46 protein-coding genes (1 of these 46 cut by a window edge) are annotated in these 55529 nt (G+C 61.0%); 23 read left to right on the top strand and 23 right to left on the bottom strand.

All coding sequences use genetic code 11. The features are described from left to right. The 5 genes from AC07NV_RS04115 to AC07NV_RS04095 all read left to right on the top strand — a co-directional run. Nucleotides 1–1753: calcium-binding protein (locus AC07NV_RS04115; protein ID WP_495165068.1), on the top strand; the 1753-nt coding region annotated here is incomplete at its 5' end. A 498-nt stretch (nucleotides 1754–2251) separates the two neighbouring features. Then, on the top strand, nucleotides 2252–4435 hold the full coding sequence (locus AC07NV_RS04110) for a type I secretion system permease/ATPase (protein WP_495165067.1): 2184 nt from the start codon (nucleotides 2252–2254) through the stop codon (nucleotides 4433–4435). Beyond that, nucleotides 4432–5901 (top strand): HlyD family type I secretion periplasmic adaptor subunit, encoded by a 1470-nt coding sequence (locus AC07NV_RS04105; protein ID WP_495165066.1) that lies wholly within the window; start codon nucleotides 4432–4434, stop codon nucleotides 5899–5901. Before AC07NV_RS04110 ends, AC07NV_RS04105 begins: the two co-directional genes overlap by 4 nt. A 367-nt stretch (nucleotides 5902–6268) precedes the next feature. After that, nucleotides 6269–6544, top strand: coding sequence for a hypothetical protein (locus AC07NV_RS04100; RefSeq protein WP_495165065.1), 276 nt, complete (start codon nucleotides 6269–6271; stop codon nucleotides 6542–6544). A 132-nt stretch (nucleotides 6545–6676) separates the two neighbouring features. Further along, on the top strand, nucleotides 6677–14026 hold the full coding sequence (locus AC07NV_RS04095; RefSeq protein ID WP_495165064.1) for a beta strand repeat-containing protein: 7350 nt from the start codon (nucleotides 6677–6679) through the stop codon (nucleotides 14024–14026). 67 nt (nucleotides 14027–14093) lie between these two features. Here the strand turns inward: AC07NV_RS04095 and AC07NV_RS04090 are convergent, their stop codons facing one another. Then, the gene (locus AC07NV_RS04090) at nucleotides 14094–14813 is read right to left on the bottom strand and encodes a DUF6118 family protein (protein WP_495165063.1); all 720 of its coding nucleotides are present in this window, start codon (nucleotides 14811–14813) and stop codon (nucleotides 14094–14096) included. 10 nt (nucleotides 14814–14823) lie between these two features. Next, entirely contained in the window at nucleotides 14824–17739 is a 2916-nt protein-coding gene (traA, locus tag AC07NV_RS04085) for a Ti-type conjugative transfer relaxase TraA (protein ID WP_495165062.1), read from the bottom strand. Between the two features lie 172 nt (nucleotides 17740–17911). On the opposite strand from traA, the gene AC07NV_RS04080 reads away from it, so the two are divergent. Both AC07NV_RS04080 and AC07NV_RS04075 read left to right on the top strand, forming a co-directional pair. Next, nucleotides 17912–18217 carry a conjugal transfer protein TraD gene (locus AC07NV_RS04080; protein ID WP_495165061.1) on the top strand — a complete coding sequence of 102 codons (306 nt, stop codon included), beginning with the start codon at nucleotides 17912–17914 and terminating at the stop codon, nucleotides 18215–18217. Next, a complete protein-coding gene (locus AC07NV_RS04075) occupies nucleotides 18201–18473 on the top strand; it encodes a conjugal transfer protein TraD (RefSeq protein WP_495165060.1) in 273 nt (90 codons plus the stop codon). Before AC07NV_RS04080 ends, AC07NV_RS04075 begins: the two co-directional genes overlap by 17 nt. 42 nt (nucleotides 18474–18515) lie before the next feature. Here the strand turns inward: AC07NV_RS04075 and AC07NV_RS04070 are convergent, their stop codons facing one another. Then, complete coding sequence (locus AC07NV_RS04070; RefSeq protein ID WP_495165059.1) at nucleotides 18516–19055, bottom strand: hypothetical protein; 540 nt, start codon at nucleotides 19053–19055, stop codon at nucleotides 18516–18518. A gap of 144 nt (nucleotides 19056–19199) precedes the next feature. On the opposite strand from AC07NV_RS04070, the gene AC07NV_RS04065 reads away from it, so the two are divergent. After that, on the top strand, nucleotides 19200–19853 hold the full coding sequence (locus AC07NV_RS04065; RefSeq protein WP_495165058.1) for a hypothetical protein: 654 nt from the start codon (nucleotides 19200–19202) through the stop codon (nucleotides 19851–19853). A gap of 118 nt (nucleotides 19854–19971) precedes the next feature. On the opposite strand, the gene AC07NV_RS04060 is transcribed toward AC07NV_RS04065, so the two are convergent. The 9 genes from AC07NV_RS04060 to AC07NV_RS04020 all read right to left on the bottom strand — a co-directional run bounded on the left by AC07NV_RS04060 (nucleotide 19972) and on the right by AC07NV_RS04020 (nucleotide 26333). Further along, on the bottom strand, nucleotides 19972–20406 hold the full coding sequence (locus tag AC07NV_RS04060; RefSeq protein ID WP_495165057.1) for a Ros/MucR family transcriptional regulator: 435 nt from the start codon (nucleotides 20404–20406) through the stop codon (nucleotides 19972–19974). A gap of 77 nt (nucleotides 20407–20483) precedes the next feature. Beyond that, nucleotides 20484–20987 carry a sigma-70 family RNA polymerase sigma factor gene (locus tag AC07NV_RS04055; RefSeq protein WP_495165056.1) on the bottom strand — a complete coding sequence of 168 codons (504 nt, stop codon included), beginning with the start codon at nucleotides 20985–20987 and terminating at the stop codon, nucleotides 20484–20486. Then, a complete protein-coding gene (locus tag AC07NV_RS04050; protein WP_495165055.1) occupies nucleotides 20984–21475 on the bottom strand; it encodes a hypothetical protein in 492 nt (163 codons plus the stop codon). Before AC07NV_RS04050 ends, AC07NV_RS04055 begins: the two co-directional genes overlap by 4 nt. A gap of 246 nt (nucleotides 21476–21721) precedes the next feature. After that, nucleotides 21722–22009, bottom strand: coding sequence for a hypothetical protein (locus AC07NV_RS04045; RefSeq protein WP_495165054.1), 288 nt, complete (start codon nucleotides 22007–22009; stop codon nucleotides 21722–21724). Nucleotides 22010–22026: 17 nt separating this feature from the next. Then, nucleotides 22027–22380 (bottom strand): hypothetical protein, encoded by a 354-nt coding sequence (locus AC07NV_RS04040; RefSeq protein ID WP_495165053.1) that lies wholly within the window; start codon nucleotides 22378–22380, stop codon nucleotides 22027–22029. 39 nt (nucleotides 22381–22419) lie between these two features. Continuing rightward, on the bottom strand, nucleotides 22420–22974 hold the full coding sequence (locus AC07NV_RS04035) for a hypothetical protein (RefSeq protein ID WP_495165052.1): 555 nt from the start codon (nucleotides 22972–22974) through the stop codon (nucleotides 22420–22422). A gap of 42 nt (nucleotides 22975–23016) precedes the next feature. Continuing rightward, a complete protein-coding gene (locus AC07NV_RS04030; protein ID WP_495165051.1) occupies nucleotides 23017–23934 on the bottom strand; it encodes a nucleotidyltransferase and HEPN domain-containing protein in 918 nt (305 codons plus the stop codon). Nucleotides 23935–23994: 60 nt separating this feature from the next. Next, the gene (locus tag AC07NV_RS04025) at nucleotides 23995–24414 is read right to left on the bottom strand and encodes a GFA family protein (RefSeq protein WP_495165050.1); all 420 of its coding nucleotides are present in this window, start codon (nucleotides 24412–24414) and stop codon (nucleotides 23995–23997) included. 161 nt (nucleotides 24415–24575) lie between these two features. Further along, nucleotides 24576–26333, bottom strand: a complete 1758-nt coding sequence (locus AC07NV_RS04020; protein ID WP_495165049.1) for a ParB/RepB/Spo0J family partition protein — start codon at nucleotides 26331–26333, stop codon at nucleotides 24576–24578. Nucleotides 26334–26935: 602 nt separating this feature from the next. On the opposite strand from AC07NV_RS04020, the gene AC07NV_RS04015 reads away from it, so the two are divergent. The 3 genes from AC07NV_RS04015 (at nucleotide 26936) to AC07NV_RS04005 (ending at nucleotide 29116) form a co-directional block, all read left to right on the top strand. Continuing rightward, nucleotides 26936–27163, top strand: a complete 228-nt coding sequence (locus AC07NV_RS04015) for a helix-turn-helix transcriptional regulator (RefSeq protein ID WP_495165048.1) — start codon at nucleotides 26936–26938, stop codon at nucleotides 27161–27163. Beyond that, nucleotides 27160–27363 (top strand): hypothetical protein, encoded by a 204-nt coding sequence (locus tag AC07NV_RS04010; protein WP_495165047.1) that lies wholly within the window; start codon nucleotides 27160–27162, stop codon nucleotides 27361–27363. Before AC07NV_RS04015 ends, AC07NV_RS04010 begins: the two co-directional genes overlap by 4 nt. 73 nt (nucleotides 27364–27436) lie before the next feature. Beyond that, complete coding sequence (locus AC07NV_RS04005) at nucleotides 27437–29116, top strand: recombinase family protein (RefSeq protein ID WP_495165046.1); 1680 nt, start codon at nucleotides 27437–27439, stop codon at nucleotides 29114–29116. On the opposite strand, the gene AC07NV_RS04000 is transcribed toward AC07NV_RS04005, so the two are convergent. After that, complete coding sequence (locus AC07NV_RS04000) at nucleotides 29084–30220, bottom strand: beta-ketoacyl-ACP synthase III (RefSeq protein WP_495165045.1); 1137 nt, start codon at nucleotides 30218–30220, stop codon at nucleotides 29084–29086. The genes AC07NV_RS04005 and AC07NV_RS04000 overlap by 33 nt on opposite strands. Before the next feature lie 191 nt (nucleotides 30221–30411). Between AC07NV_RS04000 and AC07NV_RS03995 the strand changes: the two genes are divergently transcribed. Then, on the top strand, nucleotides 30412–30972 hold the full coding sequence (locus AC07NV_RS03995) for a hypothetical protein (RefSeq protein ID WP_495165044.1): 561 nt from the start codon (nucleotides 30412–30414) through the stop codon (nucleotides 30970–30972). A gap of 37 nt (nucleotides 30973–31009) precedes the next feature. Here AC07NV_RS03995 and AC07NV_RS03990 read toward each other — a convergent pair whose 3' ends face one another. Next, nucleotides 31010–31777, bottom strand: a complete 768-nt coding sequence (locus AC07NV_RS03990; protein WP_495165043.1) for a sulfite exporter TauE/SafE family protein — start codon at nucleotides 31775–31777, stop codon at nucleotides 31010–31012. Nucleotides 31778–31901: 124 nt separating this feature from the next. Beyond that, nucleotides 31902–32798 (bottom strand): LysR family transcriptional regulator, encoded by an 897-nt coding sequence (locus AC07NV_RS03985; protein ID WP_495165042.1) that lies wholly within the window; start codon nucleotides 32796–32798, stop codon nucleotides 31902–31904. Between the two features lie 113 nt (nucleotides 32799–32911). Here AC07NV_RS03985 and AC07NV_RS03980 point away from each other — a divergent pair, with 113 nt between their 5' ends. Both AC07NV_RS03980 and AC07NV_RS03975 read left to right on the top strand, forming a co-directional pair. Beyond that, nucleotides 32912–33247 (top strand): hypothetical protein, encoded by a 336-nt coding sequence (locus AC07NV_RS03980; RefSeq protein WP_495165041.1) that lies wholly within the window; start codon nucleotides 32912–32914, stop codon nucleotides 33245–33247. Nucleotides 33248–33397: 150 nt separating this feature from the next. After that, nucleotides 33398–33544: a hypothetical protein gene (locus AC07NV_RS03975; RefSeq protein ID WP_495165040.1), complete on the top strand. Its 147-nt coding sequence runs from the start codon at nucleotides 33398–33400 to the stop codon at nucleotides 33542–33544. A 9-nt stretch (nucleotides 33545–33553) separates the two neighbouring features. Here the strand turns inward: AC07NV_RS03975 and AC07NV_RS03970 are convergent, their stop codons facing one another. The 4 genes from AC07NV_RS03970 to AC07NV_RS03955 form a co-directional block, all read right to left on the bottom strand. Continuing rightward, entirely contained in the window at nucleotides 33554–34966 is a 1413-nt protein-coding gene (locus tag AC07NV_RS03970; RefSeq protein ID WP_495165039.1) for an amino acid permease, read from the bottom strand. 61 nt (nucleotides 34967–35027) lie between these two features. Beyond that, nucleotides 35028–36020 (bottom strand): tetratricopeptide repeat protein, encoded by a 993-nt coding sequence (locus AC07NV_RS03965; protein ID WP_495165038.1) that lies wholly within the window; start codon nucleotides 36018–36020, stop codon nucleotides 35028–35030. 27 nt (nucleotides 36021–36047) lie between these two features. After that, nucleotides 36048–37622: an L-piperidine-6-carboxylate dehydrogenase gene (gene amaB / locus AC07NV_RS03960; protein ID WP_495165037.1), complete on the bottom strand. Its 1575-nt coding sequence runs from the start codon at nucleotides 37620–37622 to the stop codon at nucleotides 36048–36050. Nucleotides 37623–37674: 52 nt separating this feature from the next. Then, entirely contained in the window at nucleotides 37675–39018 is a 1344-nt protein-coding gene (locus tag AC07NV_RS03955; protein ID WP_495165036.1) for a metal-dependent hydrolase family protein, read from the bottom strand. A 177-nt stretch (nucleotides 39019–39195) separates the two neighbouring features. On the opposite strand from AC07NV_RS03955, the gene AC07NV_RS03950 reads away from it, so the two are divergent. The 5 genes from AC07NV_RS03950 to AC07NV_RS03930 all read left to right on the top strand — a co-directional run bounded on the left by AC07NV_RS03950 (nucleotide 39196) and on the right by AC07NV_RS03930 (nucleotide 45723). Continuing rightward, nucleotides 39196–41637 carry a TonB-dependent receptor plug domain-containing protein gene (locus AC07NV_RS03950; RefSeq protein WP_495165035.1) on the top strand — a complete coding sequence of 814 codons (2442 nt, stop codon included), beginning with the start codon at nucleotides 39196–39198 and terminating at the stop codon, nucleotides 41635–41637. Between the two features lie 244 nt (nucleotides 41638–41881). Further along, nucleotides 41882–42454: a helix-turn-helix domain-containing protein gene (locus AC07NV_RS03945; protein ID WP_495165034.1), complete on the top strand. Its 573-nt coding sequence runs from the start codon at nucleotides 41882–41884 to the stop codon at nucleotides 42452–42454. Between the two features lie 92 nt (nucleotides 42455–42546). Next, nucleotides 42547–43614, top strand: coding sequence for a dipeptidase (locus tag AC07NV_RS03940; RefSeq protein ID WP_495165033.1), 1068 nt, complete (start codon nucleotides 42547–42549; stop codon nucleotides 43612–43614). Next, nucleotides 43611–44552: a tetratricopeptide repeat protein gene (locus AC07NV_RS03935; RefSeq protein WP_495165032.1), complete on the top strand. Its 942-nt coding sequence runs from the start codon at nucleotides 43611–43613 to the stop codon at nucleotides 44550–44552. Before AC07NV_RS03940 ends, AC07NV_RS03935 begins: the two co-directional genes overlap by 4 nt. A gap of 460 nt (nucleotides 44553–45012) precedes the next feature. Next, the gene (locus AC07NV_RS03930) at nucleotides 45013–45723 is read left to right on the top strand and encodes an alpha/beta hydrolase (RefSeq protein WP_495165031.1); all 711 of its coding nucleotides are present in this window, start codon (nucleotides 45013–45015) and stop codon (nucleotides 45721–45723) included. Nucleotides 45724–45818: 95 nt separating this feature from the next. Here AC07NV_RS03930 and AC07NV_RS03925 read toward each other — a convergent pair whose 3' ends face one another. From AC07NV_RS03925 to AC07NV_RS03910, 4 genes are all read right to left on the bottom strand, one after another. Then, nucleotides 45819–46757 carry a LysR substrate-binding domain-containing protein gene (locus AC07NV_RS03925; RefSeq protein WP_495165030.1) on the bottom strand — a complete coding sequence of 313 codons (939 nt, stop codon included), beginning with the start codon at nucleotides 46755–46757 and terminating at the stop codon, nucleotides 45819–45821. Nucleotides 46758–46804: 47 nt separating this feature from the next. Beyond that, a complete protein-coding gene (locus AC07NV_RS03920) occupies nucleotides 46805–48322 on the bottom strand; it encodes an alkaline phosphatase D family protein (protein WP_495165029.1) in 1518 nt (505 codons plus the stop codon). Continuing rightward, nucleotides 48322–50613 (bottom strand): TonB-dependent receptor plug domain-containing protein, encoded by a 2292-nt coding sequence (locus tag AC07NV_RS03915; RefSeq protein ID WP_495165028.1) that lies wholly within the window; start codon nucleotides 50611–50613, stop codon nucleotides 48322–48324. Before AC07NV_RS03915 ends, AC07NV_RS03920 begins: the two co-directional genes overlap by 1 nt. Nucleotides 50614–50764: 151 nt before the next feature. Further along, the gene (locus AC07NV_RS03910; RefSeq protein ID WP_495165027.1) at nucleotides 50765–51253 is read right to left on the bottom strand and encodes a cytochrome P460 family protein; all 489 of its coding nucleotides are present in this window, start codon (nucleotides 51251–51253) and stop codon (nucleotides 50765–50767) included. A 155-nt stretch (nucleotides 51254–51408) separates the two neighbouring features. Between AC07NV_RS03910 and AC07NV_RS03905 the strand changes: the two genes are divergently transcribed. The 4 genes from AC07NV_RS03905 to AC07NV_RS03890 form a co-directional block, all read left to right on the top strand. After that, complete coding sequence (locus tag AC07NV_RS03905; RefSeq protein WP_495165026.1) at nucleotides 51409–52464, top strand: sensor histidine kinase; 1056 nt, start codon at nucleotides 51409–51411, stop codon at nucleotides 52462–52464. After that, nucleotides 52461–53279 carry a LytR/AlgR family response regulator transcription factor gene (locus tag AC07NV_RS03900; RefSeq protein WP_495165025.1) on the top strand — a complete coding sequence of 273 codons (819 nt, stop codon included), beginning with the start codon at nucleotides 52461–52463 and terminating at the stop codon, nucleotides 53277–53279. The genes AC07NV_RS03905 and AC07NV_RS03900 overlap by 4 nt, the downstream gene beginning before the upstream one ends. 172 nt (nucleotides 53280–53451) lie before the next feature. Then, nucleotides 53452–53976 carry a hypothetical protein gene (locus AC07NV_RS03895; RefSeq protein WP_495165024.1) on the top strand — a complete coding sequence of 175 codons (525 nt, stop codon included), beginning with the start codon at nucleotides 53452–53454 and terminating at the stop codon, nucleotides 53974–53976. A 188-nt stretch (nucleotides 53977–54164) separates the two neighbouring features. After that, nucleotides 54165–55529: the 5' portion of a TonB-dependent receptor domain-containing protein gene (locus AC07NV_RS03890; protein ID WP_495165023.1), read on the top strand. It continues 1566 nt past the right edge of the window; 1365 of the gene's 2931 nt are visible here — the first part of the coding sequence; its start codon is at nucleotides 54165–54167; its stop codon lies beyond the right edge, outside the window.

Genomic DNA, 55529 nt, shown 5'->3' with positions numbered 1-55529 from the left:
TATCACGCGCGTGGGCACCGGCACCGACCTGAAAATCAGTGTAGCGGGCCAGCCCGGCTCGTTCACGCTAGAGGCCGGGCTCGACCGCGCCGGTGATCAGCAGATCGATCAGATCCGCTTTGCCGACGGCAGCATCATGACGCGTGCCGCGCTTCAGGCCGCTGCGATGGCAAGCCAGAGCACGTCGGGCAATGACGATATATTGGGCAGTCAACTCGGCGACGTGATCACCGCAGGTGCGGGTGACGATACCATCAACCCCAACTACGGCAACGATCGTGTTATTGGCGGAGCAGGCAACGACATCATCCTGGAGAGCGACGGCGACGATACCTATGTCTGGAACCTCGGCGATGGCGACGACATCCTGCGCGGCGGTGGCTGGTGGGACGGCTTCAATACGCTGGAGTTCGGCCCCGGCATCACGGCGACCGACCTCGTTATCACGCGCGTGGGCACCGGCACCGACCTGAAAATCAGTGTAGCGGGCCAGCCCGGCTCGTTCACGCTAGAGGCCGGACTCGACCGCGCCGGTGATCAGCAGATCGATCAGATCCGCTTTGCCGACGGCAGCATCATGACGCGTGCCGCGCTTCAGGCCGCTGCGATGGCAAGCCAGAGCACGTCGGGCAATGACGATATATTGGGCAGTCAACTCGGCGACGTGATCACCGCAGGTGCGGGTGATGATACCATCAACCCCAACTACGGCAACGACCGTGTCATCGGGGGGGCTGGCAACGACACTATTTGGGAAAGCGATGGCGACGATACCTATGTCTGGAACCTCGGCGATGGCGACGACATCTTACGCGGCGGTGGCTGGTGGGACGGTTTCAACACGTTGGAATTCGGTGCCGGGGTCGCGGCGACTGACCTCGTCATCACGCGCATAGGTACTGGCACCGACCTGAAAATCAGCGTGGCGGGCCAGCCCGGCTCGTTCACGCTGGAAGCCGGACTCAATCGTCCCGGCGATCAGCAGATCGACCAGATACGCTTTGCCGACGGCAGCATCATGACGCGTGCAGCGTTGCAGGCGGCTGCGGTGGCAAGCCAGAGTACGTCAGGCAATGACGATATATTGGGCGGCCAACTCGGCGATGTGATCACCGCAGGTGCGGGCGCTGACGTCATCAACCCCAATTACGGCAATGACCTGGTCATCGGCGGGGCCGGCAATGACATCATCCTGGAGAGCGATGGCGACGATACCTATGTCTGGAATCTCGGCGACGGCGACGACATCTTACGCGGCGGTGGCTGGTGGGACGGTTTCAACACGTTGGAGTTCGGTGCCGGGATCACAGCAGCTGATCTCGTCATCACGCGCATGGGCGCAGGTGGTGCTCTGCAGATCAGTGTGGTGGACCAACCCGGCTCGTTCACGCTGGAAGCCGGGGGCTACGAGCAGGTCGACCAGATCCGCTTTGTCGATGGCAGCGTCATGACACGCTCGACGTTCCAAGCCATTGCCGATGCGGGCCAGAACAAAGCAGCTAGCAGTAATTCGCTCAGCCTCGCAGATGCCATTGGCGCGGACTTTGTGTCAGACCAGATAATGACTAGCGAGCAGCCGAAATCCATCGATGGCGCGATTTGGAACACTGCGGAACTCCCATATAAATCGAACATGGATCAAGTTGTGGCTGGCATGGTCCAGGCCATGAGCGTGTTTGGAGCCGGGACCGGAAGCGGAGCATTGTCGGGTCAATATTATGAGGCGCCCAAGCCTGTGGATTTCTTTGCGTAGTTTGCCGAACTCGAACTCACGTTCGCATGGTGGGTCACCAATTACAGAGCGAGCCTTCGCTAATTTATCGGCATCCAGTCGGTGCAGTGTCGGTCGTCATCAATGGGCTGTAAGGTCGACGATCTAGCGGGACATTGGCTGTTCGCGATTATAGGCGTTCGCGGAGGGTTTCCTAGGGGGTTTTCCCATTGAAGCGCCGTGTGGTCGATGGAAGTTGTAGAAGTTCTCCCACTCGCTGTCACCTTGCCGCGATCAAGAGCGGTGTCTAAAGGCCAAAACGCTGTCGCCCTACGCACATGGGCCGATGCTTTTGCCTAACATGCCAGACAATCGAGACGGCCGGCGGAGCATCGAAATCTGAAGGGAGAGGCTTCCTTGCCAACCCATCGCAGCCGATTTGATTGTAATTTCAATCGATTTGGCAGTTGCGCGCTTGGCCGCGCAAACTAATAGTCGGGCAATTACTAAGACTATGACCTTGGGAGATCTCCCCGCCAAATGCCCGACGCCGTCGATCCATCCTTATCCGATGGCAGTAATGAAGAAGCTTCCGGCCCGAACGACCGATCGCTGACATGTTTCATCCTGCTGGCCAAGTTCCTCGGTGTAGCTGCTGACGCGAAGCAGATCGTCCATGATCGCGGGAGGGGTGACGAACCCTTCCGACTGGAAGACCTCGCGCGCATCGCCAAACGGATCGGCCTGACCGCCCGTGTCCGGCAGGTATCGGTGCCGGACTTCGCGAAGCTGCCGCTGCCCGCCTTGGCGGAAACCACGGATGGCGATGCCGTAATCTTGCTGAAAGTCGAAGATGCCAACCTGAACCCGCGCTATCTTATCCAGCGCGGCGACGCGGAGCGTCCTGAAATCTGGAGCGATGCCCAAGCGGCCGAGCGCCTGTCAGGGCGTGTGCTTCTGATGACAAGCCGCGAGAAGATGGTTGGCGATACGCGGCCCTTCGACATCGCGTGGTTCATTCCAGCGCTCGTACGCTACCGCGGTCCGCTGCGCGACGTCCTCATCGCCTCCTTCTTTCTTCAGCTGATGGGCCTCGTCTCGCCCATATTCTTCCAGCTCGTGATCGACAAGGTGCTGGTGCATCAGTCGATGACGACGCTCGACGTATTGGCGTTTGGCCTTGCCGCAGTGCTCATTTTCGAGACCTTGATGTCGGGTCTGCGCAACTGGCTCTTTGCGCACACGACCAATCGCGTCGATAGCGAGCTGTCGGCGCGCATGTTCCGGCATCTCCTCAACCTACCGCTTTCCTATTTCGAGGCACGGCGCGTTGGCGACAGCATTGCGCGCGTGCGCGAACTCGAGAGCATCCGCGAGTTTCTGACGTCGAATGCGGTCACCGTCGTAATCGACCTGTTTTTTACCATCGTCTTCTTCGCGGTCATGTATCTCTACTCGCCGCTCCTCACGCTGATCGTGCTGCTGTCGATCCCCTGCTACATCTTGATCTCGGTGTTGATCTCGCCGGGGCTGCGCACGAAGCTTGAGGAGAAATTCCAACGCGGCGCCGAGAACCAGTCTTTCCTTGTCGAGAGCGTGACCGGCATCGGCACACTGAAGGCGATGGCGGTCGAGCCGCAAATGCGCGACCGCTGGGAGAAGATGTTCGCGGGCTATACCAACATCGGCTTCGATGTCGCGAAACTGGCCAACTGGGGCAGCCACCTGATCCAGCTCGTGTCGAAGCTGACCACCGTCGCGATCCTCTATTTCGGGGCGAAGGCGGTGATTGCGGGGGATTTGACGGTGGGCTCGCTCGTCGCGTTCAACATGCTGTCGGGGCGCGTTGCCGCGCCGATCCTGCGCTTGTCGCAGCTGTGGCAGGATTTTCAGCAGGTGCGCATTTCAGTCGATCGGCTGGGCGACGTGCTCAATTCGCCCGCCGAACCCGAATATAATCCGAACCGCGCCAGCTTGCCGCCGATCAACGGCTCCATATGTTTCGACAAGGTGCGCTTTCGTTATCGCGCCGACGCGCCCGAGGCGCTGCGCGGAGTCAGTCTCGATATCCCGGCGGGCGAAATGCTTGGGATCGTTGGCCCGTCGGGTTCGGGCAAGTCGACCCTCACCAAGCTTGTCCAGCGCCTCTATGTGCCCGAACAGGGCCGTGTGCTCGTCGATGGCGTCGATCTCGCGCTCATCGATCCACCCTGGCTCCGGCGACAGGTCGGCGTGGTGCTACAGGAGAACATCCTCTTCAACCGGACCGTGCGTGAAAATATCGCGTTCGGCGACCCGACACGGCCGATGGACGCGGTGATCGAAGCGGCAAAGCTTGCGGGTGCGCACGAGTTCATCCTCGAACTCAACCACGGCTATGACACCGTCATCGACGAGCGCGGTGGTAATCTGTCGGGCGGGCAGCGTCAGCGCATGGCGATCGCCCGCGCGCTGATCAACGATCCGCGGATCCTGATCCTCGATGAAGCGACCTCAGCCCTCGATGCTGAGAGCGAAGAGATCATCCAGCATAATCTCGCGAAGATCGCCACAGGGAGGACGGTCATCATCATTGCGCATCGCCTGTCCGCTGTGCGGCAGTGCCACCGGATCATCACCGTCGAGGCGGGCGAGGTGACCGAGATGGGGACGCATGCCGAACTGCTACGCGCCAGGGGGCGGTATTCGCAGCTATATGGCAAACAAATGGGCAGCGTTCTGTGAGCTGGCGCGAACGCTTGTTGCTACGCTTTCCGAGCGCAGCCAAGCACCTCTCCATCCTGCGCGAAAGCTGGAGGCGTCAAACCGAAGCGGATAAGCACGCCAAGCCGCGCAGCGACCATGAGTTCCTGCCCGCCGCGCTCGAGATCATGGAGAAACCGCCCAGCCCGGGCCTGCGCTGGCTGATGCTGTCGCTGTGCGGACTCCTGGTTGTCGCGCTCATCTGGTCGATCGTCGGGCGTGTCGATGTTGTCGCGACAGCAAGCGGCAAGGTCGTGCCAGCGGGCAATGTCAAACAGATCCAGCCGATCGAGATCGGTTATGTCCGCGCCATCCATGTGAAGAATGGACAACATGTCGAGGTGGGGCAGCTCCTTGTCGAACTTGACCCGACGCTCGTCGGCGCAGAGGCCGAACAGGCGAGCAAGGGGTTGCTGGGGGCCGAGGTCGATGCCGCGCGCAATACGGCGTTGCTTGACCATCTCGGCGGCCGTTCATCGCGTTTCTCCGCGCCCGCAGGGACGTCGTCCGAAGTCGCCACGACCCAGTCACAATATGTCCGTTCGGCCATCGCTGAATATGAAGGCGAACGTGCAAGCCTGATTCAGCAGCGCGCGGAAAATGCCGCCGAACTCGCGAGCGTCGCAGCCGAGATCGCGAAGCTAGAACATACGCTGCCGATCGTCGAGCAGCAGCTCGCAGCGCGTCGCGAGCTTTCGGACAAGGGTTATTTCTCGAAGATCCGCTTGCTCGAATATGAGCAGCTCAAGATAGAGCATGTCCAGAATATCGAAGTGCAGAAGGCGAATGCGACACGTGCCCGTGCGACGATCGCCAATATCGACGCGCAGCTTGCGCGGCTGCGGGGAAGTTTCGGCAAGGCGGCGGCGACCGAACTTGCCGAAAGTCAGCAGCAGTCAGGGCTCGCACGCGAGGAAGTCACCAAGTCGCAGCGCCGGCGCGCTTACATGCAGCTCCGTGCGCCGGTGTCGGGAACGGTACAACAGCTTGCGATCGCGACGGTCGGCGGCGTCGTGCAGCCCGCACAGACGCTCATGATCGTCGTACCCGACAATGTCGCGCCGGTGGTTGAGGCGCGTATTCTCAACAGGGACATTGGCTTCATCCGCGAAGGTCAACCGGTGCGCGTGAAGCTAGAGGCGTATCCGTTCACCGACTATGGCATTGTGCCAGGTGTAGTGGAAAGCATCAGCCGGGATGCGGTCGACACGAGTGAGCCCAACGCGATGGAGGAGCGCGACCGCAACGGCCGCGTCGTGCAACCGGGGCTCATCTATACGACGCGCATCCGCCTACTTAGGCGCAGTATCCTCGTTGCCGGACGCGATCAGCCGATCGGGCCGGGGCTCGCCGTGCAAGCCGAGATCAAAACCGGAAACCGGCGGATCATCCAATATCTATTGTCACCGATCACGCAGACGCTCGATGAGGCGGGACGGGAGCGCTGATCGAAAGCGGTTGTTAGAATATCCGTTTCGAGTGTGCTTGGGGCGGCAATTCCGGATTTTCCCGAAGAGAATGCGATTCTGCCTCGTCATTGGACAGAAACGCCAAAAGCGCCATTCCGGGTCTATTATTCATTGTTTTATTTATAAAAATCCGGGACTGTAGCCTCAAAACGGGAGGAGATTCTGGGGTCCGGCAAAGAACCTAACGGCGGAATTCCTCGCTTTCTGTTGCATAGGAAGAGGGAGCCGCTCGATGAAGATGGCAGTGGCCCGAGCGGGCGGCGCGGATGGGAGCTGTCTGTATCAGGCTTTGCAGTATCTTGATGAAGACGTATAGATTCTCTCTTTCGCGGTCCGGAGGCAGTTTATGATTAAGATAGAGCACCCCAAAAGCTATAGTCTCGATCAGATTCGGCCGCTCTTCGTCGACTTTATCAGTAAAAACCCCGATTTATTGAAAGAGTGGATATCATTGGAAACGCAGGGCGGCGCATTTGAAGAGCGAGCTGATCTGGACGAGATTAGCCAGAAAGTTCAAAAATATCTGAGCGATAATTGCGAAGTCCTATCTAGCACTGGACTTATATTCGCGTTTGGTGATTTTCGAAAGCTCCTTTGGGAGCAGATTATCGGTACCAAATAAGTATCTCAAGGGGCGAATAAGATGTCGGATGTATGGTACGTTGATTCTTCAGCACTGTTCGATCGACTGCGGGCTGGATTGGGGCCAAGTTGGCAGCCTGGGGATCCCATACCTCCGAATGCCACCCGGTTTTTGGACGATTTAATCTCCGGCAACGAACGCGTCATCATTAATAATCTCATATTGGATGAACTCGGCCGCAGAGCTGGTAACGACAATGCTGCGCTCATTGAATGGGTACAAAACCACAGCGGTCCGGGCCAAATTGAAATTCACGAACTACCGGCAGACAAGTTCGATTATTATAAAGCGATGAGCGACGGAGGGGAGCGCTCGCTTTTCGAGCATACGGCGAAGACCAACGGCTACGATGCACCGACTTCTGCTCAAAAATTTGTTGCTAGCGAGGACTTTGCCCGCAAACCCATGTTTGAGGATGCGGGTTATCAGCCATCTAATCACCTTCCCAATGCCGATACTTATGGCGGCCGTGCTACGACATCGGGAACGGATGCTGACTTTGGCAAAGGCGCAGACTTTGTCCGGGCGTCCCGAGCTACCGGCCTGCATGACAATTCCATTTTCGGGAAACCTGGTCTGGAAGGAAGCCGTTCCGGCGAAATATTTCGCACGGTGCCACAGTCTAAAAGCGTTTGGGACGGCCTTTCGGATTTTGTAAAAAATAACCGTTGGAGACTTGCTGGCGAAGCCGTTGGCACCGCTGCGGTCCTTTGGGACTCATACGAAACACAACAAGAATTCGCGCGTGCGCTCGCGCGCGGCGACCTCGTTGGCGCCGATGAAATAGCCGGCGGGCTGCTCGGGCGGTCGTTCGGTGGAGCGTTTCTGGCTGTGATTGGAGGGGCCGCGGGCGGAGCGCTGTGGGGCGGTAGGTTTGGTTTGCCCGGCGCGATAGTTGGTGCCGTAGTCGGCGGCATCGTCGGTGCGATCGGCGGGGATAGAATAGGCCGTTGGTTATTTGGCGCACTCGGCGAGGCGGGCGCTCATATCTCGGAGCTCATAAGCGGAGCTTCCGATTTTGCCCGCGAGTTGCTGGGCGACCCTTTGGTGTTAGATTTAGATGGAGACGGCATCGAGCTAACGTCACTCGCTTCAAGCAATGTAAGGTTCGATCTTGATGGAGACGGACTACAGGAGCGTGTTGGCTGGGTGAGCGCCCAAGACGGGCTCCTCGTCCATGACAGCAACGGAAATGGTATCGCCGACGATGTCAACGAACTGTTCGGCAGTGCAAATGTGGACGGTTATGACGAACTCGAACTGTTAGATTCCAATGGTGATGGAAAAATCACATCGCTCGATACCGAATTCAACAACCTCAAGGTGTGGCGGGACCTCAATCAGGATGGTGCGTCGACAAGCGACGAGATGTTCACGCTTGCCCAAGCGGGTATTGCGCGTTTCAATCTGGCCTATTCGCAACTGAACTCTACTATTGGCGGCAATATCGTTGCGCGCAAGGGCACCTATACGCGCGTCGACAATGTGACGCGCGACATGGCAAGCGTCTGGTTCGGTATGGATGAGAGCGTCAATCGACCGGTCATTCCAGAGAACGCGGATATCGATGAATATTATCCGCTGCCGAACATTCCCGCTGCCTCTTCGATGCCAGATCTCTGGACTGCAATGTATTTCGACCCCGTCCTGAAGGCGATGGTCGAAAGCCTTTCGGCCAGCGATTTCGATTTCGACAGTTTTGCCGACTTTGCGGGCTTGCCCGTCACGGCTCCATTCAGCCTTGTCAGCAGTGCCGGGTCTGGCGGCGGCGGTGTGGTGATTGGCCCAGCGCGGGTGTCGGAGGTAACCTCGGGACGCTTTATCGAAATTCTTTATCGCTGGGCAGGTGTCGACACTTCAGTACCAGCAGATCCAAATCATCCATGGCACGTGCAGGTGTTCGAAGCGATCACGGGCGTGCCGCTTGAACTCACCAATGATCATCAACGTAACCGAATTGAGGAAATGTGGCCTCAGTTGGTCGGTCAAATGGGAACACTTTTTCTCATTCAGGCAGCTAATAAGCCCCTTACCTCGCCCATTTACGGTCTCGCGCAAGCAATTGCAGGCTTGGACCCTGAAGACCCCGACTATACTGAAACGGTTGCTACGCTCGCTACCGCGGCGATTGCCCAAGGTAGCTCGCTGCCTCCCGCGAGCGATTTTCTAGCTCCTTTCCGCCTCCTGTCGTTTAATCCTGCAACCGGCGAGATCAGCGGAGATTTCGACGCGTTTGTTCATGCGTTTAGTGTCGCCGAAGGTGGCCTCTCCACAGGATCCATGTCCTTCGGAACGAGCGCAACGTCCATCTATGGGGATTGGAGTGCTTGGTATCAAAACCAAGGCAAGTTCATATTCGATGTCGCGAACGCCATGGGTTTCAGCGCCGATTATGTTCAGCGGGTGACCGGTTGGCGGTGGATGTTCGGTTCGGTGGGGCAGGTTGAGGGAACCTCAGGAAATGATATTCTTGAACAGGCTTCCAGTCCTAATGCGCGGGTGACAAGTCTTACCTCGAATGGCTCGATTTCTCTGTCCACTGGTACATTAGCGTCACGGGATCAGGCTCTTTATGGCTTGGCTGGAGATGATGAACTGCGCGGCCTTGATGGTGTCGATCGCCTTGTTGGTGGCGTCGGCAACGATCTGCTGAAGGGTGGCTCTGGCGGTGACATGTACATCTATGCATCGGGCGATGGCTTGGACACGATCATCGACGAGAGCGGAGCCGATGACGTCATCTATTTTTCGAGCGAGCTGCGTTCGGAAAATCTGCAAGTGTCGAGAATTACCGGTACAAACAATCTCTTCGTTCATTTTGGAGACCCGGCGCACGGGATAGTCCTTACCAATCAATGGAATTCGAGCAGCTACGCGATCGAGCAATTCCACTTCGTGGGCCAGGACGGCCTCGATGCGGGAGATATCGCGAGCCGATATCTGTCCGCATTAGTCACAACCGGCAATGACGTTATTGCTGGAAGCTGGGCATCCGAACGGATCGCATCGGGTGGAGGCAATGATACGGTCACTTCGGGCGACGGAAACGATACCCTGCTGGGCGGTGATGGAGATGACGCGCTTTCCGGGGAGCTTGGAAATGACTCGCTTACGGGCGGTCTCGGCAATGATACCCTGAATGGCGGCCGGGGATCGGATAATTATTATTACAGCTTGGGCGATGGCGACGATATCATCAATGATGTAGGCTCGGGAGACAATGAAGCGTCGGTGATCGACACGCTCTTCTTCGGAAGCGGTGTTACGGCCGATGATCTCATTCTCTCTAATTATGCTGGCGACTGGAACAGCATCCGGATTTCATTCGTGGGCGCGGATGGATCGATAAAGGTCACGAACCAGAACTCATCGACCGGCGGGATCGAGTCCGTCGTCTTTTCAGACCAGTCCCACTGGACCTTGGCGGAACTGATGGCGCGCTATGTATCCGACCAGCAGACATCAGGCGACAATTTGATCCACGGCTCCAATTTTGCGGACAGTATTGCTGCGGGCGATGGGAACGACACGGTGGTGGCGGGCGCCGGAAACGATTCCATAAGCGGGGGGCGCGGCAACGATTATCTCCAAGGCGGAGCTGGCGCGGACACTTACATATACAACCGAGGCGATGGAAACGAGATCGTCGAAGATACGGCGTCGGACAACGAGAGCAGCATCAAAGATACGCTAAGCTTCGGGACAGGAATCTCGGCTAGCGATCTCATCTTCTCCAATGTGGCCAACCAGTGGAATACCATCCGCGTCGCACTCACGGATCAGTCCGGCTCCATTCTTCTTCGCTACCAGAACAACGGTGACAGCGGCGTCGAATCCGTCAATTTCATCGACGGATCGAGTTGGGATTTGGCGCAGATCATGGCGAGATACGTGTCGGATCAGCAGACGGCTGGGAGCGATCTTATCCATGGATCGAGCCTTTCCGATGCGGTTCAGGCGGGGAACGGCAATGATACAGTCATCACCGGGGCCGGTGATGACCTAATCGAAGGCGGGCTTGGGGACGATAATCTTGAAGGTGGCGCGGGAGCCGACACGTACGTCTATAATCTGGGCGATGGCGACGACATCCTGACCGATTTCTCTGAATCCGGGACGGAAACCAGCGTCAAGGACAAGCTTGTCTTCGGCGCGGGAATTTCTGCCGGCGACATCGTATTTTCTCCCGCGAGTCAGAACAGAAGAAGCTTGCGCATCAGCTTTATCGGCTTCGCGGGTTCGGTCACAATCATCAATCAGGATCCCAGCAACAGCGGGATTGAAACGATCGAGTTCGCGGACGGAACGAGCATGGATCTGACCCAGATTATGGCGCGCTTCGTGTCCGAACAGCAATCTGCTGGCTCCGACCTCATAAATGGTTCGATTTTTGCTGACACCGTGACGGCGGGCGGCGGCAACGACGTCGTCACAACAGGTACCGGCAACGATGACATCACCGGTGGAACAGGGAATGATGATCTGACCGGCGGCGATGGCCTCGACGCCTACCGCTATGCACTGGGCGACGGTGACGACATTATAAGCGATGGCAGCACAAGTTCGGGTGACAAGCTGATATTCGCCGCCGGCATCAATGCTGCGGATGTCCTGCTGGAGCCCGACCCAGTGAATAGCTCCAATATGCGCGTCGGTTTCGTCGGAGCAGCCGGTTCTATTTTGGTCACGAACCAGTGGTCATCGAACCAGGGTATCGAGCGCATCGAATTCGCCGACGGCACTGTCTGGACCGCCACCGATATAGCTGCCCAATATGCCTTGGGGGTTACGCGGATGGCCGGACTTACTTCCAATGGCACCAGCGGCGCTGACACATTAATTGGTACTACCGGTAGCGACAATCTCGCCGGTGCGGCCGGCAACGACTTGCTGGCAGGCGGCGCTGGAGCCGACTATCTTCGCGGCGGGGCCGGAAACGACACCTATGAGTTCAATCTTGGCGACGGACACGACACGCTTTTCGAAAGCGAAAGTCAGTTTACATCCGGAGGTAACGACACATTACGGTTCGGTCTGGGCATCGAGGTCGAAGATATCCTGTTTAGCAAGTCCACGACAGCTATGGATGATCTACGAATCCGAATCGCGGGGACCACAGATTCGATACTGATCCGCTATCAAGACGATAATTACCAGAGCCGGTACTATAATCGAATCGAGAATTTTGTCTTCCAGAGCGAAGCGCCGGGCGGGGGCATCACGCAGACGACGTTAAGTTGGACCGATATCGAAGCCATTCGCATCGCCCAATCGATCAGTGTCGGAAATGATATCGTAATTGGAAGCATTGCCGCTAATATCATCGACAGTGGCAGCGGTGATGACAGGGTCTACGGCTGGTCCGGCAACGATGTGCTTACCGGCGGTGCTGGAAATGATTTCCTGAGCGGAGGCAGTGGCAGCGACACGTATATCTTCAATCTCGGGGATGGGCAGGATACAATCTTCGAGGGCGAAAGCGATACGACAACCTCCCTCGGGACGGAAACGCTCCGCTTCGGTCTTGGAATCGCGTTGGAGGATCTCATCTTCAGCAAGAACGACGCAAACTGGAATGATCTGCGCATCAGCATTGCCGGCACTACCGATTCCATTCTGATCGAGGGTCAAGACGTTAGCTATCAGAGTCGTTATTATAACCGCATCGAGAATTTCGTTTTCCAGCGCGAAGAAAATGGATCGATCGTCGAGACGACGCTGAGCTGGTCGGACATCAATGCCGCTCGCTTGGCTCAGGTCACCACGGCAGGAAACGATTTGATCATCGCCGGCACTGCCGCAGAAACAGTAGATGGTGGGCAAGGCAACGACACCATCTATGGCTGGTCGGGGAACGACACACTGGCCGGAGGCGCAGGAATAGATTTCCTGAGCGGGGGTAGCGGAAGCGATACGTACGAGTTCAATATCGGGGATGGACAGGATACAATTTTCGAGAATGAGAGCGACACGACGACGAACCTCGGGACCGAAACACTTCGCTTTGGTCTCGGAATCACGCTTGCGGATCTCGTCGTTACCAAAAGCGATGCCGAATGGAACGACATCCGCATCAGCATAGCCGGCACTATGGATACCATTTTGATCGACGAACAGGATGTGAGCTACCAAAGCCGCTATTATAACCGCGTCGAGAATTTCGTTTTCCAGAGTTTGGGCGCTGGTGGGTCTATTGTGGAAACGACCGTGACATGGTCGGCACTCGACGCTTATCGGATCGCGCAAGCGAAAACCGCCAATAACGATATCATTATCGGAGGAACGGGGATCGATACGATCGAAGGTGGAGCCGGCGATGACATGCTCTACGCATGGACCGGGAATGATACGCTGATTGGCGGCACCGGAGATGATTATCTGGATGGTGGTGCGGGGACTGACACCGCTCTTTTGTCGGGTCTCAGCACGAATTATTCGATGGTCGTCTCGGGCGGCGTCCTCAGCGTCGCGGACGACGCGCCGGGCATCAATGGCGACGACGGTGAAGATAGCCTCGTTGCCGTTGAAAAACTTCGCTTCTCTGACGGGCAGGAAATTGGCATCGCCGCGCCAATCATTCTCGATCTCGACGGCGGAGGTGTCACTACATTGTCCGCGTCCGCCAGCAATGCGCTTTACGACATGGATGGTGACGGTGTTGCCGACAACACAAGCTGGGTAGGCGGCGGCGAAGGCATTCTTTTCCTCGACCGCAATGGCGATGGCACGCTCAGCGATGCTGGGGAGTTCAGCTTCGTGAACGATGTGGCAGGAGCTGCATCAGACCTTGCAGGGCTTCGCGCATTCGACAGCGACGAGGACGGATCGTTGTCGTCGACCGATGCCCGCTTCAATGACTTCCGGATTTGGCGAGACGGCAACGGCGATGGCGTTGTCGATTACGGAGAGGTCTTCTCGTTGGCGGGGATCGGCGTGCAATCGCTTAATCTGACGGGCACTGAGTTGGATGGCAAAGCGTCATTTGGTGATGTTGTTACCATTAATAGAGGTAGCTTTACGCGTTGGGATGGAACGGCGGCGGAGTTCATCGACGCGGCCCTCACCTATTTCTCGGGGGCAGCCCAAAGCGGCATCTCCAGCTCTTTCAACCAACAGGCAAGACCGTTGTCTCGCGGGCAACTGCACGCTTTTGATCGAGATGAGTTGCACGGGGGGAGAAATCGCGAGTTGCAGGTCGATTGGCAATATGAGCGCGATCCGATTGCGCATTGGCCACAATTCGGTGATCAAAGAATATGGTCTGGTCCGGCGGTGGTCGCGATTGATGAGCTCGATCAATTCATCGACTCTACGACCTACGCTCCTTCCGCAGCGTCCGGTATCGATCGCCAACTTGCCATGATGGTGCAGGAGATGAGCGTGTTTGGAGCGCGATCCGCTGGCGAAGGCCTAGGGGCTTTGCAACGCGAAAAGACGCGCCCGCTCGATTTCTTTGCGTGAAGGCCAACTGCACGGGAGCCGATGGTCGATGATCGGCTCCCATGCGCGCCCAAGCTGATCTGCGAATTCACCGATGCGTCACGGGCGAACCTTGCTCGATCTCGATCGTGCATCGCACCGGCTTTTTTCTCTTCGCCGCGTTCTTTTCGCAGGCGGCGATGACGTCACGGTTTTGATGCCGCATTTCGGCGGCGTCTGAAATCGCTCGCCACTCCTCGGGGCTCCCAACGCGTAGCAGGCGTACCCCAGCTTCCCATATCGACGGTTCACCGAGCACGCGCGTCGCGACCTTCTCCGGCATATGCCAGCTCTCGGGAAGCGCGCGGGTGATCGGACCGGGTACGATCGCCCACACCAGGCAACCTGCCAGAACGCCCACGCCGCCGGCCAATTTCAGCCACTCCCGCTGCTCATGCGCGGATTTCGCCGATGCCACCATTCGCCCAAGTTCGCGCACCGCATGATCATACCGATTCTCCGCCGCGCCGATCTGCTCCCGGTCGGACTGGCGCGCCTTCCGTGCGGCCTGGTCCATCCGTTGCCCCATGGTTTCCGGCGTCATTTCCATGGCAGGTTTTGCGACGATCGCGGCCAGCGTCTTCGTCGCCGTGTCGAGGTGCTGCGCCATCTCGCCGAGCGTGGAACTATAATCCGGAATGTCGATGTTAGCCTTTTCGGTCGCGAGGTTCTCGACCGCGCGGCGCATCAGCGCGATTTCACCTTCGAGGCGCGAGAACGCCGCCGTCGCGGGATCGGCTGGCTCAACTGCCCGAACGTCATTCGTCATCCGTTTTCTCCTACATGCCTATTCCGATGCCGCGCGATCGGTCACGGCCGAGGTTCGCGATCTCGGCGAGTTCCTGCCCGATCGATCGAACCGAACGCGCGTCGATGCCGAGCGCCGCCTTGCGGGTGCGCAGGATCGATTCGACCTGCGCGTCGCGGTCGAGGCTCTTCGCCATCGCCCCCATCTCGCTGGAGAGCTTTCGTGCCGCGCCATGCTCGCCGGTTCGGGACAGTCCGTCGCGCTGGCGCTGAAGCCGCTGCCAGTCCTCGACGAAGCGGCCGGCGCGGCTTTGGGGGTCGGCCCGGATTTCCGCTTCGAGCCGCATCGCCCGGATCGCGGCCTGTGTATTTCCTAGTGCCGCCGGACGAACCAGCTCGGGCTGGCGCTCGAACGCCGCCGCCAGATCGGCCCGCCCATGCGGCCCACAGGCATCGAGTGCGGTTCCGGCCTTCTCGAGTGCCTCGCGTTGATGCCGGAGCACAGGTAACTGTTTGGCACGCATGCCGTCGATATCGGCCTGCGCGCGCGCATAGCGCTCGACCGCGCGCTGGATGTCGTTCGTCCGCGACGTGCCCGGCGGTTTGATGCTGGCCCGCTGTACCGTCGGCTTGAACCCCGCAAAGATGCTGCGCGCCTTCTCGGGCGCCTTGCGTGCGATCTCGGCGATCTTCTCGCGAACGCGGATTCCGCGCCGCTCGGCAAACGACCGCGCGGCATCTGCCTTGGCATAATCCTGCGCCATATCCTTGGCGCGCTCACGCGACAGCGTGCGCACAAGCTTGCCCTGATCGGCGAAATCGTTGCGGCCATAGTGAAGCGCCAAGCCGTCGCGGTGGCGCGACATCGCGACATAGGTGCCGTGACTGTCCATGCCAGGCATCGCGAGCACATGGGTGCGATCCACGGTTATGCCCTGCGCCTTATGGATCGTCGCCGCATAGCCATGGTCGAGGTCGCGATAATCCTTTGTATCGAATGTCACATGGCGCCCGTCGTCGGTACGCACGGCCATATGCCGTTCGCTCACGCGCTCGATGGTCCCGAGCGTACCGTTCTTCACATTGATGCTGCGCTCATTGCGCAGGAACATGATGCGGTCGCCCGATGCGAACGCCCGGTCACCGCGTTCAACCTTGAGATTGACGTCGACGCCCAGATCGCCGCTTGCGCGCATGCGGTCACGCACCGCGTCGTTGAGCGCGCGCACCTCGTCGTTGGTGTGGGTGAGGATGATCCGGCTGGCACCTGGATCGGACTTCCGGTCGCGATCCCAATGTTCTACGAGTTCGGTGCGCGCCGCTTCCCGCGTCTCGGCGGCGCGCACCATGCCCGCCTCGTCATAGGCGCGGATCGCATCGCCGGTACGTCCCGTGGCAAGCTCGCGCGTCGCCTCGCGCTGCCAGCCTTCATGCTGGCGCCGGACCTCACCGATTTCGACGCCGCCCTGCCTTTCGTGGAGCGATCGGAACGCCGCGCCCGCCTCGATCGATTGCAGCTGCTGCGGATCGCCGACCAGCACGACCTTGGCGCCCGCATCGACGGCGTGCGACAGCACGCGCTCCATCTGGCGTGTGCCGACCATCCCGGCTTCGTCGATGACAAGCACGTCGCGTGGGCCGAGCAGATCGCGGCCCTGCGACCAGCCATGCTCGAGACTGGCGATCGTCCGCGAGGCTATGCCCGAACCATTCTCCAGACCTTCGGCAGCGATGCCCGACAATGCGGCGCCGCGCACCTCCAGCCCGGCGTGCTGCCATGCCTCGCGCGCCTGTCCCAGCATCGCGCTCTTGCCCGTTCCGGCATAGCCGATGACGATTGCGAGATCCTGCCCGCTTGTTATATATTTGAGTGCGGCCTGCTGCTCACGACCGAGCACTAGGCCAACACTCCCGGCTGCGTCAGTGGCTCGCTGCAAAGACGCGGCCGGGAGACCATGACCCGACTGCCCGGCGAGCCGATCCGCCGCGAGTTGGAGTCGCTGTTCGGTCTCGATCATGTCGCGCGATGTGAACCGATCCTCGCCGCGTCCGTCCTTCCCGAGCACGATCAGGTCGGGCGATGACCGCACCGCGCTTATCACAGCATCATATTGATCGCGCCCGTCGCTGTGCCGATGCGCGAACATGGCAAGATCGCGGTTGGTAAAAGTCGCTTGACCGTGCGTGATTGCGTCCAATGCCAAGCGCGGATTGGCGATGATCCGCTCGCCGTTGCGCAGCGCGATCTCGCGGTGCTGCTCGATACGCTCGGCCTCTAATCCGAGCCCCTCCATGCGCGATGCCGCGGGACCGATCTTATCCTGCGGCTCAAGGTCGATGCCCTGCGTTTTGAGGCTGCGATGATCAATCCGCGCATCGATATCGAGTTCGGCGAGCCGTTCATTGACATGATCGGCCCAGCGTTCGCGCCATTGCTCGACAAGTTCGGTGCGATTCCACTCGCGGACCTTCGCGCCAAAGCCCGCTTCGCCATCGTCGCCGACGATGATTTCGCGCATCGTGAGCATGACATGCGCGTGCGGCTTGGCGAGGCCGTCGGTGCCGATGTCCCAATGGACATTGAGATCGGCAACCATGCCGTGCTCAATGAAATCCGCTTGCACAAAGTCACGGGCAAGCTCGATGCCTTGCGCCTGGTTCATCTCGCGCGGGATAGCGAACTCGACCTCGCGCGCGAGCTGCGCGTCTTTCCGTTTCTCGAACACCTCGACGTCATTCCACAGGCGTTCGCGATCCCGCCATTCATCAGGCGCATTCTCGGGCAGCAACACTTCGCTGTGCACGACGCCCGACTTGTTCGTGAAGTCGTGCGCGCGGTCGAGCCGCTCGTCGTGCAGCCGATCGGCCGACCGATAGGCAGCCGCCGCGACGGCGCTGCGCCCGGCAGCGCGGCTGATGACTTTGACCGAGAGATGGAAGATTGCCATTGCGGCAATCCATCTACACCTCAAAAGCCACGTCGGCACGACGTATAAGCGCGCCCTCACACGAATAAATCCGTGGAGGGACTAGGCGGTGTCACCGTGTCCCGACGGCCTTGCTGCGCATGGGCAAGCGCATCGCTAGGATGGGGGCATCACCCCATCATGGAGATGCGACATGCGCAAACCCCGCGATATCGATTCGGAATTGAAGGCGCTCGAAGCCAAGGCGAAGACCCTCAAGGAACGCCGGGTTCGCCAGCTCGGCGAACTCGTCATTGCGACGGGTGCCGACGCACTCGACACAGACTTGCTGACCGGCGCACTACTCGGGGCTGTCGCGACGAAGGACGCGGACGCGAAGGAGGGCTGGCGCAAGGCAGGCGCGAGCTTCTTTCAGCGCAGCGCGCGCAAAGTTGCACCGGGACCTGCTCGCGGCGCAGCGAATGACGCGTCGCCTGATAGCCATGCGGCGTCGGCTTGAGGCGGTGCAGGCGCGAACCGGCACGCGCGACTGGCAAGTGAAGCGGCGTGAACGCACGCGCCAGCTCATTGAACTCGGCGGGCTCGTTGTGAAGGCAGACCTCGTCGATCTCGCCGACGATGATCGCACGATGCTCTATGGCGCGTTTCTATGGGTGGCGGACAAGTTGCGAAGTGGCGAAGGCGAACATGCGTCCGCGCTCTGGCGGCGGCGCGGAAAGCGGACATTCGAAGCGGAAACATCCGGCCGATCTTGACTGACGGCGCCGATCGCGGCGTGCCGTGAAGTCGGCAGCAAACTACGGTTTATCAAAGAGCACTATCCGCTCTCCTGCCGCGTCATATTTTATGAAGCGCCAGGTACTATATCCGACCCAGTCCGCATTGCCGATATTCGAAACGATGAAAGCAGCCAAATGCATCGTCTTGCCGTCCGAAGCCAGCATCGCAATCTTGGCCTGCTTCGAAGTGGAGCAAATGTGAAGGTCGCCGACTTTGGCGGTGTTGCTTTGCGGATTATAGGCTGAACTCAGATCCGTCTCGATTTCGAAATCATCAACGGCAAGACCGACTTCTCCGTCATAATTGCCTTCACGCGGATCACCCATGAATGCGTAAGCGCCATCCAGCTGGATGATCGCGTCGTTGCCATTCACGGCTGCGATGAGATGGGCTTCCTTGATTGGGTGCAATGGCAGCAGTAGCGCGCCGATCGGAGCGGTTTTGATGCGCGCGGGCTTGAAATGGAACGGTGACGCAAAATTGGGCACATGAAACTCCCTGTTCTTGAGCCCACCTTCTTGAGGAGCACATGTTACCAATTGCTTGTCGTCGCGCATTCAATGAGAAGAACTAGAAGAGGAGCATTGTGGATCGCGCGCAACGACGTCTTGGATGGTGCCGGGTGACAAGGCGCCATTGGCAGCCACAATCCCAACCGGAGTGCCCGAAGCGCAGACGTGAGATCGACGGGATATATTTAGATGAACAAGCTGGTCGAAGCGATCAAAGCGCAACAGATGGCGGTGATTGACGCCGACAATAATCGTCCGATTGGCGAGATCGTTACGCGTATCGCGACGCTACTCACCCGCATGGCAAAATTCTGGTCCAATTGCCAAGGTTGGGCACCGGACGAGGCTGCGGAGATGCTGGCCAAATCTCGCCTCGATCGATTGGCCTCAATGGCGGAGACGCTCAGGCGTTGGGTGGAAATTCCACCCAACAAGATCAGCGACGGCGATCTGATCCTGGCGTGGGCGAATTTGGGCAGCCTCGTTGAAGGGACGCTCAAGCTTTTCCTGAGTGTATATCTGCTCGATTACAAGGCAGACGAGGTGAACACGAAGAAGACACAGGCATATCATAATCAGAAGCAGCTCTTGCTCGATCCCGACGGGCTCTACATGCAGGTGCTGATTAGCTATTTCGAACAGGCCGACTTGCTTCCAAAAGACGAACTGGACCTGGCCAAGCGGATTCAGGCGAAGCGCAATACGATCCATGTCTTCAAGGATCTAGACATCGGTACCGGAGCCGATTTCCATGCTGCGGTGAGAGATTACCGACAAATGCTGAAATCCATCAACTCGCGTTTGCCCTATCCGGATGACACATACGAGCCCCGAGAATTTTGAGCGCAGGGACGAAGAGAGCCAAGAACGGCGCAATCCGGGCGCCGCAGTCGACATTAGAGCCGCCAGCCCGCTTCCCGCGACGGACGGAAAGAGCGCAACGACGGCACCGACGCGGTAGCTATTTCGTTCCGCGCGTAGTCGCCTTCTTGCGCCCGCCGCCACGCCCCTTGGTGCCAAGGCCGATTTCTACTGCGAGCGCGCGGCGCTTCTCGGCGTAGTTTGGAGAGGTCATCGGATAGTCCTTCGGCAGGTTCCACTTGGCGCGATAGTCGTCGGGCGTCATGCCGTAGTGTGTCATCAGGTGACGGCGCAGCATTTTGAGCTTCTTGCCGTCTTCCAGGCAGACGATGTAATCGGGCTTCACCGACGAGCGGACTGACACGGCGGGTTGCTGCGCTTCGGGCGCGGGTTCAGCCTTTGTACCAAGGCCAGAGAGTGCGTAGTGAACCGATCGGATGACGAGTGGAATGTCCGATATCGCGACGTTGTTGTTGCTCACATGCGCGGCCACGATGTCTGCCGTCAGCGTGACGAGCGTTTCTTGATCTTCCATGTCGTATCTCCGGTGCCGGATCGATAGCTTTCTATCGATCCGCGCCATGCACCCATGTCATTGCCGCATCAAGCATATCAGGCGTGCGCGGCTTTGCGGCAACACGTTAAGCCTCGCGCAATATGATGTTCGACGGTCTTGGGGCTGATACCAAGTTCTTCGGCGATCTCTCGATAGGTCTGGTGTCGCAGCCGACTCATCAAGAAAATGCGCCGGGTCCGTTGCGGCATCTTGAGCAGCGCCCTCCGCAACGCTCGGCGGAGCGGCGCTGCTTCCAATTCCCGTTCTTGCTCAGGAAGCAGTGCGGCATCGCGTGCTTCATCGAGCGGGTAGAGCATGCGTTGTTTTCGATGCCACGTCCGCGCCTGTTCGATGAGCAGATTATGGGCCGTCCGCTTCAGATAGGCTTGTGGGTTTTCGACCCGTTCAAATGCACCGCAGCGGAGCATTCGGGTAAAGGCTTCTTGCACGAGGTCGGGCGCGGCTTCGCGGCTGGCCCGTCTCCGGAAATAATGAAACAGCCGGTCATGCTCGGCGCGGTAGAAGGCGTCGAAGGACGCGGCGGACAGCGGCGCGGTCATGACCGCGCATCCCGGTGTTCACGCTTATGGAGCGGCGCATCGCGCGAAGCGCGATAGAGCGTGATGCCAGCCTCGATCCGGTCGAGGATGAAGGTGTCGCGTTCGGCCTTGGCGATGCGGATGTCGGAGTTGGCGTAGATTTCGAGATCGACCGCACAGCGGTTGCCGAGTTCGCTGCGAATGACGTCGCGGGCGCGCTGCCAGCAGCGTTCGTCGGTGAACAGCGGATGATTGACGACGATCCAGAACTCGTAATCGGAAAAGTCGATCGTTCGTCGGTCTTCGTACCAAGATCGCCGCGCATAGGGACCGATAAGGATGATGCGTTTGATCTGGCCCGGTTCAGGCGCTTGCACCTGATTGGGATCGAAACATCCGCGTAAGATGCGGGTGATCCGTTCGATCTCGCCCTGCTTACGCCGGATGAGATGACCGACGCGCGCCATCACGACTTCGCGCGCGTAAACGTCGTTCGTTGGGTTAGCCATTTGCAGCTCGCACAGCGGCGGTCCGCGCGGTCATGCGCGAATGTGCAAGCGGTGTTCGCTGTGCGCCGCTAGTGCGGTCTACAGCAACTGCCCGACCTCAGGGCCGGACCTGCATGATGCTGGCAGGATGATCCTCGGGATGGCCGCCAGTCACTCCATCCCATAGGTCGATTATGCCAGAATCTGAGAGTCTCGACAAGCTGTGCTCCGAACACTCTCAAAAGTCGGCCGTTCGGAATGGGCGGACTATTTGCTGAGTGATCGGGAAACGTATTCCCGCAACTTGTCAAAGTTTCTTGCCTGATCTTTGGCCTTGTCGTCGAAACCGATGACATAGACAGTTTGAATGCCTTCAGGACCCGCCAGTTTATCGATTATCGACTGAATGTTAGACGGGTGCATTTTCCATTCGAACCAGTTTTGCGCCTCATCTCGCGTGAATGATTCTCCACCGCGCGAAATGACGCGAATAACGGCGGTGTTCGGCTGTTTAGGCGGACGGCTGCCTTTCGGAAGATGAATGATTTCGGCCATTGGGATTCCTAACTCGTTCAGAACTTTCGTCCGGCTTCAAAATCGACGGGAGCACCTTTGGAGCATTGATACTGCACGGTTCGATTGATGTTGCGATCAGGGACTATTGTTTGGTCTGTAAGGATCCGCGTTGCCCGATCAAGCGCAAGCGATGCGAACACTGGCCCTAGCGGCGTACTGATCATGTCGGGATTTGGGCCGCGTATCATGATCTGCGTTTCGGTGATCTGATGCAACGCCTTCCATCCGCCTCCGTCATCGAACCGGCGCTTTTTCAGGTCAATGTTGAGCCGCATGGTCGAACCGTCCGCAGCGGTGCAAATGAACCCGGCTTGTTCGTTGGTCGCCGCGTGTATCGGGACAGCGGTCACCAATGGTAGTAGGATGGATAAACAGCGCATTGCTGATCCTTATCGATTTCGCGACGAAATTGCGCCCGCGATGATCAGGGCGCCAATCAGGATCGCTATGCTGACTGGTAGCTTCGATGCACCCGAAAATATGAGATACCCTAAGGCGGCAAGCGCAGCGATGCCCACGACCCAGAGAATGACCATGATTGCTGCGGAGCTCATTACGGCGAATACATCAAAAGTCGCATTGGTCGCGCGGGCTGTGGATCGGCCTGCCGCGGCTAGTCCGTTCGTCAATCGCGTCGGGAGACGTCTCCAAATGTTCGCCGCAATCCCGGTTCGCCAAAGAATTAGGATGATCGGCCCTGCCGATAAAGTCGCCCATATGACGCTTTGCGGCGGTCGGGAATGCCGTCCGTGCAGCGACTCCCAAGCGATCAGCAATATCGCTATCGCAACGATTGAACCGATCCAAAGAAAAAGGCCGTATCCGACCCATCGCCTGAACCGTTCCGATTTACGGTGTAGCGGAACGAGAACAAAAAAATAGAATCCGAGCAATGCGATTAGCACGACTGATCCAACGACATTGATCAGGGTTTCGGTTTCCATCAACCCTCGCTTTATCGTGCGTCGATTGTTTGCGCCATCATTTTACCGCGTGGCGGCTTCGAGTTCGGCAATCTTGTCGGTGCAGACCTGATGGACGACGCGGCCGAGTTCCTCGACGCGCTCGCCGAGCCACGTCAACTCTTCTGCGTTGATTTTGTAATGCTTGGAATAGCGGGCTTTGGTGTACGCTTCCTTCAACTTCTGGAACATCGCGCGCTCGCGGCGGTTGGCCTCGGGCCAGACGTCATAGAGGCGCCGGTCGTGTCCTTCGGCGAGCGAGCGCAAGAAGGCGATATTGTGGTTGTATGGGGTGTAGAAGGTCAGCGTGAGCAGGAGGCCTTGATAAAGGCTTTCTGTCGCCTGATGGAGCAGAAACGCAGCATCCTTGCTGTAGCCGCGCCGTTGCGCTTCCAACGCCAGATCAAATTTTCGAAGGCCAGAAGGTAGATACTCCTCAAAGTATTCCGTCGCCACTGCCAATGCCTGCTCGGGCGTCTTCGGCTTGGGCGTAGCCAGTTCGCTGCCGTCCGTTTCGTACAACGCCACGCCATCCTTCGCGACTTCCATGAAGAAGACACGACCGTGGGCGAGCCCGTCATTCACTTCATGGAGCGAATGGACGATGAAATTGACCGGCGTGCGCAGCGTCTTCTCGATCGTGTAGGCACGGATCAGCCGTTCCTCGGCCTTGGCCCAATAAGCTGCGCGGTCGGTCAGTTCCTTCTGGCTTACGATGACGAGGATATCATAGTCAGATTTATACTGGTTCGCCGACAGCGGCGCATCGACCCAATCGCCGCGCGCGTGACTGCCGAACAGGATGATCTTGAGGATGCGGGCGCCCTTGCGGCGCCCGGTCGCATTTTCGGTCGTCTGGCCGAACTCGTCGAACAATATCTCGACGATGCGCTCAAGCTCGCGCTGCTTCGCGGCAGGAAGATGATCGACGTCGGTTCGCATCAGATACTTTCTAGCGCGGAAACGGCGTCCCGCCAACCGGACCCACCATGATTCAATCGCTTATGGCGGCGGGAAGCCTTCAGCATATTGTGGCGCATCATCGGAGATACAGACCCAAGGCGCTTTCGAGCCGACATATATGTGCGCAGCATAGCCGCGAAAGCCCGGATCGTCATCGAGCAGCCCCGCTGGCACGAAATAGATTTTGCCGTTGCTATCCGTATGCGGGGTCGGACTCCCGCAGGTTCCACAGAAGGTCGATTGCCAGCCATTGCCATCGGGAACCATGTAGGTCCGAACCTCGTCCTCGCCGCTGAGCCAGCGCAGGCTCTTCGCCGCTGTATAGAATGTTGCGTTGCCGTCAGTCCCGGACACCTTGCGACATTTTGAGCAATGACATTGTCCGACCGGCCCGAACTTGCCCTCAATGACGAAAGCGACCTTGCCACACAGGCACGACCCCTTGATTGGCTCCGACATATGCCTGTTCCCCCACGATGATTGTCGCTCACGTCTCCACAGGGGATCTAGCTGCGATATCGGGCACACCATTGGCAAGGACAGAATGCCCGGCGTTTCGCGCCGGGCAAAAAATGAGGAGCGAGTTTTCCCGCTCCTCCATGAAAATTGCTGCTTGCAGTTCAGGCGGCTTGGCGCATTTCCGGTTCGCCGTCGCATTCGGCCGGAGCGAGAAGCGGTGCAATGCTGGCACTCCGTGCGACACAGCCGATGCCGCCGCGCTCGGTATAGCCGCTGGGCGGAAAGGCGAACCAGCGCGGCAGCCAGCCCTCGACCTTCGCACGGCCATTGCTGCCGGTCAGGCAATCGACGAGAATGCCGCGCTGGACCTTGGCGGTGGCCTCGGCATTGGCTTCGGCGACATCGGGTCCTGCAACATCAGCAATGACGGCCGTCAGCACCTGCTTGTCGCGGAGAAGATCGGGCAGCACGGTGGCGTCCTGCCAACAGGCCTTCATGTCGGTGCCGAGCAATTGACCCAACATATCGACCTCGGAACTGCCTACGGCAAGCGTCTCGCCCATCACGACGGGAAGAATGCCCATCACCCCTTCGTGGGACAGCGCGGCCAAGCGGACAAACAAGCCGACAACATCATGATCGCCGTCATAGCCGCCAACCACGGTGGGCGTCTCGGGGTCGAACCCGAGCGCCGCCAGAACCTCGCGGCGCTTCGCATCGAAGGTGGCTTCGCTCGCCGACACTTCAACGCTCTCGGCAATGGCATCGCTGGCAGCGCGCTGCCGCTCGACATCGATGCGCCACAGCGGTGATCCGACGATGGCATGGGCGACCATCATCCGTAGCGCCGTCCCCGCATCGGACAGCAAGGACGCGCGCACGGCGGCATGACGGTGCAGGTCGATATAATTGCCGAGCGCCGCGCTGACCTCGGAGCGTACCGGCTTGGCGGTAGCGGCACCCGCTGCTGCACCCTTGGCGCGCTGCCGCGATTCCTTGGTGGTGATATAGCCTTCGTGGAAACCGATCTCGCCGCGATGGCTGACCGACACGAAGACCTTGCCGCCCTTCTTCTTCGGGCAGCGTTCATGCTCCCACGAATTGAAATAGGCGCCGCGCTCCATGACGACGACATCGGACCAACCGCTATCGCGATAGAAGTCCGCCTGTTTCTCGACCTCGGCCATCTGCTCGGTCCAGAACGCATCGGCGTCGGCAAAATAGCTGTCCTCACCGAATAGGTCAGAGACGACCTCACCGGCATAGCTCGCGACATCGAACATCGCGACCTTGGCCGCAATTGCGCTGCCTCCGAATAGCCAAGCCCTCAAACTCGTGCCGGTGGGCGCGTGCTTCTCCGGGCAATCGACCAGTGCCAGCCATTCGCGCTGCTGCGCCTTGGTGGCGAGGGTCAGATGCCGCATGGTGACGACATCGATCTTGTCGGTGCGATAGAGATTGCGGATGCGGGGCAGGAGATTGCCGATGGCAAGCGTCCGCTTCACCTGAAGGCTCGTCAGCCCGAAGGTCAGGCCGATAGCCTCGATGCTCCGCCCTTCGCGGACGAGCCGGGTGAAAGATTCGCAGCGATTGATCTCGTCGGGATCGAGCCGGGCGATATTCTCGATCAACGAGGCTTCGAGCGCCGCCGCATCGTCCCCGGCTTCCATCACCGCACAGGGCAGCGGGTCGATGCCATCCTGTTCTTCCGCCACGGTCAGCGCCGCATGATAGCGCCGCTTGCCCGCAACGATCTCGTAGTTCCCGTCTTCCGTACCCGGCCTGACGATCAGCGGCACGAGAATGCCGCGCGCCCGGACGGACGGCAGGATGTTGGTGAGGTCCGGCTTCTTGGTGACCCCGCGCATGTTGGCGGGCGAAACCGAGAGGTTGGCGATGTCGATATGCTTGAGTTCCATGATCCTTACTCCTTTGCTCTTCCAAACCACCGCAGCCCCGGCTGAGCGGGGTGGGCGGCGAGAGCGACCGGAGAGGCCCGCCATGAAGGCAGGGCGCACCGTAGGCCGAAATGCAATGGAGGACCCCGCAGGGGTTGCGCGCTGCCGGGCGGGCCTCAGAGGAGAGCGACGACCACCTCGCACGGCCGGAGGCCCACCCCATCGCGCGTCAGCGCGATGTCCTTCGGGCCGGAGCATGGCTTCGGCCCCGCGTCAGCGATTGTCACGGCGAAGCCGACGAGACGGCGCGTAGCGACGCCTCGGTGGAGCGAAGCGGAATAGAGCGTGGCCGGCATCGGCGGGACGCGATTCGAATCGGATTTTTCTGATCCAAGGGGCTGATCGGGGGTGCCAAGCCTGGCACCAACTCCGTTGTTGGGACGGTATGGGAATATTTCTGTATACCGGCAATTCGGCGCTACCGGACGCTGTCGGACGCAAGGAAACGCTGCCGGACGCATCGCGGTACAGACACCATTTTTGGCACTCTTGCGCGGTTTCTCGGGATCCCCAATTCTACACCCAGGGGAGCCCAATAACCGTCAGCCGATGGAGTATGCTTCATGCCCGATCCGGAAAAGATCATCCGCCTCCAGACTGTCCTCGCCCGCACCGGGCTGTCGCGTTCGACCCTCTATCGCAAGATTGCGGAAGGGACGTTCCCTTCGCAGTTGAAGATCAGCATTCACGGCGCCGGATGGCATGAATCCGCGGTCAGCCGCTGGATCGCCGACCCCGTTCGCTACCGCGCCGACAATGACAGCCCGGTATCCCCGATGGGGCCGCTATGAAGAAGGATGAGGCACAAGAGGCTCCTGTCACGCCTGCGAACGACAATGACACCGTTCCCGATCCGGCAGCAGTCGACGCGGCGTTGACGCGCGTCGCCGAGGCGATCGGACGGCATATCGCCCGCGAGCATATTCGCGCCCGCAAGGCGGCGAATGACAATGAACCTGCACCGGAAAACCCGGGGGCGCCCAATCCTTGATCATAGGGTATATGCGCGGGACACTGTCTTACCCGGCTGTGCGGGCCGTTGTCCCGCCACTCGAAAGGAAGACATGATGATCCTTGCCGCGCTTTACGCCCGCTATTCCTCCGACCAGCAGAATGCCGCATCGATCGCCGACCAGCAGCGCATCTGCCGCGAACGCGCAGAGCGCGAAGGCTGGCAGATCGAGCACCTCTATAAGGATGCCGCCATCTCGGGCGCGAGCATGATCCTGCGTCCGGGTATCCAGAAGCTGCTTGCTGACGCGCGGGCGGGCAAGTTCGATATTGTGCTCACCGAAGCGCTCGACCGGGTGTCGCGCGATCAGGCCGATGTCGCGACCCTCTACAAGCATCTCCAGTTCGCGCGGGTGTCGTTGATCACGCTCGCCGAGGGCGAAATCACCGAGCTGCATGTCGGGCTCAAGGGCACGATGAACGCGCTGTTCCTGAAAGACCTTGCCAAGAAGACGCATCGCGGCCTGCGCGGCCGGGTCGAGAAGGGCTTCTCGGCTGGGCCGAACGCTTTTGGCTATCGCATTATCCGGCGGCTCAGCAGCGAGGGTGAGTTGGTGCGCGGCGAGCGCGAAATCGATCCGGTCCAAGCGCTTATCGTCGAGCGTATTTTCCGCGAGTTCGCTGTGGGCAAGAGCCCGCGCGCTATTGCGCGCGACCTCAACGCTGACGGCATTACGGGTCCTGCGGGGGCTCCATGGCGCGATACGGGCATCCGCGGCGATGTGCGCCGGGGCACCGGCATCATCAACAACGAGCTATATGTTGGCGTCCGCGTCTGGAACCATAAACATTCGGTGACAGACCCCGCTACGGGGAAGAGCGTCACGCGGTTCAATCCCGAGACCGAGTGGGTCCGGAATGAAGTTCCCGATCTGCGCATCGTCAGCGACGCACTATGGGAGGCGGTGAAGCACCAGCAGGAGGTGCTTGCCGCGCGCTACGTGAACATCAAGGAATCGGCGCAGGCGCGTGCGTCGATCGGTGCGCGACGTCCCGCCTATCTGCTCTCGGGTCTTCTCGAATGTGGCGCGTGCGGCGGCAACTATGCGATCGTCGTGGGCGACCGGTACGGATGCGTGAAGCATCATCGCAGCCGCGCCTGCACCAACAGCCGGACGATCAAGCGCGCGGAACTTGAACGCCGCGCGCTTGTCGGCATCGCCGACCGGCTGGTATCAGCCGACAAGATCAAAGCGGCTGTTGCTGCCTATGCGGCGCACATCAACGGCGCGAACCGCGAGAGGCGCGTTCAGGCCGACGCCGATACCCGAGGGCTCGTAAGAATCGACCGCGCGGTGGCGGGCATCATGGCGGCGATCGAGGACGGACTGTATCAGCCGGTTATGAAGGCCCGTATGGCGGAGCTAGAACGCGAGAGAGCCGAAATCACCGTGCGGCTCGCAGAAACGCCGCAGGATATTCCTGACGTTCATCCGGGCATTGCCGAAGTCTACAAGCGCAAGGTTGCCGCGCTCATGGAGACGCTTGAAGACCCCAAAACGCGGCTCGATGCCTCAAGCGACATCCGATCACTCGTCGGCAAGATCATTCTGCATCCTGGTGACAAGCGCGGCGAGGTGCATGCCACACTCCACGGATCGTTGATGGGCATTCTCGACTTTGTGAACGGCAACCCGCAACCCGAGGCAAGCCGAGTTATAACATCGGTGCCTCTGGGTTCGCGGGGGCGACGGCTATATTTAGGTCTTCCGGATAAACACCGTTCCGGCTGAATAGCCCGCCCCGAACGAGCAGATCAGCCCGGTCTCGCCTGCTGCCATATCCTCGTGGTGCAGGTGGAATGCGATGATCGACCCGGCGCTCGACGTATTGCCATAGGTGTCGAGTACCGTCGGGCTTTCGTCATCGCTCGCTTCATGCCCCAGCACGCGGTGCGCGATCAGTCGGTTCATGTTTGTGTTTGCCTGATGCAGCCACAGGCGGCGCATATCGGCGCCTTCGAGGCCGAGAATTTCCATCTGTTCGACGATCATGTTCGCGACCATCGGCACGACTTCCTTGAACACCTTGCGGCCCTCTTGGACGAACAGCTTGTCGCTGGTCGGCCCCGACTGGTCGATGCCGCCATGGCCGCGGTTCAAAAAACCGAAATTGTTGCGGATGTTGTTCGAGAAGACCGTCTTGAGCTTGGTGCCCAGAATATCCCAATGGCCCGCGGGCGCGATGGTCTTGTCCTCGACGAGGATCGCGGTTGCGACATCGCCGAAAATGAAATGGCTGTCGCGGTCGCGCCAGTTGAGATGGCCCGAACAAATTTCGGGATTTACAACGAGCACGCTCTTTGCATGTCCCGCGCGGATATAGTCGGCGGCGGTCTGGATACCGAATGTCGCTGACGAGCAGGCGACATTCATGTCGAACCCGAAACCGTCTATGCCGAGCGCGTCCTGAATTTCGACCGCCATGGCCGGATAGGGGCGCTGCATGTTCGACGCCGCGCACAGCACCGCGTCGACGTCGCCTGCATCGCGTCCGGCGCGCGCCAGTGCGTCCTTTGCCGCGGCAACTCCGATTTCCGCGAGGATCGACAGCTCGTCATTGCTGCGCTCAGCGATCCGCGGCGCCATGTGTTCAGGGTCGAGGATGCCTGCCTTGTCGACGACGAAGCGCGAACCGATCCCACTCGCCTTCTCGATGAATTCGACACTCGATTCAGCGAGTTCCGCGATTTCGCCAGCGGCAATTGCGGCTGCATTTTCTTTGTTGTGCAGCGCAACATAATGGTTAAAACTGGCGACAAGTTCTTCGTTGGAGATGCGTTCGGCGGGGGTGAAGAGGCCGGTTGCGGAAATGACCGGCTGCGGTGAATGCGACATGGTGGCTCTCGTGTGTCTTAGAGATTCAAGACACGCTGATTAGGCTCCGTCGCGGCGCCGCGCAACGCCCCACCGCTTGCTGAACAATGTCCGACGTCATGGTTAACCCGCCACTAACCATTTTGGTGGCAGACTGTTTGATGCAGGCCTCCGGGGGGATGGCTCCCCGGGCGCCGTGCGGGAGCACGACCATGGTTACGCATTCTGGGCGTTCGGGACCGGCAGCAGGCGATCTGTCGATATCGGAAATCAAGGAATTTGCGGCCTTCCCGGCGGCGACGCAGCGGTACATCCGCCGCTCGCTCGATATCGGGCTCGAACGCGACGACGCGATCGCGCGCTGGTCGCGCGACATGGTCGAGGAAACCGCGATCCGGGTCCAAGCGCGTGTCTATCAGCGGCTGGCCGACGTCCGGGCCCATATCCCCGACGACAGCGGGCTCGATGCGCTCGAACATTTCATGGCGCCACTGGTCGCGATATCGGCATTCGACCTCGGTCAGGACCGGCTGCACGCCTTCGCACCCTATCGCTTCCTTTACGAGCGGCTGCTCGGTGCGCATGCGCGGCCGTGGTTGCCGGGGGCGTTCTGTGCCGCGGCATCTTTGCCGCATCTCCACCCCGACAAGCGCCGGCTGCTCCTCCAGTCGATCAGCGAAGCTGCGGCAACCGCGCCCGGCTGGTCAGCGCGCGAGCCAAGCTTCTATCCCGAATGGGTCGACAAGATCGACGAGACCAAGCCGGCGAATTGAGCCGTCGGCCCGCTTTCGGTCGAAAGCAGGCTTTTGATCAGGACAGCGCCTTGTAGAGGCCAAAGGCGCTGGTCGCGATCAGCACGATGCCGACCATGACCAACATTACCTTGGGCGAAAAGCGCTTGGCCATCATTGCGCCCAGCGGCGCCGCGGCGACGCCGCCGACGATCAGGCCGAGCGTGGGGCCGAGAATTTGCGAGAAACCCAGATTCCAGATGAAGGCGATCGAGACGGCGACAGCGAGGAAGAATTCGACACTGTTGACCGTGCCGACGACCTTGCGTGGTTCACCGCCCTGAACCAGCAAATTCGATGTCACCACCGGGCCCCAGCCGCCACCGCCCGCGGCGTCGAGAAAGCCCCCGACGACTGCAAGCGGGGCAACGATCTTGGGCTTTTCGAACTTGGGCGGATAGAGCAGGCCGCGGATCAAAAGCCACACGCCGATCAGTACCAGATAGCCGAGCACGAAGGGCTTTACGACATCAGCGTGCAGCGACGACAGCACATAGGCGCCCAACACGCCTCCGATTACACCCGGAATCAACAGGCGCCAGAACAGCGGCCAGTCGATGTTGCGGTGAAACAGGTGGCTGAGTCCCGACGCGCCGGTCGTGAAAATCTCCACCACATGGATGCGCGCCGATGCCGTCGCAGGTGGGACGCCGAGTACGGCAACCAGCAGTGTGTTACAGATGACCCCGAACGCCATGCCAAGCGCGCCGTCGACCAGCTGTGCGGCGAAACCAATCAGGATGAACGGCAACAGGGCGGTAAAGTCGATAGCCGCAAAATCGATCATAGTTCATCCCAACCCTTTTAATAGAGAACCTGCTGCCGGGATTTCCCTGTCGGCGCCAGCCCAATTTTTCTGCTGGCGGCAAAGGGATTTGTTTCTGCGCTCGATCGCACGCCTCCGACAAGGGTCAGCCGGTGACGTCGTCGGGCAGATAGTCGCGCACATAATCGATGAAGGCGCGGAGCTTGGGCATCACCTGTTTGCGGCTGGGGTAATAAAGGAAGAGACCCGAGGTCGAGCAGGCATGGTCGGCAAGCACGAGTTCGAGTTCGCCGGACGCGACCTGCGCCTTGACCACGGGCTCGGCGGTCATGCCCATCGCGACCCCGGCGTGCACCGCGACCATCATCGCGGTGAAGTCATTGACGATCACCGGGCCGGTCACCGCGACCTCGATCTCGCGATTCCCCTTTTCGAAGGTCCACGGCATCAGCGCGCCGCTTCCCATGCGCATCCGAACGCAACGATGATTGCGCAGTTCGTCGGGGCTTTCCGGGCGCCCGTGCTTCGCCAGATAACCCGGGGTCGCGACCGCGACGAAACGAAAAGGCCCGGTCAGGCGGACAGCGATCACATCGGCATCGAGCGATTCGCCCATCCGCACCCCGGCGTCAAAGCCGCCGGCGCTGAGGTCGGCGAGCGCGTCCTCTGCATAAATTTCGAGTTCGATGTCGGGATAGGTTTCGCAAAAGCCCGCGATGATCGGTTCGAACAAGGGCTGTACCGCGCCGCGCATCAGATTGATGCGCAACCGACCCGCGGGCCGGTTGCCGAGATTGCGTGCGGCTTCATAGGCGTCGCCCAGCCCCGCATAGGCGGGTGCGGCGCGATCGAGGAACATCTCGCCCGCCTGGGTCAGTCCGACGCTGCGGGTGGTGCGCATGAACAAGGGGGCGCCGACGCGGGCTTCCAGCCCCTTGATGATCTGGCTGATCGCCGAAGGAGAGACGCCGAGGTCGGCGGCTGCGGCGGAAAAGCTCCGCCGTTCCGCGACACGCAGGAAAGCTTCGATCCCGTCGAGCACCCCATGGGGGATTGTTAAATCCTGCTTCAAAGCACTTGCAGATTATAGAGGATTATCTACGTGCGCAACCGCGGCTAAAAAGGTTGCACAAAGAAACGAAAGGAACCTCTCCCATGGCCTATCAGATCTCCTCATTCCGTCGCTTTCCCGCCGCTTTTGCAATCGTCGCCGCTTCGGCGCTGGCCTTCACCGGCCTGATGGCATCCGCAGCCCCCGCTTACGCCCAGTCGGGTGGCGACTATCGCTGCGCCGGTCTCGCCGAACAGGCCCATGTCGCCGCCACCGGCGCCGAGGGCGGCAGGCAGGCCAACGCCAAGCGCTTCGTTTCGACCGGAAAGAAGCTGTGCGAAGCGGGCAACGAACGTGCCGCCGCCAAGCAGTTCCGCGCCGCGCTGAAGCTCGCCGGCGTCGCCGAAGTCGAAACCGACAGCCAGATGGCTGCGCGCTAAGACAGACTGACACCTATCTCCGGACCGTCCTCTCCCTCTCTCCCCGACGGATCCACAAGACTGGGGCGGCCTCGCAAAGAGGCCGCCCCATTTGTTTGTACACCCCGCATATTGGCCGCAAGCGGCGGGTGGGGTAGATTGCGGCCCGAAATGGCCGACAGGAAACCCAGCAGCGAAACGCCTCCCGACCGCCCTGTCGCCAAGGCTGCGGTGCCGCTTTGCCGGTACGAAGAGTTGGCGATGCGTGAAAACAGGCTGCGGCAAGCGAGCGCCGCAAAGGGCGAAGCGGGCAAATAGCGGAAGGGGCTAGCCGTCGATGCCGGCTCTGCCCAACGTGCTTTGGCCTTGCCCATATGCCACATAGATGACGAGACCGATCGCGTTCCAGGCCAGGCACCATAAAAGGGTTTCGAGCGGCAGGTTCAGGAACAGATAGAGACAGCCTCCGATGGTCCCGAGCCCGACCAGCCACACAGCGCGAACGCGAAAGGGGCGCGGGGCATTCGGGGCGCGACGCCGCAGTACCAGCAAGCAGAGGCCGACGGCTATGAAGGCAATCAAAGTTCCGGCATTGGCGAGGGCGGCGACCTTGCCGATGGGCAGCAGCCCCGCGAGGATCGCGACGATCACGGCGGTTCCCAGCGTGATGCGTGTGGGCGTGCCCCGCTTCGAAATTTGGGCGAAACGCCGCGGCAGAAAGCCGTCACGCGCCATTGCGAGGAAAATCCGGCTTTGCCCGTACAGGAAGGCGAGCAATACGGTCGGCAGCGCGATGACGGCGGTCGTTGCGACGATTTTCGCAATGCCCGCCTGCCCGATCGAACGCAGGATGAGCGAGAGCGGTTCGGGGCTGTCGGCAAAGCGCGCGAACGGGGTCGCGCCAACCGCGACGGCGGCGACCAGCATATAGATGATCGTGCAGATCGCCATCGATCCGATGATCGCGATCGGCAGATCGCGCTCCGGCCGCTTCGTTTCCTCTGCTGCGGTGGAAATTGCATCGAAGCCGTAAAAGGCGAAGAAGATGATGGCAGCGGCGGCCATGACGCCGCGCTGCACCCCGTCGCCGCCGACGTTTGCGGCATAGCCGTATGGCATGAAGGGGTTGAGGTTCGCGGCGTCGAAATAGGGCAGCGTGAAACCGACGAAAAGCAGCAGGGTAACGATCTTCACGACCACGAGCACAGCATTGATACGGGCGCTTTCGCGTGTGCCCAGCAACAACAGGCCGGTGACGATCGCGATGATGGCGATGGCGGGGAGGTTGATCAGGCCGCCGAGTTCGGGGCCGCGCGTCAAGGCCTCGGGAAAGCCGATGCCGATCAGAAGCGGCGACGCATAACCCGACCAGCCCACTGCCACCGTCGACACGACCAGCGAATATTCGAGGATCAGGCTCCACCCCACCACCCAGGCGAAGATTTCGCCGAGGCCGGCGTAGGAATAGCTGTAGGCGCTTCCCGCCGCGGGCATCATCGAGGATAATTCGGCGTAGGCGAGTGCGGCGCACGCGCAAACCGCGCCGGCGATGGCGAACGACAGCAGCACCGCGGGACCCGCCCTGTCGACACCGACCCCGATCAGGGTCAGGATCCCGGTGCCGATAATCGCGCCGACGCCAAGCGCCATGAGCTGCGGCCAGGACAGGCTGGGCGGCAGCGCGTCGGCGCGGCGCTCGCCGGCCGGCGCGATGGGTTTGCGGCGGGTCCAGTTATTCACGATGCTTCTCCCAGATATCCGGCCCGATTGTTCGGGTCCGCCGCTCGCCCAGCGTGTCAGGTCAGGGCTGTTCGCCCGGGAACAGCAGCAACCAGTCGGCTTCGGCCTGGATGCGGGCGAAGAAGCCCCAGCTGTCGACATTGATCGAGCGCTTCAGCCAAGGCTTTGCTTTCTCGGGCTCGCCGCTCAGGATGTAATAGTTGGCAAGGCTGTAGGCGGTCGACGCCGCGACCCCGTCGGCGGTTGCAAAGGCGCGCCCGCTGTCCTTATCGCTGAAGAAGCTGTCGGTGGCGCGGTGGCCCTTGAACAGTTGCAGCCCGTCGAAATAGGTGTCCGAGCCGCCCTTGGGGTGAACCTCGAACAATGTCAGATCATAGTCGTCGAGCAGCTTCTGTGCCTCGCGAAGTTTCCCGCCGCGCGCGAGCGAGAGATATTCCCAATAGCCGTTTGCCGTCCGCGCCTCGACGTCGTGCGTGAAGGCGGCCGACTCCGCCGATTTGGCGAACCATTTTGCGGCATTGTCGAAATCATGCTTGGCGAAATAGGCCTGGCCGAGGTGGTAATAGAGATAATATTGAACGACATCGGGGTCGCCGGGAAAATAATCGGGGCCCGGCTTCTCGCGCTCGAGCGGCTGGTTTTCATAGATCTTGGCTGCCTTCAGCCCCAGTTCGATCGACTTGTCGAACTCGCGCAGCGAAAAGGCGCGATGCGCGCGGTGGCGCAGCAGCTTGCCTGAATTGGGGAAGCGCTTGAGGGCCTGATCATAGACCGCCGCGGATTCTTTCGAATAGCCCTGATAGAAGAGGATGCGGCCATACCAGGTCGCGTTGTCGGCCGTCATATTGGCTTCGAACGCCGCCTTGGCCTCGCGCGCTGCGCGATCGAGCGTTTCGGTCGCGGCGACATTGGCGTTGCGCGTTTGCGTCGTGACCATCGGCTTGCCGAGTAGAGACGTGCCCTGCGCGCTGCCTTCCTGCGCCGCCGTCGATAACGGCATGGCGACGAACAACAGGCCGGCCGATGCCAATAATTTCAGTTTTCCGGGGACCATATTAAACCTCCTCCAAACAGATATGTTCTAGTCTACGTCGAGATCGAACTTCACACCCTGCGCGAGCGGCAGCGATGTCGAATAATTCACCGTCGCGGTAACGCGGCGCATATAGTTCTTCCAGCTGTCCGAGCCCGACACGCGGCCGCCGCCGGTCACCTTCTCGCCGCCGAAGGCGCCGCCGATCTCGGCGCCACTGGTGCCGATGTTCACATTGACGATGCCGCAATCGCTGCCCTGCGCCGACTGGAACCGCTCGGCTTCGCGCACATCGTTGGTGAAGATGCACGACGACAACCCCTGCGGCACGCCATTCTGCAGCGCGATTGCTTCGTCGAGCGTCGCGTAGGGCAAGACATAAAGGATGGGGGCGAAGGTTTCTTCGCGAACGATTTCGCTCTGCGCGGGCATTTCGACGATCGCGGGGCGGACATAATAGGCGCCCTCCGATTCCTCGATATCGATCCGCTCGCCGCCATGGACGATCCCGCCTTCGCGGCGCGCCTGTTCGAGCGCGCGCTGCATCGCGTCAAAGGCCGCCTTGTCGATCAGCGGGCCGACATGGGTGTCGTCGACGAGCGGGCTGCCGATACGCAGGCTGCCCACGGTCGCGATCAGACGCTTCACGAAATCGCCACGGATGCTGTCGTGGACGATCAGGCGACGAAGCGACGTACAGCGCTGGCCGCAGGTGCCCGTTGCGGCAAACACCGTCCCGCGCAGGGCAAGGCCGATATCGGCGCTGGGCGCCACGATCGCGGCATTGTTGCCGCCGAGTTCGAGGACCGGGCGGCCAAAGCGCCGCTGGACCCGGACGCCGACATCCTGCCCCATGCGAACGCTGCCCGTTGCGCTGACGATCGCGATCCCTGGATGGTCGGCGATGATGCCGCCGCATTCGGCGGCGCCGATGGCGACCTGCACCAGATGTGCGGGCGCGAATTCATAGTCAGCCGCGACCTTCTGGAGCAATTTGCCAAAGGCGAGCGCGGTGAGTGGTGTCTTTTCGGAGGGCTTCCAGATCGCGCTGTCGCCGCAGACGAGCGCGACCGTGGTGCCCCATGCCCAGACCGCAGCGGGGAAATTGAATGCCGAAATCAGCCCGAGCGGGCCGAGCGGATGCCAATATTCGGTCAGCCGGTGCTCGGCGCGTTCGGACGCGATCGTGAGTCCGAACAGCTGCCGCGACAGGCCGACGGCATATTCGCAGATGTCGATGACTTCCTGCACTTCGCCGCGCGCTTCGGTCAGAATCTTGCCATTTTCGATGGTGAGCAGGCGCGACAGGGTTTCCTTGTGCTCGCGAACGAGCTGACCATAGCGCCGGACAAGCTCGCCGCGGTGGGGGGCGGGCACCTGTTTCCAGGCGAGGAACGCGGTTTGCGCGTTCGCGACCACGACATCCATGTCGGCTGGCTGGTGCATTTTCAGCCGCGCGAGTTCGGATCCGTCGATCGGCGAAAACACGCCGAGATCGGAACCGAGATGATCGTCGAGCGACAGCCCGAGGTCACCGAATATGGCGGTAACGGCGTCGCTGTGGGCGCCCGCCGCGAGCCGGGCCGATTTTGGGGAGAGAGACGTGTCGATAGCGTTCATCATTATGTCCGTTGAAAGCGTTGCGAGAGAGAGTGTGTGTCGAACCAGGCAGGGTTCAGGGCCGGTCTTCCCGGTCGTGAACGACGACGCGGCCGTTCTTGATGACGGTGGAGACATGCTCCATCACCGAAATGTCGTGCGCGGGATCTCCGCCGACGGCGATCATGTCGGCGAATTTTCCGACTTCGATCGTGCCCAGATTGGCCGACTGGTCGACCAGCGTTGCGGCATCGACGGTGGCCGAGCGAAGCGCGGCCATCGGCGTCATCGGCCCCTGTTCGACCATGTGGCGGAACTGCCGGGCATTCTGGCCGTGCGGCGACACGCCCGCGTCGGTACCAAAGGCGATATTGACCTTATGCTGGACCGCGAGGCGGATATTGCGTCCCGCGACACGGCGGGCTTCGACCATCTTGGCTCGCACCGCAGGGCTGGCGTCGCTCTCTTTTCGCGAATCAAGCAGGCCGAGGGTCGGGACGAGCCATGTCCCGCGTTTGGCCATCAGCTTCGCGGTCTCCTCGTCGAGATATGTGCCATGCTCGATCGAATCGACGCCGGCGCGGACCGATGCAGCGACGCCTTCGCCGCCATGCGCGTGCGCCGCGACCTTGAGCCCGAGACTGTGCGCGGTGGTGACGATCGAGGTTAGTTCGTCGTCGCTCAAATGCTGCCCGAGCCCACGCGCCTGCTGTGACATGATGCCGCCAGTCGATGTGATCTTGATCAGGTCGGCACCATATTTGGCGGCCTCGCGGACGCGCAGCGCGCATTCGACCGGGCCGGTGCACGCTCCGGTATAGTCATAGGGATATAAGGCCTCGGTCGTCTTGCGGTTGAGCCCCGACATGTCGCCATGACCGCCGACGATCGACAGCGAGGTGCCCGACAGAAAGATGCGCGGCCCGGCGACGGTGCCTTCGTTGATCGCATCGCGCAGCGCGTGGATCGAATAGCCGTCGGACCCCACATCGCGGACGGTCGTGAAGCCGGCTTCCAGGGTCTTTTTCGCATTGGAAAAGGCGAAGAGCGCGACGTCTTCGGGCGTGTCGATCGCCGCCGACCATAGTTTCGTTTCGGGCGAAAAGCTGAAGTGGACATGCGTGTCGATCAGGCCGGGCAGCACTGTCCGGTCCTTCAGGTCGATCGTGGGCGTATCGGGGAAGTCGACATATCCCGGCCGGATTTCGGCGATTCTGCCTTCGCGAACGACGATCGTCGTGGGACCCAGTGCGCGTTCGCCGGGGATTGCGATGACGGCGCCTGCATGAACTATCAGGCGCTCTTCGGCGATCGGATCGGATTGCATTGCGGCGGCAGCGCTCGAGAGCGACAGGCCCGCGAGGGTGCCCACGCAAAGCGTGAGCCAGTTGATCGCGGGCGGTTTGGTCCTGTCCTTCACGTAAAAAGCTCCCGTCGACCGGGGCTGCGAAGATCGCTTCCGTGTCGCCTCCCGTCACATAGGAATATTTTGCTAGTTGGGCAATAAATTTTATGATAGGAAAATTATGAAGAATAGAGCGAGCTCCGGAAATCCAAAGATTTCGGGGTGGGGAAATGGGTTACCAAGGAGGGAAAAATGTCGAAGTTCGTTTCACGCCTGCTGCTGTCGTCGGCTCTCGCATTCGCCATCACGCCTGCCGCGCAGGCTCAGACGCAGCCGCCGGAAGCAGAAGGCGCCGATGCCGGTGAAGGTGGCAGCGACATCGTCGTCATCGGGACGCGCCGCAAGGATCGCTCGGTTACCGATAGCTCGGTTGCCATCGACGTCATCTCGCCGGAGCAGATCTCGACGACCGGCTATACCGACGTGAACGACGCGTTGCGCACGCTGGTGCCCGCATTCAATGCCCAGCGTCTTCAGGGCAACGACGGCTCCTCTTTCGTGCGGCCGATTACGCTGCGCGGCTCGCCGGCCGACCATGTCCTGCTGCTGATGAACGGCAAGCGCCGTCACCGCGCCTCGATCGTGCAGATCGGCACCGGCCACGCTTCGACTTCGGGCTCGCAGGGGCAGGATTTCAACGTCATTCCGCCCATTGCCCTGTCGAGCGTCGAGGTACTGCGCGACGGCGCATCGGCCCAATATGGCTCGGACGCGATCGCCGGTGTGATCAACATGGAGCTGAAAAAGGCGAAAAGCGGGGGCTCGATCATTGGCCAAGTCGGCGAATATTATGAAAGCGGCGGCCGCACCTATGACATTCAGGGTCATCTTGCGGTTCCGGTTGGCGACAACGCCTATTTCAACATCGCGGCCCAATATACCGATCAGGCCAAGGCCTATGCGAAGAAGGCCAGCCACGCTGGCGCGGTGGCCCTGAGAGCGGCGGGCGTAAAGGGCGTGCCCGAGCATCCTGAAGGCAATCTCGATCCGCGTTACATGGCGTTCAAGGCGGTCTGGAACGCCGGCGTCGAACTGGGTGACGAACTCGAAGCCTATTCGTTCGGCAACTATATGACCGGCAAAAGCGCGGTCACCTTCGGCCTGCGTCAGCCCTTTACGGCTGGCGGCGTGAACGGCCACGGCACCTATGCCAATTCGGCGTTCGATCTCAGCCCGGCGCACCCGCAGGCCTTCAACCTTGCGGCCATCTATCCGGGCGGTTTCACGCCGGAATTCTCGGGAAATCTCGAAGATTTCAGCGCGTTGGTCGGTTTGCGCGATCAGGTCGGCCCGTGGAACTGGGATCTGTCTGCGCGCTATGGCACCAACACCGTCGACTATACGATCACCGGTACGATCAACGCCTCGATGGGCGTCAACTCGCCGACCTCGTTCAAGCCGGGCTCGCTGACCCAGCGCGAAATCCAGTTCGACGCTGAAACATCTTATGAACTGACCGACAACATCCTTGCTTTCGCGGGCGCCAGCTATCGCAAGGAGACCTATGTCATCGGCCGCGGCGACCAAGCCAGCTACACCACCGGTCCGTTGAAGGATTTGCCTGCGGGTTCGAACGGCTTCCAAGGTTTCTCGCCCGAGTTCGCCGGTAGCTTTGACTCGGCAAGCTATGCGGTGTTCGCCGAAGTCGATGCCGATATCACGCCCTGGTGGAACCTGTCTGTCGCCGGTCGCTACGAAGACTATGACCAGTTCGGTACGAACTTCAGCTACAAGGCGGCAACCCGTTTCGAACTGAGCGATGCCTTCGCCCTGCGCGGTTCGGTCAGCACCGGTTTCCGCGCACCGGCCGCCGGTCAGGTGTTCGGCACCAGCCTGACCTCGCAGCTCGATGGCCTCGGCGGCTTCATCCTCGATGCCGTGCTGGTTCCGGGGTCGCCCGCAGCGCGGGTTTTCGGATCGAACGCCCTGAAGCCGGAAACGTCGTTCAACATGTCGGCCGGCATGGTCTTTACCGGTCTGGACGGCTTCCTCGCGACGCTCGACTTCTATCAGATCAAGGTCGATGATCGCCTGCTGCTGACGCCTTCGCGTAAAACCACCGCGGCGGAACGCGCTGCGCTGGCTGCGCTCGGTTTCCCCAATGGTGCGGACATTGAGGATGTGCGGTATTTCCAGAACGAAATGAACACCCGCGTTCGCGGCTTCGACCTCGTCAGCACCTATCGCCAGACTTGGTCGGACAATGCATCGACCGACTTCAGCCTTGCCGTGAACTATAATGAGCAGCAATTGCGCGGGGCGCCGCCGGTCGGTTTCACCTCCGCCATCGTTACCGAATTCGAACGTGGCACGCCGCGCTGGCGCGGTAACTTCTCGACGACGACCAAGGTCGGTGATTTCGCCTTCATGGCGCGCGCCAACCATTATGGCGCCTGGCGCCGGCTGGATGGCGCGACCTTCCTGCCGCGCAAGGCCGTTACGCTGTTCGACGCCGAAGTGACCTATTCGGGCATCGAGGGCGTCGACCTCAGCATCGGCGCGCGCAACCTGTTCAACATCTACCCGCCGGGTCGCGGCGCTGCACGTGCACGTTCGGGCCTGATTTACGACAATCACAGCGTGTTCGGAGTTGCCGGTGGCTTCTACTATTTGAATGCCAAGTATAAATTCTGATCTCGTCTGTTCGGGATCGACGCATATTTCCGGTAGGCGAAAGCGAGGGAGGCATAGCGGATATGCCAATATCGTAGCCTATCGGAAATTTGTGCTTTATAGATTGCGGCGGCTGATTGGCCGGACCTCTTCCCCCAGCCGTCCCCAATCGCCGATGCCGTACGATCTCGAGTAGACCAAGGATTGGAGACTTATGCCGCCCAGAAACGGAGACGAGCCGGAAGTGTTGGGTGCGGTGCGCCCTATGAAGCGGCCACGGTCCGAAGGCTTTCATCTGGGCGAAAGATTGCGCCAGCTTCGCCGCGAACGCGGCATGACGCTGGAGGATGCGGGGCGTTTGACGGCGCTTGCCGCCTCGACGCTGTCGAAGATCGAAAACGACCAGATGTCGCCGACGTTCGATGTCGTGCAGAAACTGGCCACCGGCTTTGACATCGACATTACCGAGCTTTTCGCGAGCAACGCGAGTCAGGATGCCGCGGGACGCCGCAGCGTCACGATGGACGGCGCGGGCCGCCTGATGGAAACCGCGGTTTATCGCCACCGGCTGATCGCCGCCGAACTCAAGAACAAGAAGATCCTGCCGTTCGTCACGACGATCAAGGCGCGCAGCCTTGAGGATTTCAAGGTCTGGTCGCAGCACAGCGGCGAAGAGTTCCTCTATGTGCTCGAAGGCGAAATCTGCTTCCAGACCGAGCATTACGAGCCCGCGATCCTGGGGGTCGGCGATAGCATCTACATCAACAGCAGCATGGAGCATGCCTGCTACTCGACGAGCGAGGAAGACGCCGTCGTCTTGTGGGTCAACACCGCCTGATTGCCGAGGCCGGCTCCCTCAATCTACAGGCTTGCAATAATTTTCCTATAAGCTAATTTCTTTCCAATAGAAAAACTGGAGAGGGCGTGGCTATGGATAGACGGAAATTCATCCTGTCAGGGGCGGCTGTTTCGGCCGCTGTCGCTTTTGCGCCGGGCGTTGCTGCGCGGGCGACGACGCGCCCCCTCACGTTCGATGCGATGGGCGAGGTCCGCTTCGAATATGATGCCGCGCTGATCGGGCAGATGCGCTCAAGCGGCCTCGATGCGATCACGGTAACGCTCTGCGATCCCAAGAGCTATGAGGGGCAGGCTTATGAGGAGGCGGTGCAGGCCGTTCTCGATCATGACGCGCATATCGCGGCGCATCCCGGCCTGTTCCTGAAAGCGACGCGCACGAGCGACATCGATATCGCGCGCAAGAACGGCCAGATTGCGCTCTTCTACCTGTTTCAGAACAGCACTCAGTTCGGCCGCGATCTCGACAATGTCGACCTGTTCCACAAGCTGGGCGTGCGGTCGGCACAGATCACCTATAACGACCAGAATTGGGCCGGTGCGGGGTGCAAGGAGCTTGGCGCGAACGGGCTCACCCATTTCGGGCGTGAGCTGGTGGGGCGGATGAACGCGCGCGGGATGCTGATCGACCTGTCGCATGCGAACATGCAGACGATGGCCGACACGATTGCGGCGTCGAAGATGCCGGTCATCGTCTCGCACACCGCGTGCATGGCGGTGCACAGCAATATCCGGAACACGACCGACGCGAATCTGCGGCTGCTCGCCGACAAGGGCGGGGTTGCGGGGATTTGCCAGATGCGGCCGTTCCTGACGACCAAGCGCGGCAGCGACGCACTGCCTGAATATTTCCGTCATATCGACCATGCGGTCAAAGTGATGGGCGCCGACCATGTCGCGATCGGCAGCGACCGCGACCACCGCGTCGTCGAGATGACCGACGCCTATATCGCCGAACTGAAGGCCGAAGAGGGCGCCAATTTCCACGAACCCGACTGGCCGCTGTTCATCAACGAACTCAACGGTCCGCGCCGCATGGAGGTGGTATGGGATGGCGTGCGCAAGCTCGGTTATCCGGCGAGCACCGTCGAAAAGATCATGGGGACCAATGTCCGCCGCATCTATCAGGAGGTGATCGGATGAGCCCGCGCACCGCTGCCGGCTGTTCCGGCCTCGCTCTTGCCTTGCTGCTGATGGCAGCCCCCGCGTCGGCGGCTGTCCCTGGCGCCGACGCGGGAAATTGCGCCACCAGCCTGATCGGTACCGCGCTGACGGTCCCCAAATTTTCGGCGAAGACGCAAAAGATGCTCGACGAGGATATCGCGATCGCCGCGGCCGCGCTGCAGATCGCGCCCGACCGCGAGGATATGCACATCTGGTATGGCCGCCGCCTCGATTATGCGGGCCGGATCTGCGACGCAGTCGATGCTTTCAGTGCCGGGCTGAAGTTGTTTCCGGACAGCTATAAACTCTACCGCTTTCGCGCGCGCGATCTGACGCGCGCGCGCCGGTTCAAGGAAGCGCTCGCCGATTATGAAAAGGCGCTGGCGCTGATGGGCGACACGCCCGACAGCTTCGAACCCGACGGCATGCCCAATCCGATTGGGCTTACGATCAGTACCTATCGCGGCAACATCGTCTATTATCACGCGCAGACCAGCTTCGCGACCGGCGATTATCCGACGATGGTCAGCGGCATGGCGAAATCGCTCGAGCTTTCGGCCGATTTCGCGCGCGACGACATGCGCGTGCCGACGGCCTACTGGACCTATCTCGCCTATCGCAAGATGGGGCAGCACGACAAGGCGCGCGCCGCGATCGACGCCATCGAGCCCGGGTTGAAGCTGATCGAGAACTTCACCTATTATCAGGCGGTCCAGATCATGCAGGGCCGGCTCGATCCGGCCGGGTTCAAGGATACGCGCGACAGCACGATCAAGTTCGCGATTGCGATGGAGCGCCGCTTTGCCGGCGACGAGAAAGGCGCGAAGGCCTTATTGACCGAAATCGTCGCCGAAAACCCGCAGGGACATTGGCCTTCGGAAGCCGAACTGGCGCAGCCCAACCGCAAGGGTTATTGAGTCCGCCGCCGGGCAGCTTCCGCCGCACGAAGGCCGTAATCTCAGGCAAGGGCTCTCAGCCGGTGATGCGGATATATGACCCTATCCAATCGGCATGGTCCGATCTTTTTCGCTGATTCTGCGTCCGTTCGCCGGTAGCGGAAATAGCAGAACTTATGCCGAAATTGTCTAGAATATTGAAAATAAATACAAATATCTTGATGTCGAAATCTGTCCGGGCGATAAGTAATCACCACGCAGTCACCAAAAAATCCAAGGGCTTCGTGGGGTGAGCCTTGCCCATATGGGCCGATACAAGCTCTCGGTGGCCCGCTGTTAGCAATGAACTTGATTGGGCTCTGCGGCCACGTTCTTGTGGGGGCTCGGTGCCTCATAGTGGACTTCAATTCCCCGTTGGGTGGAAAACTATCGTCGGCGTTTCTACCTATGCCGTTGCCCGAACTTTGCCATTCCAGCCAGAATGGCGGCCGGGGACAAGCGGCCTTCAACAACCATGAGAGAAATATCGTTGTCCAAAATTGTCAATGGCGCCAGCCTGAAGCCGCGCTCCGGAGCACCGCCCAGGAAGATCGTCTTGCTGCTTCACGGCTACGGTTCGAGTGGTACGGACATGATATCGCTCGCGCCCCAATGGCAGGATGCGCTTCCAGATACGCTGTTCCTTGCGCCGCACGCGCCGCAGCGTTGCGCCATGATGGGGGCCGGTTATCAATGGTGGGGACTGTCAGGATTTGCGCCGTCGGCGCTGACCGCGGGCGCGGCGTCGGCAGCTCCCGCGATCGACGCCTTTATCGATCGCAAGCTAAATCAATATGGACTGACCGAGGCAGACCTGGCGCTGGTCGGCTTTAGCCAGGGCACGATGATGGCGCTTCACATCGGTCTGCGCCGACCGCGCGCGGTGGCCGCCGTGGTGGGCTATTCGGGGATGATCACCGGATCGGCCGGCCTTGCGCTCGATGACGTCTCGAAGCCGCCGGTGCTGTTGGTGCACGGAACGGCTGATCCGGTGGTTCCGGTCGCGGCGCTGCATAGGGCAGAGAGCGAGCTCAAACGGCTGGGCGTCGAGGTCACCACGCACATATCCTATGGGGTCGCGCATAGCGTCGATCCTGTTGGCCTGCAGCTTGGCCGGGATTTTGTGGCGGACGCCTTCGGGCATTCGTCGTGACAGCTTCTCTGTATAGAATCCCGAAAATTGCCCGGCCGGAACCGGCCAATTTGAGCCGAGGCAGCCGGTCCCGGATGCAGGCGAGCCCCGTATCGCTATTGAGCGTGCAACATGTCTCGAAACTCCGCGACAGAGCTGTCGATTTGCTCGCGGAGCCAGGCCTTGAAGGGGTCGCCCTGGGGGTGTCGCCGGCGTTCGGTCGAACGGTATAACTGATAGCGTGCACCAAGCGTAAAGGCGCGGCGCGTGCAGGCCGTCAGCCTGCCGCCGGCAAGGAAGCTGTTCGACACCAACGGAACCGCCAGCGTGATCCCGCCTCCAGCGGCTGCGGCCTCATAGGCAAGTTGCAGCGTGTCGAAGCTCCGCAGGCTCAGTGCGCTTGCCTCGAGCCCCGCCATGGCGAACCATCGTTCCCAAAGGCCGACCGGTTTGCGGACCGAGACAAGGGGGTAACGGGACAGTTCGGCTTCGATACGCGGTGCGGTACGCCCGTCGGCGAGACGGGGAGACGCGACAGGTATCGCCTCCGGGGTCAGCAGATGGGTCGTTTCAATTCCGGACGGCACCTTGAGATCGCCCCAGATGGCAAGATCGACCTCGCCGCAGGCGAGCGCTTGAACGTCGCGGGTGGCTGTGATCTCGACGGATACTCCCGCTTGGGCCTGAAGCGTTGGAAGGCGTGGGAGAAGCCAACCCGCGAGGCTGTGTGAGGTGGCGACGCGCAGTGAGCGATTCTCGCCGAAACGGATCGCCTCGGTCGCGTTCTGGATGCTCCGGATCGCCGGCGCCACATCCTCGAGATAGCGCGCGCCGACGGCGTTCAGGGTCAGTGACTGGTCGGCGCGGTCGAACAGCCGGGTCCCGAGGAATTGCTCGAGCGCGCCGACCCGCCGGCTGACCGCCGACGGGCTGAGCGCGAGCCGGCGCCCCACCGCGCGCAGGCTTTCGCCTTGCGCGGCGGCAACGAATATCTCGATGGACTCGAGCGGGGGTGCCTTGCGAAGCATGGCATCGCCATAGGCGGCGAGTGTCACATTTATGCGACACAGGCTACGAAGCCCGTGCGATGTGGAGGAATGCGCTAAATCAACGCACCGGGGCGGCGATCTTCGATCGCGAAGCTGCGCAATGCCTGGCATGTGGCCCGCGGGTCTGCGAGACTGGAAACGGCCCGCAGGCTGCCTTCGATGCGATCGCTTTGAATGTCGAGCAGGACATAGCCGGCGTTCGCATTGTCGCGGAACCGCACATGTGGGTTTAGCGCCGGCGCGGGTCCGAACAAGGCCTCGGGTCCGCCGTGCGACGCGAGGCAGCTGGTGACGATTTCGGTGGCGACCGTCGCGCCATCGGTCCGCGCAAAGTCGCGCTTCACATCGTTGAGCCAAAAGGAATGCACGTCGCCGCCGAGGATGACCGCATTGCGCGTTTCCGCAGTATCCAGCGCGTCGAGCAGCCGCGTGCGCGATGCGGCATAGCCGTCCCAGAACTGCGAATAGAGCGAATCGGGGCCGGCGGGCAGCACCAGCCGCGAAAACAGGGTCTGCTGGGTCACCAGCGACCAGCGGGCCGGCCGCACCGCGGCCGCCCGTCCGAACCATGCCTCCTGCGCAGGCCCGAGCATCGATCCGCCGTCGTTGTCGGCATGCGCGCATCGGGCAATCGGGCCGTCCGCTGCCTCATCCTCCGCGACGCAGGCGCTTGGCGTGCGATATTGGCGCGTGTCGAGAATGTGCAGCGCAGCTAGGTCGCCCCAATTGATGCTGCGATAAAGCCGCACCTCGCCATCGGGATGGAGCACCGAGGGGCGGAGCGGCATATGTTCGAAATAGGCGCGATAGGCGGCGGCGCGGCGGCGGACGAAAGCTTGCGGGTCGCCGCTGTAGCCGGCCCGTTCGGCAAAATAGTCGTTCTCGACCTCATGATCGTCCCAGCTTACCAGGAACGGCATCGCTGCATGCGCTGCGGCAAGATCGGGGTCGCTGCGGTAAAGGGCATGACGTGCGCGATATTCATCGAGCGTCTGCGGATCGGGTGCGCCAAAGCTGCGCACATTCGGTCCGCGACCGAAGGGGCGTTCATAGATATAATCGCCGAACTGCAGCACGGCCTCGACGTCGTTCGCGATCATGTCGCGATAGGCGGTGAACCAGCCATGTTCCCAATGCTGGCACGAAGTGAGCGCCAGCCGCAGTCGCGCGGGCGTTGCGGCGATGGTTGCGACCGTTCCGGTCCGGCTGACGGCGCCGGCGAAATGGAAGCGATAATAATAGCGGCGGCCGGCCTTCAGCCCGCGTGCTTCGAGGTGCACAGCCCCGCCGCGCGCCAGCGGGGCAAGGGCATTTCCCCGGCGGGCGATGCGGCGAAAGCCTTCATCTTCGGCGATCTCGTAGCCGACCAGCCGGTCTTCGCTGAGGCCCGCGATCCGTGTCCAGAGCACGAAGCCGTCCGCCGCGGGTTCGCCCGACGCGACGCCCAGCGCAAATGGGTCAACCACGGTACGCGCGCGACTTGCCGCGGGGCGCGCATGCAGCGGGCCAACGAGGAACTGTGTCGCGGCGAGCGCCGCCGCGCGCTGCAGCAACTGTCGCCGCCCGAGCATCAGAAACGCGCCGTCAAGCGTGCATAATAGGCGCGCCCGTTGAGCCCGATCGGCGTTTCTTCGCCGGTCGGGAAGCTGCCGCCCGTCGCGCCGATGACCAGTTCTTGTCCATCGATCTTGTCGGAGTGGGCATCGAACATATTCTGCACGCCGAGCACGATGCGGATGCCGTCCGCAAGCGTATAGCCCGCGGCAAGGTCCACCGTCTCCTTGCCGCCAAAGGTCTGCACCCCGGTCAGCGGCGCCGACGTATAGGTGCCGAAGGCGGCGATATTGGCGCGCAGGTCAAATGGCCCATGCTCGAGGCTCGCCTGTACGGTGAATTTGTTGCGCGGCTGCGCCTCGGTGAGGAACAGGATGGATTTGGTGCTGAGCAGCGGCAGCGACGGCAGCGCCGGATTTGCGCGCAGCGTGTCGAGTCTCGAGTTGAACCAGCCATAGCCGAGTTGGACCGATGCGTGCGTTTCGGGGCCAAGATCGCCCTGCCAGCGCGCGGTCACTTCGACCCCCTGGGTGGTGGTGTCGACCGCATTGGTGAAGAAGCGCACCTGCTGAAAACCGGTGATTCCGGCCTGTTTCAGTACCGCTTGCACCGCCGCGCCGCCGAGTTGCTCGCTGAGTGCGATCCGGTCGCGAATGCGGATGCGAAACCAGTCGGCGGTGAAGGAGAAGCCGTCGAAGGGTCCGAACACGACGCCGACGGTGGCGTTGCGCGAGCGTTCGGGTTTGAGGTCGCCGGCGCCCAGCGCGCGCGCCACCGGATCGGAAACGGGCAGCGTACCGACGGTCACAAGCTGGCCTTGGCTCGTCGCGCCCTGCACCGCGCTGAAATATTGCTGCTGGAGCGACGGTGCCTTGAACCCGGTGCCGAGAGTGCCGCGCAGCGCGACGCCTTCGGCGGCGTCGAGCCGCGCCGTCGCGCGCCACGTGGCTTTGCCGCCGAAATCGTCATAATGGTCATAGCGCACCGCCCCGCCCAGCAGCAGCGCCGCGACCGGCCGCAATTCGGCGTCGAAATAGGCGGCATAGGCGTCGCGGCGGGCGTCGGTTGGATTGCGCGGATTGAAACCCGCGAAGCCGTCGGCGCCTAGGCCGAAGTAGGCCTGCGGCTCGCCGCTGCGGATGCTGTAGCTTTCGCGCCGGTACTGTCCGCCCCCCGCGATATTGCCGCCCGCGAGCACGCCGTCGAGGGGGAGTGACAAGGCGAGGTCGCCGACATGCTGGGCATAGGTCACGCCGCCCGAGTCAAAAGTCGTCGGGCTTGCCCGCCCCAGCGAGACATTGGCCGTATCATAGACGCGAAAGTCCGCCTGATTCTCGCCATAGCCATAGCTCACATCGGCGCGCAGCCGGCCGAACTCGGTCCGCACACCAACGGTCCCGCCGACATCCTGGATACGCGGCTCGATGATCGGCAGAAAGCCGTCGGGGTAGAGCGGCGAAAAGCCCGGCACGCGAAACCCTGCCGCATTGTTCGAAATCTTCCGGGTGACCGCGCCGAAGGCATAAAGCTCGGCCGTGCCGAGCGGCAAGCCGGCATCGAAGGCAAAATTGGCGACGCTCGCCTCAGGGTCACCGATGCGATAGGTCACGCGGTTGAAGCGCCGATCGACGAAGGCGCGGTTGGTCGCCTCCTGCCCGCGCGCGAGGACGGTCAGCGTTAGATGGCCGCCGTTGCCCACGCGGAATCCGGCGCTGGCCGTGGCCATTGCGTTCGCGCCGTCGCCTTCTTCCGTGATGCCGGCAAGCAGTTCGCCATAACCGCCCGATGCGTTGGATTTGAGGATGATGTTGACGACGCCGGCGATCGCGTCGGAACCATATTGTGCTGCCGCGCCGTCGCGGAGCACTTCGATCCGCTGGATGGCGCTTTGCGGGATCGTGTCGAGATCGACGCCCGCCGACCCGCGGCCGATGCTGTTGTTGACGTTGAGCACGGCGTTGGCATGCCAGCGCTTGCCATTGACCAGCACCAGCGTCTGGTCGGGCGAAAGGCCGCGCAGCGTGACGGGCCGCGTGTTCGCGGCGCTCGCCGTGGTTGCAGCACGCGCGAAATTCACCCCGGGCTCGAGGAAGTTGAGGGCGCGCCCGATATCCGGAAAGCCGCTGTCGAGTATCTCCTCGCCAGTGACGATATCGATCGGCGCCGAGGATTCCAGCGCAGCGCGTCCTTCGGTACGCGTGCCCGTCACCACGATATCGTCACCGCTCGATACCTCCGGGCCTGTTTCCTGGCCGTGCGCTGCAAACGCGGAAAATGCGGCAGTGGTCAGCAGCAATATACGAATCATAATTACCCCCGGATGCTTCGGTCCGGGGGCCTCTAGCTTCGATCGAACTGGGGTCGGTATCGCTCTATCGGCAACAGTTGTTGCGTACGCGGCAACGCTTTAAAGAGAATGTCGTGATGTCCGATGCGGTTGTCGGAAAAGTTCGTCCGCGTCAGTCCTGCAGCGTGCTGAAGACGTGATCTCGCGGTGCAGCTGTGTGACACACAGCGCAGGCGTTGACGGCTTGAGCGCCCGTAACGGCGATCTTCGTTTTGCTGTCACCGTCGAACTCGATGAATCGCCAGCCATCGCGCCGCTTCTCCATGACGTCGAGCAGTTTGCGCGTCGTTGGGTCTATCGTGCCCATCCCGATTTTTACGTCGTGGACGTCGAAGGTGAGCACCGATCCGACGGGGAAGGTGCCCGTGCGATATCCTTCCATCGCCAGCTTGTTCGCGTGAATGTGATGGATGCCGCCATAGCGCGGGAAGGCCGGATGTCCTTCGCCGATATAGGCGCTCGACACATGGGTCCAACGGCGGAAACCCTCGGGATAGGCGACTTCGCTGTCATGGCTGGCGCCAATCAAAACGGCCGCGATGCTGGCCAGGGTGATGAATTTGAGGCTTCTCATGCGCCTGCGATGGCGTGGCTCGAGCAAGAATATGACTCCGCTGCGGCTGAACGTTCCCGAAAAGCGGGTGAACGTCGGTCGACAGCGGCGCAGCGGTCTGCGAACATTTGACGATGGAACAACCAGTCGAACGTAGCGGCGGTGCACTCTATATAGACGCCGTCAGCACCAGCCGCCGCGAGGTGTCGCCGCAGGAGCGGCGTGCCAAGATCATCCTGACCGCCGCAATGTGGGGCGCCAATTTCGCGATTTTCACATTTGCCGATGCACTCTCGGGCAATCCCCATGTCGTCAAGGCCGCCGGCGTCCGGCTCGCTACCTTCACGTTCGGGATCGCATTATGTTTTGGCATGCACCTCCTCATCGGCCGGTTATCCAATCGGTCCTTTCGATTCAGAGCCGTGACGCTTGGCGCGGTGGCGCCTTTCGCGGCCGAAACACATGCATGGCTGACCTTCTTCGCCGCCGCCTGGCTGAACCACTCGTCGATGACAATCGTAGGCATCGACTGGAAGGAGGCGATGGTCATCCTGGCAATGTGGACGTGGTTCTTCCTGGCCTGGGCGGGGCTTTATATCGGTATCGAATATAGCGAAGACGTGAAGCGGGAGGAGCGGAGGTCGTCCGAACTCAGGAGCCTGGCACATACCGCGAAGATGAGCGCCCTCCATAGCCAGATCAATCCGCACTTCCTGTTCAACAGCCTCAATTCGGTTTCCTCGCTCATTCTCGACAGCCGAAGCGCGGAGGCGGAACGATTGCTGGTGGCGCTGTCGGCGATCTTTCGCCGCACTTTGTCGACCGACCCGACCAGCGACATTTCGCTGGCTGATGAAGTCGATCTGCAATTGAGTTACCTTTCGATCGAGAAGACGCGCTATCCCGATCTGGAAATTCACGTCGATCTTCCGCTCGAGCTGATGAACGTCGGCGTGCCTGCGCTGTTGCTGCAGCCGCTGGTCGAAAACGCGATCAAGCACGGGGTGTCGCGGTCGTCACCGCCCACGCGTATCGAGATCGCGGCCCGGCAAGAAGGGAATATGCTTGCCGTCTCGATCAGTAATTTCGGGAAGATCAACGACCGGATGCCGGCCCCCCCCGGCGGCGGCGTCGGCCTGCGCAACGTTCAGGATCGCCTGACCGAGCATTTCGGCGATCGTCAGGCGATGCACGCGGGGGTGCTAGGCGAGGGCGGCTACCGTGTCGAATTGCACATGCCGCTGGTGGCGATCCCATGACCGGGTTGGCGGTTGCGATCATCGATGACGAGCCGCTGGCGGTGCGGAGGCTGGAGCTGATCCTCGCGCGGCTTGGCGGTGTCGTTCATGTCGGCAGCGCCGATGGCTGTGTAGAAGGGCGGTCATTGATAGCGCGCGTACGGCCTGACGTGGTGCTGCTTGACATCCGGATGCGCGACGGCAGCGGTTTCGATTTGCTGGACGCGCTCGACCCTGAAGAACGACCGGCCATCATTTTTGTCACGGCCTTCGATCATTTTGCCATTCGCGCCTTCGAGGCTGCGGCTGTCGATTATGTATTGAAGCCGATTGAAGCAAAGCGGCTTGAAAATGCTTTGGCCCGCGCGCGCGACCGGCTTGCGTCGGACAATGCGCGCGAGCGCTTCGACGAGATGCAGAGCGTCGTCGACAATCTTCGCGCCCGGCTCGCCGAGCAGGAGCCGTCGGATTGCAAAACCGAATTATGGGTCCGCGGGTCGACGGGCTCACTCAGCAGGATATCGCTCGACGCAATCGACTGGGTGAGCAGCGAAGATGACTATATCCGACTCCACACGTCGGCGGGGAGCCATTTGCTGCGGCTATCGATCACGGGGCTGGAGCGGCAAATCGACCCGCATCGGTTTGTCAGGGTGCATCGGCGCGCACTGGTCCGGATCGATACGATCGTCGAACTGCGCCGCACCCCGCTCGGGCGCAACTCGGTTCTTCTGAACAGCGGGGCGCTTGTGCCCGCCGGTCGCATATATTTGCGTCAGTTGCGGCATATATTGGGCGAACGACCGCAAGCGATCTTGACCAAGAAGGACGGTTGACGCGCGCCGCCTTGCGGCACTGGCGCTTATGCCAATCGGTCTCGCGAGTTACGTACGGTTACCTTTTCAAAACGTTCACCCGAAACCCTCTTCCTCCGTCTCATCGCGACGGTGAAGGCCGGCGATGGCAAGGGGGTCCCCCTTTGCCACAACTATCGCGGAGGAGGGTGATATGAATGAAAGGGCGCTGATATTGGGCACAGCCATTGCTGGAACGCTGGATATTCTGGGAGCGATCGCGTTCGGGCGTTCGAGCGGTATGGGACCGGTCACCGTGTTGCAAAGCGTCGCGGCGGGGCCGTTTGGCGACCATATGGTGGGGGCTGGCGTGGGGGTCGCCGTGCTTGGCCTCGCGGTCCACTACGCCATCATGCTCGTCGAGGTTGCAGTGTTCATGGTCACGGTTCAGGCCGTCCCCGGCATCCTACGCGGCCGCAACGTGCACGGCGTGCCCACTGTTCCGGCGACGCGCCGGACCACGCGGCTGCAAAGGCCGATCATTGCCGGGGCAGCTTACGGCCTGATCGTCTATTTTGTGATGTACTGGATCGTTTTGCCGCTTCGCTGGCCGGCCGCTTTCCCGCAAACCGGTGCTTCAGACGTCGCGACGGCGGTGTTCCTGCACATCTGTTGCGTCGGGATACCGATCGCCCTGACCGCCGCGGCCGCGCCGCAGGCGCGTCGCTCGCCAGCCTGACTGGATCAAATTCGAGAGGCGACGTTCGCACCGCCGGAATCGACGTTGAGCCGCCGCAGGCGACGTTGGCCGGATTCACGCCGCCTTTCGCCCGCAGTCGCCTTGAACGTCGCCGATCGAGTCAATCTACCGAGCCTATGGAGCGCGCCAACAAGCGCGCCGGTTTGAAAAAACAGGGGAGAATACCGGTGAAATATGCTGTTCGTGAGCTGTCCCGCGCCAGCGGCGTTGCTGTTTTTGCTCTCGCGGCGGGGCTGGCCATGCCTGCGTTCGCACAAGACACCCCGCTGTCGGCAGCGAGCGATGAGGCTACCGCAGGTCCCGCCGACGAAATCGTCGTAACCGGCTCGCGCATTGCCCGGCCCAATCTGGAGAACAGCACGCCCACGCTGGTACTCGGCGACGAGATGCTAACCCGGCAGGGTTTTGAAAATATCGCCGACATCGTGACGTCGATGCCACAGTTCGCGCCGGCCTTTGGCGTCGGCCGTACCAGCTCGTCCTTCTCGGGTTCGGCGGCCTCGGGCCTGAACAACACGAACCTGCGCAATCTCGCCGCCATCCGCAGCGTCGTCCTGATCAATGGCCGCCGCGTTCCGGGTGGAACCCCGCTGCTGCCCGCCGTGGACTTCAACACGCTGCCCACCGCCAATATCGAGCGGATCGAGGTCATTACCGGCGGGGCTTCGGCCGTCTACGGCGCCGATGCCGTCGCCGGCGTCGTCAACATCATCACCAAAAGCAAATTTCGCGGCTTTCAGGTCGGCGCGAGCTACGGGATCGCCGAACGCGGCTATAACAAGAATTCCAACGCCTATCTGATGTTCGGTAGCGACCTGGGGGACGGTGGTCACATGCTGCTCACCGCGCAATATGCCTATGAAGGCCTGGTCAGCTGCGCCGATGCCTATATCTGCAAATCCGACATTCGTTATAACAACCCGGCGGAAGGGCCCGTCTTCGCGCCCGGAACGGGGATCACCGGGGTGCCGCCACTGTCTTCGGTTTCGCTTGGCGGAAATTTTTTCCTCGGTGCCGGCGCGACCGCGCTGCAGCTGACGCGGAATCTGCAATCGGGCCAGCTCGAGACGTTCAATATCGCCCGCAATGGCTTTAACCGGAATCCGGAACGGACGCTCGCCATCCCGACGAAGCGTCTGCTGTTCGCCGCAGAGGCCGAATATCCGATCAGCGATGCGATCTCGGCATTCGCCGAATTCAACTATGGCCGATCATCGACAGACGGACCGATCGAAGCGATTCCGTTCCAAAGCAGCACGAACCTGTTTGGCGGACGGCCCGGGGTGCCCGGCGTACGGGTGACGATCCCGGTCGACAATCCTTTCTTTCTTGCCGCGACGACACCCGAGCAACGCGCGCGCCTGACGGCCGGGCAGATCGCCGGCGGCATCGATTGGGGCCAGCGTTTCTCCGAATTCGGCAAGCGCGGCGCGACCAACGAACGCAACACCGTGCGTCTCGTGGCGGGGTTGAAGGGCGATTTCGATCTGGGCGCCGGCGACTGGAAGTGGGAGGCGTCCTATGTCTATGGC

This window comes from Sphingopyxis sp. GW821-FHT10B01 (assembly GCF_059415685.1).
The sequence above is the reverse complement of the archived record's forward strand: the minus strand, read 5'-3'. Positions and strand labels throughout refer to the sequence as shown.

Excerpts from the sequence above, each read along its gene's own strand:
- AC07NV_RS04110 (WP_495165067.1), top strand. The coding sequence starts at position 2,252 with ATGCCCGACGCCGTCGATCCATCCTTATCCGATGGCAGTAATGAAGAA.
- AC07NV_RS04100 (WP_495165065.1), top strand. The coding sequence starts at position 6,269 with ATGATTAAGATAGAGCACCCCAAAAGCTATAGTCTCGATCAGATTCGG.
- AC07NV_RS04090 (WP_495165063.1), bottom strand. The coding sequence starts at position 14,813 with ATGACGAATGACGTTCGGGCAGTTGAGCCAGCCGATCCCGCGACGGCG.
- traA (WP_495165062.1), bottom strand. The coding sequence starts at position 17,739 with ATGGCAATCTTCCATCTCTCGGTCAAAGTCATCAGCCGCGCTGCCGGG.
- AC07NV_RS04080 (WP_495165061.1), top strand. The coding sequence starts at position 17,912 with ATGCGCAAACCCCGCGATATCGATTCGGAATTGAAGGCGCTCGAAGCC.
- AC07NV_RS04075 (WP_495165060.1), top strand. The coding sequence starts at position 18,201 with ATGCGGCGTCGGCTTGAGGCGGTGCAGGCGCGAACCGGCACGCGCGAC.
- AC07NV_RS04070 (WP_495165059.1), bottom strand. The coding sequence starts at position 19,055 with ATGCGCGACGACAAGCAATTGGTAACATGTGCTCCTCAAGAAGGTGGG.
- AC07NV_RS04065 (WP_495165058.1), top strand. The coding sequence starts at position 19,200 with ATGAACAAGCTGGTCGAAGCGATCAAAGCGCAACAGATGGCGGTGATT.
- AC07NV_RS04060 (WP_495165057.1), bottom strand. The coding sequence starts at position 20,406 with ATGGAAGATCAAGAAACGCTCGTCACGCTGACGGCAGACATCGTGGCC.
- AC07NV_RS04055 (WP_495165056.1), bottom strand. The coding sequence starts at position 20,987 with ATGACCGCGCCGCTGTCCGCCGCGTCCTTCGACGCCTTCTACCGCGCC.
- AC07NV_RS04050 (WP_495165055.1), bottom strand. The coding sequence starts at position 21,475 with ATGGCTAACCCAACGAACGACGTTTACGCGCGCGAAGTCGTGATGGCG.
- AC07NV_RS04045 (WP_495165054.1), bottom strand. The coding sequence starts at position 22,009 with ATGGCCGAAATCATTCATCTTCCGAAAGGCAGCCGTCCGCCTAAACAG.
- AC07NV_RS04035 (WP_495165052.1), bottom strand. The coding sequence starts at position 22,974 with ATGGAAACCGAAACCCTGATCAATGTCGTTGGATCAGTCGTGCTAATC.
- AC07NV_RS04030 (WP_495165051.1), bottom strand. The coding sequence starts at position 23,934 with ATGCGAACCGACGTCGATCATCTTCCTGCCGCGAAGCAGCGCGAGCTT.
- AC07NV_RS04025 (WP_495165050.1), bottom strand. The coding sequence starts at position 24,414 with ATGTCGGAGCCAATCAAGGGGTCGTGCCTGTGTGGCAAGGTCGCTTTC.
- AC07NV_RS04020 (WP_495165049.1), bottom strand. The coding sequence starts at position 26,333 with ATGGAACTCAAGCATATCGACATCGCCAACCTCTCGGTTTCGCCCGCC.
- AC07NV_RS04015 (WP_495165048.1), top strand. The coding sequence starts at position 26,936 with ATGCCCGATCCGGAAAAGATCATCCGCCTCCAGACTGTCCTCGCCCGC.
- AC07NV_RS04010 (WP_495165047.1), top strand. The coding sequence starts at position 27,160 with ATGAAGAAGGATGAGGCACAAGAGGCTCCTGTCACGCCTGCGAACGAC.
- AC07NV_RS04005 (WP_495165046.1), top strand. The coding sequence starts at position 27,437 with ATGATGATCCTTGCCGCGCTTTACGCCCGCTATTCCTCCGACCAGCAG.
- AC07NV_RS04000 (WP_495165045.1), bottom strand. The coding sequence starts at position 30,220 with ATGTCGCATTCACCGCAGCCGGTCATTTCCGCAACCGGCCTCTTCACC.
- AC07NV_RS03995 (WP_495165044.1), top strand. The coding sequence starts at position 30,412 with ATGGTTACGCATTCTGGGCGTTCGGGACCGGCAGCAGGCGATCTGTCG.
- AC07NV_RS03990 (WP_495165043.1), bottom strand. The coding sequence starts at position 31,777 with ATGATCGATTTTGCGGCTATCGACTTTACCGCCCTGTTGCCGTTCATC.
- AC07NV_RS03980 (WP_495165041.1), top strand. The coding sequence starts at position 32,912 with ATGGCCTATCAGATCTCCTCATTCCGTCGCTTTCCCGCCGCTTTTGCA.
- AC07NV_RS03975 (WP_495165040.1), top strand. The coding sequence starts at position 33,398 with ATGGCCGACAGGAAACCCAGCAGCGAAACGCCTCCCGACCGCCCTGTC.
- AC07NV_RS03965 (WP_495165038.1), bottom strand. The coding sequence starts at position 36,020 with ATGGTCCCCGGAAAACTGAAATTATTGGCATCGGCCGGCCTGTTGTTC.
- amaB (WP_495165037.1), bottom strand. The coding sequence starts at position 37,622 with ATGATGAACGCTATCGACACGTCTCTCTCCCCAAAATCGGCCCGGCTC.
- AC07NV_RS03950 (WP_495165035.1), top strand. The coding sequence starts at position 39,196 with ATGTCGAAGTTCGTTTCACGCCTGCTGCTGTCGTCGGCTCTCGCATTC.
- AC07NV_RS03945 (WP_495165034.1), top strand. The coding sequence starts at position 41,882 with ATGAAGCGGCCACGGTCCGAAGGCTTTCATCTGGGCGAAAGATTGCGC.
- AC07NV_RS03940 (WP_495165033.1), top strand. The coding sequence starts at position 42,547 with ATGGATAGACGGAAATTCATCCTGTCAGGGGCGGCTGTTTCGGCCGCT.
- AC07NV_RS03935 (WP_495165032.1), top strand. The coding sequence starts at position 43,611 with ATGAGCCCGCGCACCGCTGCCGGCTGTTCCGGCCTCGCTCTTGCCTTG.
- AC07NV_RS03930 (WP_495165031.1), top strand. The coding sequence starts at position 45,013 with ATGGCGGCCGGGGACAAGCGGCCTTCAACAACCATGAGAGAAATATCG.
- AC07NV_RS03920 (WP_495165029.1), bottom strand. The coding sequence starts at position 48,322 with ATGCTCGGGCGGCGACAGTTGCTGCAGCGCGCGGCGGCGCTCGCCGCG.
- AC07NV_RS03915 (WP_495165028.1), bottom strand. The coding sequence starts at position 50,613 with ATGATTCGTATATTGCTGCTGACCACTGCCGCATTTTCCGCGTTTGCA.
- AC07NV_RS03900 (WP_495165025.1), top strand. The coding sequence starts at position 52,461 with ATGACCGGGTTGGCGGTTGCGATCATCGATGACGAGCCGCTGGCGGTG.
- AC07NV_RS03895 (WP_495165024.1), top strand. The coding sequence starts at position 53,452 with ATGAATGAAAGGGCGCTGATATTGGGCACAGCCATTGCTGGAACGCTG.